The organism is Tritonibacter horizontis (assembly GCF_001518015.1).
Lineage (GTDB): Bacteria > Pseudomonadota > Alphaproteobacteria > Rhodobacterales > Rhodobacteraceae > Epibacterium > Epibacterium horizontis.
In genome coordinates, this window is sequence record NZ_LPUY01000048.1 from 56,647 (window position 1) to 101,385 (window position 44,739).

At 59.2% G+C, this 44,739-nt stretch carries 54 protein-coding genes; 29 read left to right on the forward strand and 25 right to left on the reverse strand.

The genetic code is table 11. The annotated features are described in order from the left end of the window. The first annotated feature begins 274 nt into the window (after positions 1-274). From TRIHO_RS07520 to TRIHO_RS07595, 17 genes are all read left to right on the forward strand, one after another. Entirely contained in the window at positions 275-1,660 is a 1,386-nt protein-coding gene (locus tag TRIHO_RS07520) for a multicopper oxidase family protein (protein WP_068241745.1), read from the forward strand. 20 nt (positions 1,661-1,680) lie between these two features. Continuing rightward, positions 1,681-2,613, forward strand: coding sequence for a WD40/YVTN/BNR-like repeat-containing protein (locus tag TRIHO_RS07525; RefSeq protein WP_227511958.1), 933 nt, complete (start codon positions 1,681-1,683; stop codon positions 2,611-2,613). Between the two features lie 11 nt (positions 2,614-2,624). Next, positions 2,625-3,122, forward strand: a complete 498-nt coding sequence (locus tag TRIHO_RS07530) for a DUF411 domain-containing protein (RefSeq protein ID WP_005613371.1) — start codon at positions 2,625-2,627, stop codon at positions 3,120-3,122. Between the two features lie 4 nt (positions 3,123-3,126). Beyond that, positions 3,127-3,255, forward strand: a complete 129-nt coding sequence (locus TRIHO_RS24285) for a hypothetical protein (protein ID WP_264753299.1) — start codon at positions 3,127-3,129, stop codon at positions 3,253-3,255. Beyond that, a complete protein-coding gene (locus TRIHO_RS07535; RefSeq protein WP_005613370.1) occupies positions 3,252-3,734 on the forward strand; it encodes a c-type cytochrome in 483 nt (160 codons plus the stop codon). The genes TRIHO_RS24285 and TRIHO_RS07535 overlap by 4 nt, the downstream gene beginning before the upstream one ends. Then, positions 3,731-4,303 (forward strand): DsbE family thiol:disulfide interchange protein, encoded by a 573-nt coding sequence (locus tag TRIHO_RS07540; protein WP_005613368.1) that lies wholly within the window; start codon positions 3,731-3,733, stop codon positions 4,301-4,303. The genes TRIHO_RS07535 and TRIHO_RS07540 overlap by 4 nt, the downstream gene beginning before the upstream one ends. Further along, positions 4,300-4,824 (forward strand): TlpA family protein disulfide reductase, encoded by a 525-nt coding sequence (locus TRIHO_RS07545; protein ID WP_005613366.1) that lies wholly within the window; start codon positions 4,300-4,302, stop codon positions 4,822-4,824. Before TRIHO_RS07540 ends, TRIHO_RS07545 begins: the two co-directional genes overlap by 4 nt. 3 nt (positions 4,825-4,827) lie before the next feature. Continuing rightward, positions 4,828-5,100 carry a hypothetical protein gene (locus tag TRIHO_RS07550; protein WP_005613364.1) on the forward strand — a complete coding sequence of 91 codons (273 nt, stop codon included), beginning with the start codon at positions 4,828-4,830 and terminating at the stop codon, positions 5,098-5,100. 35 nt (positions 5,101-5,135) lie between these two features. After that, complete coding sequence (locus tag TRIHO_RS07555) at positions 5,136-5,417, forward strand: hypothetical protein (protein ID WP_005613363.1); 282 nt, start codon at positions 5,136-5,138, stop codon at positions 5,415-5,417. 51 nt (positions 5,418-5,468) lie between these two features. Beyond that, entirely contained in the window at positions 5,469-6,224 is a 756-nt protein-coding gene (locus TRIHO_RS07560; protein ID WP_005613361.1) for a DsbA family protein, read from the forward strand. After that, positions 6,214-6,855, forward strand: a complete 642-nt coding sequence (locus TRIHO_RS07565) for an SCO family protein (protein WP_005613360.1) — start codon at positions 6,214-6,216, stop codon at positions 6,853-6,855. Before TRIHO_RS07560 ends, TRIHO_RS07565 begins: the two co-directional genes overlap by 11 nt. A gap of 17 nt (positions 6,856-6,872) precedes the next feature. Beyond that, the gene (locus TRIHO_RS07570) at positions 6,873-7,307 is read left to right on the forward strand and encodes a copper chaperone PCu(A)C (RefSeq protein ID WP_005613358.1); all 435 of its coding nucleotides are present in this window, start codon (positions 6,873-6,875) and stop codon (positions 7,305-7,307) included. A gap of 5 nt (positions 7,308-7,312) precedes the next feature. After that, positions 7,313-7,873: a hypothetical protein gene (locus TRIHO_RS07575; protein WP_005613356.1), complete on the forward strand. Its 561-nt coding sequence runs from the start codon at positions 7,313-7,315 to the stop codon at positions 7,871-7,873. A gap of 20 nt (positions 7,874-7,893) precedes the next feature. Next, a complete protein-coding gene (locus TRIHO_RS07580) occupies positions 7,894-8,394 on the forward strand; it encodes a hypothetical protein (protein WP_005613354.1) in 501 nt (166 codons plus the stop codon). Then, on the forward strand, positions 8,388-9,122 hold the full coding sequence (locus TRIHO_RS07585) for a cytochrome c biogenesis CcdA family protein (RefSeq protein WP_005613353.1): 735 nt from the start codon (positions 8,388-8,390) through the stop codon (positions 9,120-9,122). Before TRIHO_RS07580 ends, TRIHO_RS07585 begins: the two co-directional genes overlap by 7 nt. Positions 9,123-9,128: 6 nt before the next feature. Further along, entirely contained in the window at positions 9,129-9,743 is a 615-nt protein-coding gene (locus TRIHO_RS07590) for a class I SAM-dependent methyltransferase (protein ID WP_068241747.1), read from the forward strand. Positions 9,744-9,850: 107 nt separating this feature from the next. Further along, positions 9,851-10,510 (forward strand): cation diffusion facilitator family transporter, encoded by a 660-nt coding sequence (locus TRIHO_RS07595; RefSeq protein WP_207498646.1) that lies wholly within the window; start codon positions 9,851-9,853, stop codon positions 10,508-10,510. Here the strand turns inward: TRIHO_RS07595 and TRIHO_RS07600 are convergent. From TRIHO_RS07600 to TRIHO_RS07620, 5 genes are all read right to left on the reverse strand, one after another. Next, positions 10,494-11,600, reverse strand: a complete 1,107-nt coding sequence (locus tag TRIHO_RS07600) for a cytochrome P450 (protein ID WP_232367732.1) — start codon at positions 11,598-11,600, stop codon at positions 10,494-10,496. The genes TRIHO_RS07595 and TRIHO_RS07600 overlap by 17 nt on opposite strands. A gap of 268 nt (positions 11,601-11,868) precedes the next feature. Then, positions 11,869-13,281 (reverse strand): TRAP transporter large permease, encoded by a 1,413-nt coding sequence (locus tag TRIHO_RS07605; protein WP_232367733.1) that lies wholly within the window; start codon positions 13,279-13,281, stop codon positions 11,869-11,871. Next, positions 13,232-13,654: a TRAP transporter small permease subunit gene (locus TRIHO_RS07610; RefSeq protein ID WP_232367734.1), complete on the reverse strand. Its 423-nt coding sequence runs from the start codon at positions 13,652-13,654 to the stop codon at positions 13,232-13,234. The genes TRIHO_RS07605 and TRIHO_RS07610 overlap by 50 nt, the downstream gene beginning before the upstream one ends. 136 nt (positions 13,655-13,790) lie before the next feature. Next, positions 13,791-14,300 carry a signal peptidase II gene (lspA, locus tag TRIHO_RS07615; RefSeq protein WP_005613347.1) on the reverse strand — a complete coding sequence of 170 codons (510 nt, stop codon included), beginning with the start codon at positions 14,298-14,300 and terminating at the stop codon, positions 13,791-13,793. Further along, entirely contained in the window at positions 14,297-15,151 is an 855-nt protein-coding gene (locus TRIHO_RS07620) for a cation transporter (RefSeq protein ID WP_005613346.1), read from the reverse strand. The genes lspA (TRIHO_RS07615) and TRIHO_RS07620 overlap by 4 nt, the downstream gene beginning before the upstream one ends. 56 nt (positions 15,152-15,207) lie before the next feature. On the opposite strand from TRIHO_RS07620, the gene TRIHO_RS07625 reads away from it, so the two are divergent. Next, positions 15,208-15,558: an ArsR/SmtB family transcription factor gene (locus TRIHO_RS07625; RefSeq protein ID WP_005613345.1), complete on the forward strand. Its 351-nt coding sequence runs from the start codon at positions 15,208-15,210 to the stop codon at positions 15,556-15,558. A gap of 435 nt (positions 15,559-15,993) precedes the next feature. Continuing rightward, positions 15,994-16,659: a L,D-transpeptidase gene (locus tag TRIHO_RS07630; protein ID WP_005613343.1), complete on the forward strand. Its 666-nt coding sequence runs from the start codon at positions 15,994-15,996 to the stop codon at positions 16,657-16,659. Between the two features lie 39 nt (positions 16,660-16,698). Here TRIHO_RS07630 and TRIHO_RS07635 read toward each other — a convergent pair whose 3' ends face one another. Continuing rightward, complete coding sequence (locus tag TRIHO_RS07635; protein WP_005613342.1) at positions 16,699-16,968, reverse strand: hypothetical protein; 270 nt, start codon at positions 16,966-16,968, stop codon at positions 16,699-16,701. 169 nt (positions 16,969-17,137) lie between these two features. On the opposite strand from TRIHO_RS07635, the gene TRIHO_RS07640 reads away from it, so the two are divergent. Together TRIHO_RS07640 and TRIHO_RS07645 are read left to right on the forward strand one after the other, a co-directional pair. Further along, a complete protein-coding gene (locus TRIHO_RS07640; protein ID WP_438873632.1) occupies positions 17,138-19,534 on the forward strand; it encodes a heavy metal translocating P-type ATPase in 2,397 nt (798 codons plus the stop codon). Positions 19,535-19,633: 99 nt separating this feature from the next. Then, positions 19,634-20,110 carry a L,D-transpeptidase family protein gene (locus TRIHO_RS07645; RefSeq protein ID WP_040643433.1) on the forward strand — a complete coding sequence of 159 codons (477 nt, stop codon included), beginning with the start codon at positions 19,634-19,636 and terminating at the stop codon, positions 20,108-20,110. Positions 20,111-20,113: 3 nt separating this feature from the next. Here the strand turns inward: TRIHO_RS07645 and phnE are convergent, their stop codons facing one another. The 4 genes from phnE to TRIHO_RS07665 are packed head-to-tail and all read right to left on the reverse strand — an operon-like array spanning position 20,114 to position 24,406. Further along, entirely contained in the window at positions 20,114-20,872 is a 759-nt protein-coding gene (phnE, locus tag TRIHO_RS07650; RefSeq protein ID WP_046002642.1) for a phosphonate ABC transporter, permease protein PhnE, read from the reverse strand. Beyond that, positions 20,872-21,654, reverse strand: coding sequence for a phosphonate ABC transporter ATP-binding protein (locus tag TRIHO_RS07655; protein ID WP_068241749.1), 783 nt, complete (start codon positions 21,652-21,654; stop codon positions 20,872-20,874). The genes phnE and TRIHO_RS07655 overlap by 1 nt, the downstream gene beginning before the upstream one ends. Then, positions 21,651-22,526: a phosphate/phosphite/phosphonate ABC transporter substrate-binding protein gene (locus tag TRIHO_RS07660; RefSeq protein WP_046002644.1), complete on the reverse strand. Its 876-nt coding sequence runs from the start codon at positions 22,524-22,526 to the stop codon at positions 21,651-21,653. The genes TRIHO_RS07655 and TRIHO_RS07660 overlap by 4 nt, the downstream gene beginning before the upstream one ends. Then, positions 22,526-24,406, reverse strand: coding sequence for a cytochrome c peroxidase (locus tag TRIHO_RS07665; RefSeq protein ID WP_046002645.1), 1,881 nt, complete (start codon positions 24,404-24,406; stop codon positions 22,526-22,528). The genes TRIHO_RS07660 and TRIHO_RS07665 overlap by 1 nt, the downstream gene beginning before the upstream one ends. Positions 24,407-24,500: 94 nt before the next feature. On the opposite strand from TRIHO_RS07665, the gene mntR reads away from it, so the two are divergent. Further along, entirely contained in the window at positions 24,501-24,971 is a 471-nt protein-coding gene (gene mntR, locus TRIHO_RS07670; protein ID WP_005641374.1) for a manganese-binding transcriptional regulator MntR, read from the forward strand. Positions 24,972-25,208: 237 nt separating this feature from the next. Here mntR and TRIHO_RS07675 read toward each other — a convergent pair whose 3' ends face one another. The 13 genes from TRIHO_RS07675 to TRIHO_RS07735 are packed head-to-tail and all read right to left on the reverse strand — an operon-like array spanning position 25,209 to position 35,761. After that, the gene (locus TRIHO_RS07675; RefSeq protein WP_005641377.1) at positions 25,209-26,201 is read right to left on the reverse strand and encodes a cytochrome c oxidase assembly protein; all 993 of its coding nucleotides are present in this window, start codon (positions 26,199-26,201) and stop codon (positions 25,209-25,211) included. After that, positions 26,198-28,117 (reverse strand): penicillin acylase family protein, encoded by a 1,920-nt coding sequence (locus TRIHO_RS07680; RefSeq protein WP_040643110.1) that lies wholly within the window; start codon positions 28,115-28,117, stop codon positions 26,198-26,200. The genes TRIHO_RS07675 and TRIHO_RS07680 overlap by 4 nt, the downstream gene beginning before the upstream one ends. A 24-nt stretch (positions 28,118-28,141) precedes the next feature. Beyond that, positions 28,142-28,309, reverse strand: a complete 168-nt coding sequence (locus TRIHO_RS23835) for a hypothetical protein (protein WP_005641387.1) — start codon at positions 28,307-28,309, stop codon at positions 28,142-28,144. Then, on the reverse strand, positions 28,309-29,832 hold the full coding sequence (gene lnt / locus TRIHO_RS07690) for an apolipoprotein N-acyltransferase (protein ID WP_406707301.1): 1,524 nt from the start codon (positions 29,830-29,832) through the stop codon (positions 28,309-28,311). Before lnt ends, TRIHO_RS23835 begins: the two co-directional genes overlap by 1 nt. Before the next feature lie 44 nt (positions 29,833-29,876). After that, on the reverse strand, positions 29,877-30,350 hold the full coding sequence (gene lspA, locus TRIHO_RS07695) for a signal peptidase II (protein WP_040643113.1): 474 nt from the start codon (positions 30,348-30,350) through the stop codon (positions 29,877-29,879). Positions 30,351-30,354: 4 nt separating this feature from the next. Next, a complete protein-coding gene (locus tag TRIHO_RS07700; RefSeq protein ID WP_005641394.1) occupies positions 30,355-31,137 on the reverse strand; it encodes a ZIP family metal transporter in 783 nt (260 codons plus the stop codon). A gap of 22 nt (positions 31,138-31,159) precedes the next feature. Beyond that, positions 31,160-31,618, reverse strand: a complete 459-nt coding sequence (locus TRIHO_RS07705) for a DUF411 domain-containing protein (RefSeq protein ID WP_005647566.1) — start codon at positions 31,616-31,618, stop codon at positions 31,160-31,162. Between the two features lie 3 nt (positions 31,619-31,621). Further along, positions 31,622-32,995, reverse strand: coding sequence for a M23 family metallopeptidase (locus TRIHO_RS07710; RefSeq protein WP_005647562.1), 1,374 nt, complete (start codon positions 32,993-32,995; stop codon positions 31,622-31,624). Further along, positions 32,992-33,618 carry an SCO family protein gene (locus TRIHO_RS07715; protein ID WP_005647559.1) on the reverse strand — a complete coding sequence of 209 codons (627 nt, stop codon included), beginning with the start codon at positions 33,616-33,618 and terminating at the stop codon, positions 32,992-32,994. Before TRIHO_RS07715 ends, TRIHO_RS07710 begins: the two co-directional genes overlap by 4 nt. Next, the gene (locus tag TRIHO_RS07720; RefSeq protein WP_005647556.1) at positions 33,618-34,088 is read right to left on the reverse strand and encodes a copper chaperone PCu(A)C; all 471 of its coding nucleotides are present in this window, start codon (positions 34,086-34,088) and stop codon (positions 33,618-33,620) included. Before TRIHO_RS07720 ends, TRIHO_RS07715 begins: the two co-directional genes overlap by 1 nt. A gap of 22 nt (positions 34,089-34,110) precedes the next feature. Then, positions 34,111-34,770, reverse strand: coding sequence for a DsbA family protein (locus TRIHO_RS07725; RefSeq protein WP_005647554.1), 660 nt, complete (start codon positions 34,768-34,770; stop codon positions 34,111-34,113). Then, entirely contained in the window at positions 34,767-35,189 is a 423-nt protein-coding gene (locus tag TRIHO_RS07730; protein ID WP_046002647.1) for a disulfide bond formation protein B, read from the reverse strand. The genes TRIHO_RS07725 and TRIHO_RS07730 overlap by 4 nt, the downstream gene beginning before the upstream one ends. Before the next feature lie 5 nt (positions 35,190-35,194). Beyond that, positions 35,195-35,761 carry an SCO family protein gene (locus TRIHO_RS07735; RefSeq protein ID WP_040643209.1) on the reverse strand — a complete coding sequence of 189 codons (567 nt, stop codon included), beginning with the start codon at positions 35,759-35,761 and terminating at the stop codon, positions 35,195-35,197. 213 nt (positions 35,762-35,974) lie between these two features. Here TRIHO_RS07735 and TRIHO_RS07740 point away from each other — a divergent pair, with 213 nt between their 5' ends. The 7 genes from TRIHO_RS07740 (at position 35,975) to TRIHO_RS23675 (ending at position 43,071) form a co-directional block, all read left to right on the forward strand. Further along, positions 35,975-36,403, forward strand: coding sequence for a MerR family transcriptional regulator (locus tag TRIHO_RS07740; protein ID WP_068241767.1), 429 nt, complete (start codon positions 35,975-35,977; stop codon positions 36,401-36,403). 81 nt (positions 36,404-36,484) lie between these two features. Further along, complete coding sequence (locus tag TRIHO_RS07745) at positions 36,485-37,105, forward strand: cation transporter (RefSeq protein ID WP_005645239.1); 621 nt, start codon at positions 36,485-36,487, stop codon at positions 37,103-37,105. Positions 37,106-37,174: 69 nt separating this feature from the next. Beyond that, positions 37,175-37,945 carry a transglutaminase-like domain-containing protein gene (locus TRIHO_RS07750; RefSeq protein WP_005645237.1) on the forward strand — a complete coding sequence of 257 codons (771 nt, stop codon included), beginning with the start codon at positions 37,175-37,177 and terminating at the stop codon, positions 37,943-37,945. Then, entirely contained in the window at positions 37,935-38,900 is a 966-nt protein-coding gene (locus TRIHO_RS07755) for a cation diffusion facilitator family transporter (protein WP_068241751.1), read from the forward strand. Before TRIHO_RS07750 ends, TRIHO_RS07755 begins: the two co-directional genes overlap by 11 nt. Then, positions 38,872-39,234, forward strand: coding sequence for a SpoIIAA family protein (locus TRIHO_RS07760; RefSeq protein WP_068241753.1), 363 nt, complete (start codon positions 38,872-38,874; stop codon positions 39,232-39,234). The genes TRIHO_RS07755 and TRIHO_RS07760 overlap by 29 nt, the downstream gene beginning before the upstream one ends. Before the next feature lie 302 nt (positions 39,235-39,536). After that, on the forward strand, positions 39,537-40,280 hold the full coding sequence (locus TRIHO_RS23205; RefSeq protein WP_106406161.1) for a hypothetical protein: 744 nt from the start codon (positions 39,537-39,539) through the stop codon (positions 40,278-40,280). A gap of 406 nt (positions 40,281-40,686) precedes the next feature. Next, positions 40,687-43,071 carry a calcium-binding protein gene (locus tag TRIHO_RS23675; RefSeq protein ID WP_068241757.1) on the forward strand — a complete coding sequence of 795 codons (2,385 nt, stop codon included), beginning with the start codon at positions 40,687-40,689 and terminating at the stop codon, positions 43,069-43,071. Positions 43,072-43,988: 917 nt separating this feature from the next. Here TRIHO_RS23675 and TRIHO_RS07775 read toward each other — a convergent pair. Continuing rightward, a complete protein-coding gene (locus TRIHO_RS07775; protein WP_068241759.1) occupies positions 43,989-44,216 on the reverse strand; it encodes a hypothetical protein in 228 nt (75 codons plus the stop codon). Between the two features lie 167 nt (positions 44,217-44,383). Beyond that, positions 44,384-44,641, reverse strand: coding sequence for a helix-turn-helix domain-containing protein (locus tag TRIHO_RS07780; protein ID WP_068241761.1), 258 nt, complete (start codon positions 44,639-44,641; stop codon positions 44,384-44,386). Positions 44,642-44,739 lie beyond the last annotated feature (98 nt).

Here is a 44,739-nt window from a genome sequence, read left to right on the forward strand (position 1 = left end):
CGTCGCGCTGGTGGGAGCCTCGGCGGAATTTGGTCTAATTGCAGTTTCGAGCGCCCATGGACTGCCGATCGCGCGGGATTTTCGCGGTCTGATCAGCCCACCTGCCAAACAGCCTCCAAGATTCCTTCTCTGAACTGACACGCGCCGCGGCTTCGCAGCCGCAGTGTCATGCCGTGACGCCGGAGCCATGCTGCTTCGCGCTGCGGGTATTCCCCAACCGCAGTTGCCGCTTTGGCTCCGGCGGAGGACCGAATTATCAGAGAGCCCCAGTCCGATGTCTTTCAACTACAAAACTACCGTCACGCGCCGCGCCTTTGTCGCGTCGTCGCTCGCGGGTGTGATGTCCGCCACCCTGCCTTTTCCGAGGATGGCAGAAGCCGCCACCCGGAAATTCTCACTCCGGGCCGCACCGGGAAGCACACGGCTTGTTCCCGAGCCACATCCGGACACTGCGGCCTGGTGCTACAACGGTAAGGTCCCGGGCCCGGAGATCCGCATTCGACAAGGTGATCGCCTTCAGGTCGAGGTTATGAATGACCTTGCGGAGGAAACCACTGTGCATTGGCATGGCATCCGGCTTCCCAACGCAATGGACGGGGTGCCGCACTTGACACAGGGACCGATCGCCCCGGGCGACAGGTTCGTCTACGAATTCGATGCACTCGATGCCGGCACCTTCTGGTATCACCCACATCAACGCAGCTTCGAGCAGGTCGGGCGCGGTCTCTACGGCCCGCTTATCATCGATGAGGCCAATCCACCTCGGGTCGACCGCGATGTTACTTGGGTCCTGGACGACTGGCGTCTGGCCGAGGACGCATCGATTTCGGATGATTTCGGCAATGCCCATGACTTAAGCCACGCTGGCCGCCTCGGGAACACTGTGACGATCAACGGTCACGTGCCGGAAACACTCGAGGTGGCATCGGGGGAACGGATCCGCCTCCGCCTGATCAACGCGGCGAATGCCCGGATCTTCGCACTCGATTTCGGGGACCATGCACCGCGCATCATCGCGCTCGACGGGCAACCCGTCACGCCGCATGAGCCGCGGGACGGTGTTGTCGTTCTTGGACCCGCAATGCGCGTCGATGTGATCCTGGATTGCACCGGCAAGCCAGGCGAAAGAGCCCAGCTTGTAGACCGTGCGTACCGCGGGAACGATTTTCGAGTCCTCGATTTCACCTACGCTGAAACCGCCCTGCGCGAGGCTACACCCGACTGGCCGATCGCACTGCCAGCCAGTCCCATTGCCGAACCAGACCTGAGTTCTGCGCATCGTCATGAGGTGACGTTCACCGGCGGGATGATGGGCATGATGCATGACGGGCGCGGCATCTGGTTCGTCAACGGAAAAGCCGCCCAGGGGCATGTGCTTGACCCGTTCCTGACGCTTAAACGCGACGCGAGTCACATCCTCGAGATGACCAACGCGACCGCTTTTGATCACCCGATCCATCTGCACGGCCACTCATTCCGCGTGATCAGTCGAAACGGTGCGCCGACGCCGCATCGGGAATGGCAGGACACGGTGCTGATGGCACCCCGCGAACGGGTCGAGATCGCCTTCGTCGCCGACAATCCCGGCGACTGGATGTTCCACTGCCACATTCTCGAACACCAAGCCGCGGGAATGATGGGTGTGATCCGCGTCGCATGAGCCCCGGAGGAGGACAAGAGATGACAAACAGAACCTTGAATTTTGAGCCGGACAGACGCCACTTCCTGGCACTGGGTATGGGTGCAGCCGCAGTGCTCGTGTTGCCCGGCGCGGTGCGCGCGGCCGGCGGGGCGGCCAATATTCGAACCCTGGCCTTCGATGGCGACACGCTGTTGATCGCAGGCGCAACACTGAGGGCCAGCCCCGACGGCGGTCGCAGTTGGCATGAGAGGCCAACACTTTCCCCGGTCTCCTCGATCGCCACGCATCCTGCGCGTCCCGGACGTCTCCTTGCCGGACTGGCGCGGGGAGGGGTGACCGTGTCCGACGATGGCGGAACGACATGGACTGCCCGAAGCGAGGGGCTTGCCTCCGGCGAGGTCACCGCGCTGGCCGTGGCCGCCGGAAATCCCGACATGCTCTATGCCGCGATCCGCGGCGACGGCCTTTGGAAGAGCGAGGACGCAGGCGCAACGTGGGCGCTCGCGATGGACCGGCCCTGGCTCGACGCGGCCGAGCGCGACCCGCTGACGCTGGCATCGGTTGATCTCGAAACCGGGATGGGCGGCATCTGGATCTATGCCGGAACCGAGAAAGGCCTGACCCGTGTTCCAGACTGTTTCTGCCGCTGGCAGGAAGTTCAGCCCGGCAATGCGATGGACGCGCTGGTGACGGGCGATGCGCCACCTGCCGAGGCGCCGCTGCCGACGGATGAGCCGGTCCTGTCACTGGCCAGCGCCCCTTCGGCACCTTCGACACTATATGCGGCGCTGCCGTCGGGGGTGTGGGCGTCGCAGGACGGCGGCGTGGTTTGGACCCAGAAGGCAAAAGGGCAGGGGAGGGCCGTCGCGGTCCACCCTAGGGACGAAAATCACGTAGCCGCCCTCCTCGACGGCACCCTGAACCTCAGCCGCGATGGCGGCGCTACCTGGGCCGCGCTCGCGGTCGCATGATGGAGAACCCCATGAACAGAAGATATGTCCTGGCTTCGCTTGCTGCACTTGGCGTCGGCGGAACCTTCACTTTCACGACGCTGACTTCAGCACAAAGCACCGAAGACGCGACCGGTCCCGCAAGTACCGACGTGTCAGACGGAACGAAGCAGATCACGATCTGGCGCGATCCGGGCTGCGGTTGCTGCGACACCTACGCTGATTATCTGGAAGAGAACGGCTATCAGGTGACACGCATCGACGATCGGGATTTTGATAAGCGCTCGATCGAAGTCGGCGTTCCCGAGCAGGGGCTCGGCTGTCATCTGGCCGAGATCGAAGGCTATTATGTCAGTGGATTGGTACCCTCGGAGATCCTGGAAAGGCTGGTCACGGAGAAGCCCGACATCACCGGCATTACTTTGCCGGGCATGCCTTCGAACGCGCCAGGCATGGCACGAGTAAAGACCGGTACGCTCAAGACCTATGCGTTCGGCGAGGGCGGGATCACCGTTTACTCCGATGAGTAACTGCATGGACATGATGACTGGCCCGATGATGGGGGTGATGATGTTCGGCGGAGGGCTTTTGCTCCTGCTCGTCGCCGCGGTTCTGCTGCTCAGCGTCGTCGCACTCGTGAAATACCTCAGGAGTTCGACATGAGACGGGCCGCAATAATTGGTGCCGCTATCGTCGCACTATCCGCGGCCGGGTTTGCCGTCTTTGCGCAGTCGGAAAGTGACGAAGCTTCTGTGGATGGGCTGTCCTTCCTCGGTGAACCCGTGACTACTGCGGACATCGCAGCAGGGCAGACGCTCTATGCGGAGAATTGCGCATCCTGTCACGGTGCCAAACTGGAGGGGCAGCCCGATTGGCGGCGGCGTCTGGACAATGGGCACATGCCCGCGCCGCCACATGACGAAACCGGCCATACCTGGCACCATTCGGACCGAAACCTGTTCATCGTGACCAAAAAGGGCATCGGTGCCGTCGTGCCGGGGTACGAGAGCGACATGCCGGTGTTCGAGGGGCTGCTGACCGACGACGAGATCGCCGATGTGCTCTCCTATATCAAAAGCACGTGGCCCGATCGCGAGCGCACGTTTCAGGCAGAAGTCTCTGCCAATGAAGGTGACAAATGAGCGCGGTTGAGAAACGCCGCCGCCGCAGGGGGCGGTTTTTCACCGTGCTGCCGGTCACGATCTTCGTGCTGATTGCCGTCGGCTTTTACTGGGGCCTTTTCAATAACAATGACGGCCTTCCCTCTGCGCTTATCGGCAAGGCGGTGCCCGAATTCGACTTGCCGCCGATAGAGGGACGCGCCGACGGGCTGTCGAGCGCCGACCTAAAAGGACAGGTGTCCATCGTAAACGTCTGGGCGTCCTGGTGCGTACCGTGCCGGGTCGAAATGCCCCTGCTGAACGAACTGGCCGCGCAGGATGAGGTCGCGATATACGGCATCAACTACAAGGATCGTCCCGATGAAGCTCTGGGCTTTCTTGCCGAGCTTGGTGACCCATACACCCGCATCGGCGCCGACCGGAATGGGCGCGTGTCCATTGACTGGGGCGTCTATGGCTTGCCGGAGACCTTCGTGATCGATCGCGAGGGTAGGATCGCTCACAAGCATATCGGCCCCTTCAACCGCCGTTCTTTGGAGGAAGACATCCTTCCCGTTGTGCGGCGCCTTCAGGAAGGAGCCGGATCATGAAACGACGTGATTTGCTCGCTGGTATGGCGGCGCTCGGCGTCGTGGGGCCGGTTCAAGCCAGACCATTGATGCCGCTTCACGACAAGCCGCGACAGATGCTGTCGCCACCTTTCGTCGATGGAAAGGGCCGCGATCTGACGCTGGCGGATTTCCGGGGCAGGGTGGTTCTGCTGAATATCTGGGCGACCTGGTGCGTTCCCTGTCGCGAAGAGATGCCGACGCTCGACGCCTTGCAGGAGAAAATGGGCGGCGGCGACTTCCATGTCCTGCCGCTGTCGATCGACCGTGCCGGAATGGAGATCGTCCGCCGTTTCTACGACGAAATCGGTATTCGCCATCTCGATACATACCTCGCCGAAGACATTCGGGTGATGGCCGCGTTTGCCGTAGTGGGCCTTCCCACCACGATCCTGATCGACCGCGACGGTTTCGAGCGCGGACGACTCGTCGGGCCGGCCGAATGGGACAGTCCCGCAGTCATGGCCCAAATCCAGACTATCATCAACGAAAGGAGTGAATAACCAATGTCTGAAACTTTACCTCACACTGAAACACCGGTGGCACGCCCGTGGCGGCCGCAATTTGGACAGCGCGGCCTGATTCTCGCGTCAATGGCGATCATCGGTGCCGGGCTTTACCTGAACTGGGGCTGGGTGACGGCCATTGGGGCCGCCCCGCTGATCTTGGCCGTGGCACCCTGCGCCGTGATGTGCGGGCTTGGCGTCTGCGTGATGTGCAAATCGAAATCATGTGACAACAAGAGCACGGCCGCAGAGCCGAGCCTGCCGAGGGACTGATCCCGAAAACCTCAAGAAACCTTAAGGAGAAACTGATGACACTTATCAAGAAACTGAGCATGGCGGCTGCCGTAACTACATTGATGGCAACCGGCGTGGTTGCCCAGGACAACACCGGTTCGTCCGGCCAGATGATGGACGGTGAGAACGGAATGGCCGGCAATATGATGGACGGCGATATGTCCGGCATGGACGGCATGATGCCCATGATGAAGATGATGCAGAAAATGGGCCCGATGATGGAGGCCTGCACCGAGATGATGGAGGCCATGAACAACTCCGAGGATGAAACCACCCCTTCGACCGACAAGGGCTGATCAATCATCGCCGGGGGCCAAGGCCCCCGGCGATTTGACAGGGAAAAATAGATGATACTCAAAACTGCCCTTCGCGTGTTTGCGGTCTTCCTCTGGGCGCTGATTTCCACGCCCACGATTTCGTTGGCCCAGCAATCGACGCCGCTCGATCAGGTTGAGCAAGAGGCCATCAAAGCCTTGATCCTGCAAACCATCCGCGAGAACCCCGAAGTTCTGATGGACACGCTCCTGACATTCCAGGAAGAGGCTCAGGCACAAGCCCAGGCCGAACAACGGGCTGCGCTTCAGCGCGTGGGTGACCTCCTGCGGGCGGACCCGAACACCGGCGTGATGGGCAATCCTGAGGGCGACATCGTGCTTGTCGAATTCTTCGACTACAACTGCCCCTACTGCCGACGCGCGGCCCCGGTCCTTTTCGAACTAATCGAGGAGAATCCCGACCTGCGCATCATCATGAGGGAGTGGCCAATTCTCGGACCCGACTCCGAGCTGGCGGCTCGAGCGTCGCTGGCGGCGACACAACAGGACAAGTTTGAGGCCTTCCACGAAGCCCTGATGGCACAGCCGCGCGCCAATACTGTCATGATCAGGCGAGCCGCCGAGCAGGCAGGGCTGGACTACGACCAGTTGCAGGCAGATATGGACGCGCCTGAAGTCGATGCCCATATCGCAAAGTCTCACGATCTCGCACGGAAGCTTGGAATATCCGGCACACCGACGTTTATGATCGGGGAGGCACTTGTTCCTGGATTGTTGGAAAAGGCCGATCTTCAGGCCCTGATTTCGGAGGCCGGAGATGTCGATTGAACCCAGTGAAACCCCTCCGAAATCGCGGCTCCTGAGAACCATATTGTGGGGCACGATAACTGCTGCGCTCGCTGGGCTAGCGATCTTTTGGGCTTTGGATAACTATCTTGGCAACCGATCGAAGGCCGTCCGCTATTCGGGTGAGGCGGATATTCGATCCGAATTTTCCCTCACGGATCACACCGGGCAAGAGGTGACCCAGGCCGATTACGCCGACCGCTGGCAACTTGTTTTCTTCGGCTTTACCCACTGCCCGGACATCTGCCCCACCACGTTGGCCTACATGGCCAGCGTCTTGGATCTGCTCGGCGAAGATGCGGCCCAGGTAGCACCTATTTTCATCACGGTCGATCCGGAACGCGACACAGTGCCGGTCATGGCGGAGTATGTATCAGTCTTTCATCCAAGCCTGATTGGCTTGACCGGAACCGAAGCGCAGGTTGCCGAGGCCAACAGAAATTTCCGCGCATGGTACGAGCGGACCGAGGACGACAGCGCGCCGGACGGTTATTTCATGGCGCATGCCGGATACATCTACCTCATGCAGCCCGGTGGCGAGTTTGAGGCGGTCTATCAGGAAGGCGGTCAGCCGCCCGAGGTGCTGGCGCAGGAAATCCGTAAAAAGTTATGAGTGAAGGAACTTACCAAATGAAGATCACGATACTTGCAACCGCGCTAACTCTCTGGCCGTTTTTCGCATCGGCCGATGTGACGATATCGGACGGGTGGGCCCGCGCGAGCGTCTTGGCCTCCCGCCCGGCAGCGGCCTATCTCACGCTCACGAGCGACCAGAGTGATCAACTGGTCGCGATCACGACGCCGATCGCTGGGAACGTCACGATTCATGCTGTCGATACTGGTGATGATGGCGTTAACCGAATGGTCGAGATCGACGCTTTGGACCTGCGCTCCGGAGAACCAGTGACCCTCGCGCCCGGCAGCATGCATCTGATGCTGATGGGCCTGTCGGAAAAACTCGAAGAAGGCACCGATTTGCCATTGATCCTGACATTCGCATCGGGTGCCCGAATGGAAATCAGCGTCCCGGTTCTCGGGCCGGGCGCAATGGGACCGCAGGAGTAACAGTCATGAAAAACATACTCCTGCTGATAGCCCTCGTCGCGGGCCGCCCGGCCTACGCAGATCATCCTGGCGACCGTCTTGACGAGGTGATGGCACAGAAAGAACCTGCTTTCACTGCCGTTGACCTCAACGAACTTCCTGCGTTGGATCTTCTCGGCCCTGACGGAGAATCGTTGGTCTTGGAAAGCCTCTCCGATCAGGTCGTCGTTCTTAGTTTTGTACCGTCCAACTGCGGGTTGCCCTGTGCTGATCAGCAGGCACTTCTTGAAAAGGTGAGGGGCGGAGTGAATGCATCTCCCATGCTGGACATGGTGACCTTCCTTGTGGTGACCGACGCCAGTGATCCGGTTCCCGGACCGATTGGCGAGAACGTGGTCATTGCTCGCGCACAAGAGCCAATAGAGAGTCTGATCGATCAGTATCGCGCGATTGCGCCAGACGATTCCGAGGCTCCGCTTGTGCATGTTATCGCGCGCGGCAACCGCCATGCCGGGGTCTTTGCGGGTTCCGCTTTCCGGCACATCAACATGATCCTGTACGTCAACGGCCTGACAAACGCGCATTAATCGAAGAACGGACCCCCAGCATGACAGCAAACACAGAAACCTTTGAGACAAGCGATACCGGATGGCTGTCCGTCATCCGCCGATACATTGTCTATACCGCCGTCGGTCATCTGATCTGGGAAATGGCACATATCCCGCTCTACACGATCTGGGTCGAAGGCACCTGGGGAGAAATTGCGTTCGCGGTCGTGCACTGCACCGGCGGAGACCTGTTGATCGCCATGAGCACGCTCTTGCTCGCCCTGTTTCTTGTCGGAGGGCACGCATGGCCGTCGGAACGCGCAGGGCGCGTCCTGCTTCTGGCCGTGGCCCTGGGCGTCTCTTACACGATCTTCAGCGAGTGGCTGAACATCGTGATCCGGGCGGCCTGGGCCTATCGCGACATCATGCCGGTGGTACCCGTCATCGACGCCGGTCTCACGCCCCTGCTGCAATGGATCATCGTTCCGACCCTGGCATATCGGGCTGCCACAAGAGTGCCCTTGCGCAAACTTTTCAGGGGTGAAGGTGATTCATGGTAGATATCTCGCTTCTGGGCCTCACCGCCGCGCTCTTGGCCGGTACGATATCGTTTCTGTCTCCCTGCGTGCTGCCTCTTGTGCCAGGTTATGTCTCCTACGTGGCCGGGCGCACAGCCGCTGAAGGCGGGGCGGCTGCGGCCTCGCCGTCGCGCGCGGTCTGGCTGAGCCTGTGTTTTGTCCTCGGCTTCTCCACCATTTTCATGGGGCTTGGCGCATCCGCGACAGCATTGGGTCAGGCCCTTCTTCGGTGGCGGTATGAACTCAACCTCGTTGGGGGCGGCATCATCATTGTCTTCGGGCTTTTCATGATCGGGGCCGCGCGTGTTTCAGTGATGGAACGCGATTTCCGGTTCAATCTCAACATCCCCGGGGGCCAACCCGCTGCGTCCTATGTCCTCGGTCTTGCTTTCGGTTTCGGTTGGACGCCGTGTATCGGCCCAATTCTTGGCGCGATCCTGACAACCAGCGCGGCCAGCGCCACGATGGGCGAAGGCGTCATGCTCCTTGCCGTCTATTCCGCTGGCCTCGGGATACCATTTCTGATCGTTGCCGGTTTCACCGATCAGATCGCGGGCCGGCTCCGCGCCATCGGCCGGGTCGGCCGTCGCCTTCACCAGATTGCGGGCGTCGTCATGATCCTCATGGGCGTGGCGATGATGACGGGACAGTTGAGCGCGTTGTCGTACTGGATGCTTGATGCGTTTCCGGTTCTTGGACGAATAGGATAACAGCTCATGCGGTTCTACGAAAAACACATCCTTCCGGGCCTCACGCATCTCACCATGGGTCAGGAACAGCTTCTTCCCTACCGAAGGCGCGCAGTCTCAGGTGCGAAGGGGCGCGTGCTGGAGATCGGGATCGGCTCGGGCCTGAACCTCGCGCTCTACCCCGACGCCGTGGATCAGATCGTCGGTGTGGACCCGTCGCCGGAACTCCTTAATCAGGCCGCGGAGGCTTCTCAGGGCTTGACACCGACAACGGAGATGATCGAGGGCGTGGCCGAAGCATTGCCGCTGGAAGATCGCAGCGTTGACTGCGTGATTGCTACCTGGATGCTCTGCAGCGTGTCGGAACCGGAGAAGGTGCTGGCCGAGATCCAGCGCGTTCTCAAACCTGACGGCGTCTTCCGCTTCGTCGAGCATGGAACAGCGCCGGAACCCAGCGTCCAGCGTTGGCAGCGCTGGCTCACGCTTGCCTGGAAACGTTGTGCCGGAAACTGTCACCTTGACCGCCAGACAGACACTCTGGTCGAGCAGAACGGCTTCCGCATGGAGCGGCTCGACACCGGCTACGCGAAAGGTCCGAAACCCTTTGTTTTCATGTATGAGGGGCAAGCTCGCCTTTATTGAGGCAGCTTAGAAGGAGAACAATGTCGGCTTCCAAATGGCGAGATACTGATGACAAGGTAACCAACTCTCGGCGGGAACTTATAGAATATATCAGGGGTTACCGCATCATGAGCAAGCAGAAAAATGATAGACAAACCAATCTGACACGCGGCATCCGCGTCGAGATCGCCAGCCTTGTCTACAATCTGATCGAGGTCGTCGTATCCGTCACCGTTGGACTTCTGACCGGCAGCGCCGCACTAGTGAGTTGGGGTTTCGACAGCACGGTCGAAGCCACCTCAGCCGGGACGCTGATCTGGCGCTTGAAGGCCGAGAAGGACGGTGGCGACAAGCGCACGGTCCTGCATCGCAACAAGGTCGCGCTCTATGTGGTCGCCTGTGCTTTCTGGATCGTCGTCGCCGCGATCCTCTACGAGGCGGTGTCCGCCTTCATCTCGCAGGAGGCACCGGGCTTCAATTGGTGGGGGATCGCGATCCTGTTTGTCTCTTTAGTGGTCAATCCGCTATTGGCCTGGGGCAAGTATCGCTACGGCAAGCGGCTCGATTCACCCGCCCTGAAATATGATGCCAAGGATACCATGATCTGCGAATACCAGACCATTGTGGTGTTGGCCGGAATCGGTCTGACGCAATGGATGGGCTGGTGGTGGGCCGATCCGGTCGCGGCGCTTCTGATCGTGCCCTACGTTGCGTGGGAGGCGTTCGAGGCCACGAAGGATGCGCGGTCGGTCGGGCCGGGTGAGGCCGAAGCTACTGCCGACGCCTGACGTTGCGCATGATGAACCGGTTCTGGGGCAGTGATGGCAGCTCTCCTGGGTCAAGCTCCAAATCCTGATCCGGCACATCGTAGTCGATGTCGTTCACAAGATACCTGCAAAACGCCTTCATCTGACTGATCGCGATCCATTCACCCGGGCAGCGGTGGTTCGTGTAGTGGTTGCCGCCGCCCTGTGGAATGAAGTCGTAGGGGTTTTCGGCGCGGCCCCGAAACCGTTCGGGCCGAAACTCAAGTGGCGCATCCCATGAACGCCGATCGGTGTTCGTACCATAGAGGTCCAGCAGAACCCGGTGTCCTTTGGGAAAGCGATACCCTTGCCACTCGAAAGTACTTTTGACTCGTGCCGCGACCGCAGGAAAGAATGGATAGAGGCGGCGGACCTCCTGAACGAAGGGTTCGAGCAGTCCTTCGTCGTTCCGCAGTTTCTCCTGCCATTCTGGGTACCTGTACAGGGCGTGCGCCGTCTGCACGATGAATACAGACACCGCCACGGTTGGACGCAAGACGTTCAGCAACTCTACGGCGGCCACCCTGGGGTTCAACAACTCCCCGTCGAGATCGCGCCATGTCGCGATGAAATGAAGGGCGCTTTCCTGCGTCGGCTGAAGCTCGCCATCGCGGACCTGTTGGATCATCCGTGCTGCCCATTTTTCCAGGCGGTGGCGCGCCAGTCGCGCGGCCCAATGTTTCGGGCCGATGGCACCGGCGTCCTGAAAAAGCGATGTAAGCTGCGCCGTTCGGGTCGCCACCTCCGCCTCGGGAATCGGAACCCCACACCAGGCGCAAACGGCTCTCGTGAGCATTTCGCGCACTTCGTCGTAAAAAACGACTTCGTTCCTCGCCTCCCAGTCCGGCGCAAAGTTGTCCAGCATGTGAAGTGACATGCCCTGAAGCGCGGCTATATGCTCGGTCCCCATCATCGACATGAACATCTTCTTGCGGTGCTGGTGGGTAGCGTCGTCCAATCCCTGAACGCCGCCTTCACCCAATAGGGTCTTTTGTATGCGGCTTGGCATCGAGCCTTCGCGGATCAGCTGCTCTTCCCGATAGAAGGCTTCTGCCGCGGCAGCGCCAGTCATGCAGATTGTCTTGTGAAGAAGAATGCGCGTTTCGAAGAGGTCTGCGTCGAGATGGCGGCAAGTTTGCCGAATGAACCCATACGGGTTGCGCAGCAGGGCGAGTGTGCTGTCAAAGCCTGTTGCAGATGGCATGCTAGACATCGGCTATCCTCCTGTTTCTATTCTCTTTTTCTGGCCTTTTTTGCCTCGCCGTTCGCGGGGCGGGCACGGTGCCGAAACAGCAGTGCCGCTCCGAAGGAAAGCACGGCGTCCGCGCCCATAACATCTGTCACCGCTGGATCAGCTGCGGCGCATCCGCATCCCCAAGGGCCATTTCGGGGAGCCAAGTGATAAGCTGAGGAAACGAGATCAGCGCCACGATCAATACGATCTCAATGGCAACAAGAGGTACCGCTCCGCGATAGATATCGGATAGGTTGATACCCTTCGGTGCCGCCATCTTAGCAAAAAACAGGGCATAGCCGAAGGGAGGCGTCAGGAAGGACGTTTGCAAGGCCAACGCAATCAGGCCAGCGATCCAGATCTGCGCAAAGTAGGCAGAGCCGACGTGATCTGCGAAGTCGAGATCTGAAATAATCGGCATCAGTACGGGTACAAAGACCAGCAGCACCTCGATCCAGTCAAAAACAAACCCAAGTATGATGATCACGCCAAGGAGGATCGCCAACAGTTCCCACCGGGTGAGATCGAATGCGGATATCCACTCGAAGATGACGTCCGGTCCACCGACCAGGTGGAAACTGAGCGAGAATACCGATGCGCCCAATACGATGAAGAAGACCATCGACGTCATCGTGCTTGTCTGCACCGTGACAGAGTTCAACGATGAGAAAGACAAGCGCTTTCGCGCCAGCGCGACCAATAGCGCGCCAAAAACCCCTACTCCAGCCGCCTCTGTTAGTGTCGCAAAGCCCAGAATGATGCTGAGCGGAATGGATGCGATGACCGCGACAGACGCGAGTACAAACAAGAGGTCTGACACAAGATTGGTCTTGGGTGTGTCCAGCGGGATTTCGACCGTTTTTCTCAACGTGACCGCAAAGTAGACCGCGAAGGCCATGACCATCAGAAGCACAGGTACGATGAGGGCCACATACATCAATCCGATGCGCAGATAGAACACGTTCGAGATGAAGAACAGCATCACGGCTGGCGGGAACACGACACCCAATGCTCCAGAAGCTGCGACAGCGCCTCCTGCGGTTCGCGGTGCGTAGCCCGACGCCATCATCGGGGCATAGGCCACCAACGCCACAGTTATGACGGAAGCACCGATCACCCCGGCGGCGGGCGCAAGAACGAGGCCGATCAGCAAAGTCGCAATGGCGTAGCGACCGGGAACGCCTGTCAGAAGACGCCCCAGCAAGCGAAACATGGTTTCGGCAATCCCGCTGGCATTCAGGATCAGGCCAAGAAAAATCAACATTGGAACGCTGGTGAATTGGACTGATTCATTGGTCAGTACACCACGGGCCCGCAGGTAGATCAGCCCCAGATGCTGAAAATCAATGATCCCCACCCAAACCGCAGCGACAAACCCCAAGAAGCCTGTCCCCGCGAGCACCAGCGCCACCGGAAAGCCACTGAAAACCCCAATCGCCATCACGACAAGCATGGCAACCGTGAAGACCTCATTCACCATTGTGCAGGCCGCTTGCTTGTTCCGGTGCACCTTGCGCACGTCTCCCTGTCAGAAAGGCGATGTTGCGAAGGGCTACGATCATCCCGGCAAGAGCCAGCAGGATGGGGCCGATGACCCCGGCAATGCGTTGTGCCCACAACTGGGTTTCCGCGTATTTCGTGGTGCGCATCAAACCGTCCCATCCGTAGTAGGTCAGGATGGCGGCGAGCGGCAGAAGGACAAAAAGGCCGCCAATCAGTTCGATCCACGCAATGCGGCGGGCGGACCAATGTCTGCGAAGAACATCAACGCGCACGTGACCGTCGCGCAGATAGGTATACCCAAAGGTCAAGAAAATCAGGATGAACAGCAGTGACGTGGACAGGTCGGGCAAATAGCTTGACACGCCAAGTTGTAGCTTGCGATCCAGCATCTGAAGCGCGCCATAAGCAGCAATCGAAACAACTGTCAGCCACGCAGTCACGACGCCGATGCCGTGAATGCCACGGTCAATCCAATCCAAAAATCTCAAGCCGAATTCCCTCCCAAAGTTCTTTGCCTGTTAGCTGTTATCCCCCCGTGACATCTCCCTTGCGATTGTCTTGTTCCCGATTTTCCGGCCTGACTTTCGAGGTGCGAAAGCTGTCCCAGAACAGCAATGCTGCCCCACAAAAGATCGCCACGTCAGCCAAGTTGAAGGACGGCCAGTGGTATGACCCGTAATGGAAGTCGAGAAAGTCAGGGACGGCCTGATAGCGCAGACGGTCAAGGATATTGCCAAGCGCGCCTCCGATGATCAGACCGAGCGCCGCACCTGTCAGCCCGTCCGGAGCCTTCCATAGCCAGATCAGCAGCCATGCCACGACCACGGCAGCAAGTGCGACCAGACCCCACCAGGGTACGACCCCGCCGAGCATACCGAAGCTGACCCCATCGTTCAAAACCCGCACGAGGTTGAGAAAGGGCAGAACCTCGACCCCGTTCTCAAGCGCCGGGGTGTTCAGGGCAAGCGCCTTGGTGCCCTGATCGAAACCGAAAGCTGCAATCGCACAGAGCCCACCCAGAACGCGGTTGTTCATGCCGCCGCCTTCAAGTCGGAGCGTGCATCGCGGATGATCGACCAGGAAGAATGCAGGAATAACCCGGCGATGCCGAAGGCGACAATGAGGTCGGGCCACGCGCTACCCAGCCAAACCACCAGACCGGCCGCGACAACGACTGCCGCATTGCCAATGGCGTCGTTGCGCGAGAACAGCCAGACGGCACGCATGTTCGCGTCCCCCTTCCGGTACTGCAGCAACGGCAGCACGGAGATGACATTGATCACAAGAGCAATCAGGCCCAGAAGCCCCATCAGCGTGGCGTCTGGGGTTGTCGGCTCGAATGCCCGCATGATGGTTGTCCCAAAGACGCCAAGACCGAGCAGGGCAAGGAAGATGCCTTGGATCAGGGCCGACCGCGCCCGCCAGAGAAGACTCCAACCGATGGCCAGCAGGCCGAGGAAGGTGATCGCGCCATCACCAATAAAATCCAGCGCGTCGGCCTTCACCGCCTGTGACCCGGCAAGAAACCCACCAATCATTTCCAGAACGCCGTAACCGACATTTAGAATCACGACGATCCAGAGCGCGCGGCGGTAGCCCGGGTCCTGATGGGCCGCACTTTGCTGAAGGTCCTCGTCGCTCTCGATGCGGTCGAACCCATATCCCGTTGTCTCAACGGCTTTTTCAATCTCCGGCAGGCTTGCTTCAGGGACTTTCAGAGTCATGATATGGGTCGCCGCTGATACTTTCACTGCGTCGGGCGCGACACCCGCAGACTGCGCCGCCCGCTCGATCTGGGCGGCATCCTTGGCGCAATCCATTCCGGAAACCCGGTAACGGAGGGGCGGCGTATCTGCTGTCGATCCGGTGCTTTCGGTGTTGGCCATCGGTGCAATACTCCTGCTAAAGTGGATCAAGTTCAAACATATCAGCAAGGAGTGATATGATGCAAGTCTTCGCCGACCGCAATGCTGCGGCCGCTGGCATCGAGCGTAGGGCAAAGCTCTTTCGCGGTCTTGCCGACCCGAGCCGACTGGCGATACTAGGCGTGCTGTGTGAAGGACCGTTGGTTGTTCACGAGATCGTCAAACGCACAGGGCTATCGCAGCCCAACGTGTCAAATCATTTGCGATGCCTTCTGGATTGCGGACTTGTCGCCAGCGACCGCGATGGGCGCTTCATTCGCTACCGGATCAGCAGTCCGCGCATAGCAGCTCTTTTAAATGATGTAGACGCCCTGCTTGATGTGGTCGCAGAAGGTGTTGGGGCTTGTGACAATTATCGCGAAGCGTGAACGATAATATCCCAATGCACGTCATCACGACCACTTCCGCGTGAGGCAAAATTTTATATGGGGCTTGCTGCCAAACGTGTTGAAAAGACCCATTATTGAAAGCGCTCAATTTAACTGCTCGGCATAGCGAGTTAAGGATCACAATTGAAGCGAAGATCAAGACGAGGCCCGGCATCGTGGCAGTAGCCTGGTTTCACCCCACAGATCGTGACAGCGCTTAGACTGATAAAGAAACGAACGGGCCCGAAGTATTACCGAGATCGTCTGGCATCAAAATTTCTCTTGAACCTCTAGTAGCTTTAGGAGTTAAGCCACCGACATAGAACGGCACCATGGAGCAAGTTGCCAATAACGCCTCACTCTTTCCCGGGCGAACAACACTGCGTTCGGGGTAAGGTTCGGTTTGCCGTCCAATGCGTGAACGGAGCAATCTATATGCTGACAAGACGACACTTCATCCAGACGACTGCCGCATTGTTCTCGGCGTCTATCTCGAGTCCGCTCCTCGCTGACACCTGGCCCACTGAAGCGGAAAAGGCGGCTTGGGATGCACAGATTACACCGCCGGGCTATAACCCAGCCACATCAAACCCGTGGGGCCTGCACCCGCGCTTTCTGCCGCAGCGGGTTATAACTAAAGATGGTCTTGTGGCCGGTGACATCCATGTCGATGCTGTCGCGCGCTATCTTTACCATATCGAGGAAGGCGGCACGGCGATGCGCTATGGCGTAGCGATTGCTCGTGGCAAACTTTATGAGCCAGGCGTCTACACGATCAAGCGCAAGGTCAGGTGGCCGCATTGGCAGCCAACACAGAACATGATTGACCGCGACCCGGAGCTCTACGCCGACATCGCTGACGGTATGGAACCCGGACCTGAGAACGCGCTCGGGTCACGGGCGCTTTATCTCTATGTCGGGGACCGAGACACCTATCTGCGCATCCACGGTACACCACAGCCGCGAAGCATCGGCGGCCGAGCCAGTTCCGGTTGCGTCCGGATGGTCATGGCGCACATAAACGATCTGTATCCGAATGTGGAGATTGGCTCGACGGCGTTCCTATATTCGGCCGAGGACAGCGTGACTCCGCAGAGTTGACCCAAGCCGCGCCGTCAATCCGACGCTTGAACGCGTCAATCAGGATTGGCGCGCGACGCAGATGGGATTGCCGCCTGCTGATCGCAACGGGACCAAGGTCGTTTCCACCGGCCCACTATGGGCATACCAATAGCAATTATCTTCGGGACGTAGCCGTGCCGTGATGAGATCCTGGTCGGGTGCAGCGAGGGCTGCGACAGATTCTGGAACATTGCCGATCCTGAATGGATCGTTGTCTTCCTTAGAAGGCACCGCGCAGCCAGCCAGGGCCAATGTTGCAACCATGATCACCGCATATTTTTGAAGCATATCTATCTCACTCTTTGGCAGGTCAGCCGCGTCCTCAGACTTAGCGGCGCGTTTCAAGGTTCCGCAGGTCTGTGTCCTTATTTGACCAAGTTTCTGTTTTTGCTCTTGAAGCTCTAGTTACTGTAGGGGCTATCTCAATGTGGAATGAACGAATCCCGAGGTCAATCCCATGTCTTCCAATGGCCACCGCCACGACCACAAGCACAGCTCTGACTGCAGTCACGATCATGGTGATGATCACAAACATGCGAGCGTAGTTCCCCACTCTCATGGAAAAGGTGCTGCGTGCTGCGGTGCTGGAGCCAACACGGGACCGGCACAATCCATCCCCTCGAATGGGCGAAGTTTTCAAGTTTCCGGTCTAGATTGTGCCGAAGAGGTGGCAATCCTGAATAGGGTGGTCGGTCCAAAAGTCGGCGGGACTGAGCATCTGGCGTTCGATGTCATCAATGGTCGGATGACGATTCTGGATACCGCAGTCGGAATTTCGGACAACGAGGTTTCGCAACTGGTCGCGAGTACCGGCATGAGCACAAAACCGTGGGACGCCGACAACGCAGCAGAGGATCAGGCCGCGCATCTGGCACGTCAGAAGCGCTTTACCTCGTTGAGCGGCGGCTTCTGGGCGGCGGGATTCCTTTTTCACATTGTCGAGACCGGCATGGGCGGCGCGCTCGGGCTCTTTGCGGGGCATGGCGAGGTGCCTATGCCTATGGCGGAAGCAGGGATCTTCGCCGTCGCGATCCTCTTTGGGGTCTGGCTGGTTGCGCCCAAGGCATGGTCTTCGGCGCGGCGACTTTCGCCAGACATGAACCTACTGATGGTGGTGGCCGTTGCAGGAGCCATCGGGCTCGGCGAATTCTTCGAGGCCGCGACGGTCGCGTTTTTCTTCTCTTTGTCGCTCTATCTTGAGAGCTGGAGTGTCGGTCGCGCACGCAACGCGGTTTCATCTCTCCTCGATCTGGCGCCGCCAACGGCGCGGGTTCTTTACGACGACGGATCTGAATCCGACGTTCCGGCCGCGGCCGTGGCAGTCAATGCAAGGTTTATCGTGCGCGGCGGCGACCGGATCCCCCTCGACGGTGAGGTCGTGGACGGGGCAGGGGCCGTCGATCAGGCCCCAATTACTGGGGAAAGCGCGCTAGTGCCCAAGGAACCCGGCGACGAGGTCTATGCCGGCACGATCAACGGCGAGGGCACACTGACGGTGCGGGCGACGAAGGCCGCCTCGGACACGGTGCTCGCGAAAATCATTCGCATGGTGGGCGATGCCCATGCCCGCCGCGCGCCGGTCGAACAGTGGGTGGCCAAGTTCGCGCGCATCTACACACCCATCGTGATGGCTTTGGCGATCGCCATCGCGCTGGTGCCGCCACTGCTGCTCGGCGGCGCCTGGGACTACTGGTTCTACAATGCTCTGGTCCTTCTGGTCATCGCATGTCCTTGCGCGCTGGTCATTTCTACGCCGGTTTCTATCGTGGCGGCGCTGACCGCGTCGGCGCGGGCGGGGGTGCTCATCAAGGGCGGCGCCTATGTCGAGGCGCCGGGGCGGACCACGGCACTGGCGATGGACAAGACCGGGACGATCACCATGGGCGAGCCTGAGGTGGCGGCGGTTCACCCACTGGTCGGCGTTTCCGCACGCGATCTCATGGCGCTGGCAGCAAGTCTGGAGGCGCGGTCTTCACACCCGCTGGCACGCGCCATCCTCTCGCGCGCCGAAGCCGATGGTGTTTCCGTGTCTGCCGCAGAGGACACCCGCACCGTGCCCGGGCGCGGTCTGGAAGGACGCGCCGACGGGCGCGCTATCTGGCTCGGCTCGGATCGCTTCGCCGAAGAGAAGGGGTTCGGCAATGCCATTCCGGCGGATCTGCGGGATCGGATCGAAGGGGCAGGGAGCACCCTCGTTGCCGTGGGTGACGAGACCGGCGTGACCGGCGTACTGGAGCTTCGCGACCGCATCCGCCCAGATGCAAAGGGGATCGTTGCGCGCCTACACGCGCAGGGCGTGAAGACAATCGTCATGCTGACCGGCGATAACGAGCGCACCGCGCGTGCAGTGGCGGCCGAGGTCGGCATTGACGAGGTGCGTGCCGATCTCTTGCCAGAAGACAAGGTGACGGCCATCGAGGAACTGGTGGCAACCCACGACATGGTGGCGATGATCGGTGACGGCGTGAACGACGCACCGGCGATGGCGCGGGCGCATTATGCCATCGCCATGGGGGCTGTCGGTTCGGACGCGGCCATCGAGACGGCCGATATCGCGCTGATGACCGACGATCTGGCTCGAGTGCCGTGGCTGATTGCTCACTCTCGCCGGACAATGACGATTATCCACCAGAATATCGGTATATCGCTGGCAACCAAGGCGCTGTTCGTCGGGCTGACCGCGTTCGGGATGGCCTCGATGTGGGGCGCCATCGCTGCGGATGTAGGCGTATCCCTGTTGGTGGTCGCCAATGCGCTGCGGCTTTTGAACGGGCATCGGATCAAGGACGGGCCTTCGGGCGGTGAACCGGTGGGCGAGCAGATGGCGAAGGGAGCACTGGCGCACGGTCATTGATCCGACGTCTTCGTTAGAGTAACCTCTGGCACCAACAGACCTCGCAAAAAGGGGCGTCGAGCAGTGACAAACACCAGATTTCCACGGCGCGCCTTTTTGATGGGCGGATTTGCCGCCTTCCTGTCAGGCTGTGCCAGCAAGTTCCGGTCGTACAACGGACCCGAAGTGGCCCGGCTACGCATGTACAAGGCAGAGCGGTTTCTGGTTTTGGACGGGGCGGATGACGTCTTGCGGACCTATCCCATCGGATTAGGCTTCGCGCCCGAAGGTCACAAGCAGTTCGAGGGGGACGGCCGTACGCCGGAGGGTTCCTACGTGATTGATCGGCGCAACCCGGACAGCCTCTTTCACCTGTCAATCGGCATCTCATATCCCAACGCGGCAGACATCGCTTTTGCGCAGGCCCAAGGAAAGTCGCCCGGTGGCGACATTTTCATCCACGGCGGACCGCGCAAGGGGACTGACCCAATGAATGTCCGCGACTGGACAGCAGGCTGCATCGCCGTCACTGACCGCCAGATCGAGGAAATCTATGCCATGGTCAGGGACGGGACACCGATCGACATATACGCTTAAGGATCAGGTGAAGCGGCGCCGCAGCGCGACGTTGATCGCCTCAATGGCGATGACCATGGCGACGACCGCCATCGTGACGCTGGCCGCCTTATCATACTGGAAAGAGCGCACGTAGGTCTGGATGTAAAAGCCTATCCCGCCCGCGCCGACAATGCCGAGGATCAGCGACTCGCGCAGGTTCAACTCGAACCGGAAAATCGTGTCGCGGGCGACGACCGGCGCCATCTGCGGCCAGATCGCGTATCTGAGCCGCACGAGCGGCCCGGCGCCCGCGCTTTCCAGTGCGGCGATCGGCGCGCGGGACACGCCGTCGATCGCCTCGGCATAGAACTTGGCGAGCATCCCCGTTGCATGAAAGGCGACCGCGATGATGCCGGGCAGCGGCCCGAGCCCCACAGCGCCCACCATGAGCATGGCCACGAGGATCAGCGGAATCGCCCGGATGAAGGCAAGCAGCGTTCGGATCGGCCGGAACACCGCAGGCGATACCATCGTTTCGGAGGCGAGGATGGCCAGAGGGATCGACAGGATCACAGCGCCGAGGGAACCGAGGATCGCTATTCTCAGCGTTTCCGCGCTGCCCTTCCTGATCTCGGCCATCACTGTCGGATCGGGCGGGAACATCCGCCCGAGAAAGTCAGCGATCCGCGGACCGGCCGAAACGAGACGCGACAACTCGACATCAGTCGTGGCGAAGGACCAGAGGATCGCGCCGGCGATCAGGGCGCTGGTAACGAACCCGCCAAACCCGCCAAACTGCATCAGGACACCGCCCTGAGGCTGAGACCGGGCAATGGTTCGACCTCGCGGTAGAGCTCCGCCGTCGCATCATCGTTCAACTCGGAGGTCGGTACATCGAAGGCGATCCGCCCATCCCGCATGCCGATGATGCGCTGCGCGAAACGCCGCGCCAGGTCGGGCTGGTGCGAGGAAAACAGCGCCGTTGCGCCGCGCGCTTGCGCCGCCCCGGTCAGCAGCGCCAAGACCTCCCCAGCGCGGGTGGGGTCGAGGTTGCTCACCGGCTCGTCGGCGAGGATCAGCCGTGGCTCCTGCGCGAGACACCGCGCAATGGCCACGCGCTGCCGCTGGCCGCCGCTGAGACTGTCGACCCGGCGTTCGGCGAGATCGGCAATGCCGCAATCGGTGAGGGCTGTGCGCGCAATGTCGAGATCATGTGGCGTTGGCGACCCCAGCAGGGCGCGCAGGGGCGCCATCCGGCCTAGGCGGCCGTTCAGCACGTTGCGCAGAACCGTGGAGCGTTCGACCAAGGCGAATTCCTGAAACACGAAACCGGTATCAGGTCGGCTTGCGCGCGGCGGCGGTTGGTCGGGATCGAGCGGCGCACCCAAGACTGAAACGCGCCCGCGCCAGCCCTGAAGCCTGCCGTCGAGCAATGCCAGCAGCGTTGTTTTTCCTGCCCCGGACGGGCCGAGCAAAGCGACGCTTTCGCCGGTCGAAATTGTAAGCGAGACCCGCTCCAGCGCCGGAACACTCCCGCCCGGATGGGCAAAGTTCAGGTCGTTGATCCGGATCGCAATGTTCATTCCAGGAGCCCATATCGCCGTGCCATGTCGCGCACGCCGCCATAGGCGGCGGAGTCGGCCCTGACATAGCCGTCCGGCCCGTAGAGATAGCGCAGCTTGTCGCGGTTCTCAGGTTCGTTGAGCTGCAGCATCGCGTTGGTGAAGCGGTCTTGCACCTCGGCATCCAACCCGGGTCGCGCGATCACGACATGGCTCGGGATTGGCGGGCTTTCCGCGATCCATGTCACCTGTGCCTGCTGCTGCGGCGTCAGGAGCAGGTCCGCATACTGGCTGGCACCCGCGGCATCGACCAGACCTTCGGCCATCGCCTGCATGGCCTGCTGATAGCCGCCTGCGAAGAAGACGCGGCCGAAGAATGCCTCCGCCGCGCCCGGACCGTCGATCAGCCCAGCCTCGACGAATTCGGCGAGCGGATAGAGATAGCCAGATTCCGAGATCGGATCGGCAAAGGCGATGTCGCGCCCGCGCAGGTCTGCGAGCGCGCCGATGCCGCTGTCGCGCCGCACGAAGATGCGGCCCGTATAACTCGGCGCGTCGCGGTAGACCTCGGACAGGAGCGGCACGGCACCGATCTCGGCCTCGGCCAGGACGAAAGGCAGGGCGCCCATGAAGGAGATATCCGCGTCGCCATTGCGCAGCGCCTCGACCGCTGCCGCATGGTCGATGGTAACAAACCCTTCGACGGGGACGTCGATCTCACTAGCCAGCCAGCCGGTGATGGCCTCGATGTCCCCCAGAAGCTTCTCGGGGTTCTCCTGCGGGATGAAAGCCAGCCGCAACGCAGTGTCCTGCGCGGCCAACGGGGTTGCGAGCGATACTGCGCCCGCACCGGCCAGTGCCAACATCGTTCTGCGATTCAGATGGATTGCCATCAGAATGCCCTCTCTTCGATTGCGTCGGCTTCGGACTTGAACGCGGCCCAACTGGCTTCGGCGGCCACCCAGTCTTCACCGCGCACGGCGGCACCGACCTCGGCCAGCCGCTCGGCCAACGCGTAGACCTCGGGCCGCGCAGCCAAGTTCGACATTGTGCTGGCGTCCGCCGAAAGGTCCGCGGCGACGGTGTCGGTCAGCAGCAGGATATGCTCCGCATCCCTCTGTGGCAGCAACGTATTGAGCGTCGAGGCGAATGTCGTCAGTTCGGAGAATGCCAGCCGGAAGGCGGTGTTCTCGGCGTCGAATGCCTCATAGGGCTCATCCGCTGCGCCCACGGTCTCCAGATAGGCCGTCAGGTCAGCCCTCTCCGCCGCGGTCAGCCCAAGCGCTTTCGATTCGTCGAACCAGTCCACGACAGCGGCCAGCGTCGGCAGAGATCCGTCATGGAAATAGGGTGCGGTGTAGGCCGTGCCGAGCAGCGTGGGTGTATCCATCGCACCGGTGCGGGCGCCATCGTAGGCCGACGCAACCGAGCCGATATCATGGGCCTGCCGGTCCAGGAAGTTCGTGTCCGGGACGTGGCAGCTGGCGCAGGAACGGTCGCCGAGCGCCGCGAAGGGCGTATTGAAGATCGCTTCGCCGCGCTGCGCGGCCTCGGGAGCGGCTTCGGTCAGCTGACCATCCGGTGTCAGCATGGAGTTGGGCAGGAAGTCGAATTCGAGCATGTAGGCGAGCAGAGCATCCAGCATGAAGGGCGTCGGTTCATCGCCGCCGAACTCGTTGACGATGACGTTGCGGGTGAAATCACGCAAGGAGGCGAAGCGGCCATCGCGGCCGTAGGGCCCGGTGAAACGCAGGCCACGGAGGCTGGGGATGTCAATCGGATCATCGCGCCGGTCATTGAAGATCGGATTGAAGAAGGCGCCATCGACATCGATCGCGCCTGGCTGATGGCTCGCACCCGGAATGAAAAGCCGCTGGTTGACGTCCGAGCGGTTGTGACAGGTCGAACAAGCGACCCCGAGGTCCTGCGCCGGATTGCCAAAGATTTGCGCGCTGTCGAACAACATGTCGCCATATGCCACCAAAGGCAGGTCGGTCTCGTCGATGCCCTGCTCCTCGAAATTGAGGACGAGGCGCGGCAGCGGATCCTGATCGAACATGTCAGACCCGGGCGGCAGGCTTGGCGGCACCTCGATGGTGCGGCCACTCAGGACAACAGTTTCCGGCAGCGCGCTCAGCGTCCGGCGGGGCGCGAAATCGTCAACGAGGTAATTCTCGGCGAGATAGCCGGAGATGACTTCGCGCGCGGCTTCCATGGTTTTGCGACTCGCGGGTGTGGCACCAGCACCAAGAACACCGGCGGAGCCTGTGCTGCTGTTGAGTTCCAGCCAGGCGAGGCCGATGCGTCTCGAAGCGTCGGGATCAGCAGCCGCGATACCGTCCGCGAATGCGCGATAGAGTTCTCGAGCTGTCCGCACGGCCTGCTGTGCACGTGCAGGGTCGTCGGCCATGACTGCCCGGTCCAGTTCCTCGTCGATCCTGCGCGCTATCAGCCGCGTCGCCTCGGCGAAGACCGCCTGGCGGTCCTTGCGAGTTATGGCGTTCAGAAGGGGCGCGGGTCCAATGTCGCTGCTGCCGTTCAGCCATGCCAATGCACCGACAGCGAATTCCGAACCCCGGTAGGATTCGGCCCAGGCGGTCCCGACGTCATACCAGGGCAGCGGTTCGAGATTCGCGAGGAAGAGAGTCAACCGGTAGGCCGCCGCCTCTGGAAGCCATGGGGCCTCCTTGGCGGGCGTCGCAGCGACAGGTCCGGACAGGACGAGCGCACTTGCGAGTGCGGCAATGAACGCTCCAAGGGATTTCTGAATCACCGTGGTCTCCCAACTTCAAAGTTAGCCACGGCTAATTTATCTACCCTATGCAAACAAGTTGTCAATCCTGCAGTTTCCCTGCAAAGTCCCAATTATGACAAAGCTGCAATCACAGGAACATGAACCGTTCGAAACTGTCGACAGGGCTCCCGAAGCACAGGCTGAGGGATTCGCGACCGTGCGTCAGGCACATGAGAGCGAAATGGCGGAAGATTACGTTGAACTGATCGCCGAACTGATCGAGTCGCGCGGAGAGGCAAGGCCGGTGGAAATCGCCGAACGGTTTGGAGTGAAGCCGCCGACCGTGACCAAGAACATCTCGCGACTCAAAGCTGCTGGCCTGGTGCGGCGGGAACCTTACCGCGCCATATTCCTCACGGATGCCGGTCGGGAGTTGGCCGAGGCCTGCCGCCGGCGGCACAGGATCGTCGTCGCGTTTCTCCTCAGCCTGGGAATCGACGAAGAGACTGCGGAACGCGATGCGGAGGGGATCGAGCATCACGTCAGCACGACCACGCTGGAGGCCTTCGAACACGCCCTCCTGCAATCTGAGAGCGGCAAGTAGCGCAGCATCAAGTTCTCGCGAAATTCAGCAAAGCAAGACTCAGGAGGCGGCGGCGTCAGCAGTCAAAGGCTGGTGGGTCTGTTCTGATGGTCAACTTTAGTGCAGAAAATCGTTCGTGTCCTCTGAGCTTGGCCAGCCCGAGATAGTGTGCCCAAAATCTCTGACTGCGACGACGGTGCAGCGAAAATGTCGATCGCGGGAAAAGACGTGGGTACAACCTTTGATTTGCTCCTCTGTTCAAAGCGCATAGACAATAGTCACCACCGTCGTCATGACGATGAAGAACATGACCAAGGCGCCTATGGCGAGCGTCCGGCCCATGTCGCGGTTTGGCTTTGCCACTTTCAGACGCAATTCTTCGGCCGTTTCCGGAAACTCGAGCGCCGCGGAGTTCGAGCCTCGCACCAACTCGTATCGTGAATTCCAGCGACGCACCTCGGCCGCGTTCCACCCGTTCATGACCAGAATGATCGCGGCGATCATCAGCATCGAGGACGGGACCCAGATCGTGTAGCCACCCATGGTTTCGTCTGACAGGGGATCGAGCAACCCGGTTGCCGCCGTCTGGTAGGAGGCATAGAGGCTCACCTCTTTGAGTGTCGTCAAGGAACCCAGAAAAATGTTTGAAACGATCACCGCAAAACTGGAGATCAGCCTTGCGCCGCGCCTCGCGCCCTCAGGGGGATCTCTCGGGTCGAAGAGCATGCCAAAATACCAGATCCCAGCCAGCACCATCGCAAAGTGCGCGAACATCTCGATCACCGCGATGCGCTGCGCAAGTCCGTAGAGGACCGGAAACTGCCAGACGAAGAGCGCCGCGATGAGCAAGGCAGTCGCGGTTACCGGATGTGCCATGAACCGCACAACAAAAGATTTCCCAAGCGCGCCGAGGTATCGACGCCACCGTCTGTTCAAACTGACTTGCAGGAATCGCCACGGCTGCGAGACCGCGATGAGCAGTGGTCCTGCAAGGCGGAGGAGAAGATGTTCTACCTGGTGCACCGAGAAGAGGCTGTGCCCCAAAGAAGCCAGAGGCGCATTCGTGGCCGCGAGAATGCAGGTCAAGCCAACGAAAAACAGGGCCGGCCGCCAAATAGAAACCGCCCCGCGAATTCGAGCGGATCGCGTGAGGCCGCGCATGTAGAACCAGCCCGCCAAGCTGACGGAAACAACCGACACTGGCGAAATCGCATATCCAAACGGGTCGAAAAGGAAGAAGTAAGTGATCATCGGCTCATGTCACCTTGTATTGTCAGCTTGTCGAAGGATACCGGTGAAAGTCGGGATGTTCCCACTGCGCCACCCCGAGCCAATGACAGATCAGTGGACATCGCGAGATATTTGCCCTGCATCCACATTGGAAACAGGTTCTCATAGAAACGCGAGAGCGGGTGGCCGGACTGACCGGCGGGGGCGATGAAATAGGAACCGGCTTCTTCCGAAAACGACATGACCGCCTGAAAATTTGTGCCCGCGCTGGTCGCGAACGGGAGGTCATCGTCAGAAGCAAACAATGTTGCAATCAGTGTGTCGGGAGCGCCCGAAGATGGGGCTTCGAGAGACAGCAGATCGCTGATGATCCCGCTCGATCGGATTGACGCCCATCTCATATTCAAAGAGTGTGCTTCGCCCCAGACCCAAGCGGACGGATCGGGTCCGTTGCGGTCGATAAGCCAGCCGATGGCATCATCCAGGGCCGCACGAACCTGATCCTGGCAGGTCTCGATGCGGGTGGACGGGCGGATGTCGCACCAGATTGCGCTTCCTCCCCGATCTGAAAGCACCGCAAATAGGACATCGGCATTTAGCATGGCCCAGACCTTCGTCGCGGATGGAAATTCATCCTGAAGTATCCGTTTTTGCAACGCGCGCGCCCAGGCCCAGAACACGAGCGGCTCCGGTGAAAAGCGATCCATGTCGCCATTCCATTGGGCAAGTTGATTCAGAATAACGCCGCGAAGCTTATCTGCGCGGTTTTCTTCGAGAGCACCTGTGGAACCCACGAACCAGAGCTCTCTTGCCATTAGAGGAAGAAGCGCCCGCGCGGCAGCGCTGACCGTGTCGCGCTGCACCGCAATCGCGCCCTCGACCGAGAATATCGGCTGCCGCTCATCAAGAGCAGCCAGACGGGCGTCTCGAAACGATAAAAGGGTTTCGACCTCCCTGTCAGGCCAGCGAGCAAGGGTATCTCGGTCGATCGCAAGAATCTCCAATCCGGCTGGTGCCAGGTTCATGCTTGCGTCCATGGCATCGTTCACATCGGCGGACCGCACCACACGGTCAAGCATCACCAGAAAATTTCCGGCCTTCGCAGCGGTGGGACTCACTGGCTCTTTCAGGGCATTCAGTGACAGAGATCGGAACGCCCAAGCGACGCGTTCGCTGCGACCAACGACAATGAAGGGCACACCCGGCATTGTAGCCCCAATCGCGGCTCCGGTCGGGAGTTGAATATCCGCCAGGTACCATTCAGAAGGCAGCGATAAGGGGCCACGTATATCGGCGGTGAGAATTGGTGCTCCCATAGCTGTTCTGTCTCCAGGCAACGCCCAAGCATCGAGGCTGACCTTGGGCGAGGTCACAAACAGCTCGGGCAAAAAAGGTCGGTCTGACAAGCCGGACAGGTCACTCTGGCGACTCTCGGGTTGAAGATCGTTCAGAAACGCTTGAGCAAGTCTGAGACTATCGACGGGTCTCCAGGCTGCGATCATTCTCTCATCCGCGATCAACAGATCGGGTGAGCCTCTGCCGCGCCCGCCTTCGGATACCAGACCAAGCCACGCGTTGACACCTGCGGCATATGCGTCGAGCGCCTGGGCTGTCGAAGGCTCGACTTCGAACGTCTGGTCAAGTGGCAACAAGGCTTGCGCTGCCCGCCTTGCCCGCAATAACTGGCCAAGCCTGTCCTGAGCGTGAACGAAACCAAGCGCGAAATAGGCATCCGCAGCAGAGTCTGCAGAAATGTGCGGTATGGCCGCAGCATCTCGCAGAATATCGACTGGTCCTCCGATTCCCGCAACTCTGAAGTCCTCGTCATAGTCGGGGACGGAGGCGCGCAAAAGAAAGTAGACGACACCGGATACGGCCAGTCCTGATGCAAAAACCGCCAAGAGTAAGTACAGTAATATGTTGAACAGTCGTTTCAATTCGTTGCCGGTCCCAAAGCAATCTCAAGACGTGATGCGCAAGAGGATCACCGAGGCGAAAAAAGCGAGTAGGCCGAAAGCAATACCGAAGCCTGTCGCGTACTGAAGTATATCCAGGCGGTTCCCTTTCCGCCGTTGCGCCAGATAGCCACCCCAGAGCGCCCCTCCGACAAAGCCTGCGAGCACCAGCATCACGAGTCCTCCGATTTTGATTTTTCTGAATTGAAACGTCGTCCGGCCAATCCGACGGTAAAGGCTAGGGCCCAGACCGCACAGATGAGCGCCAGCAATGTCCAATCACCGAAACGAGCGTAAGGTGTGGGCGCAAGCGCTGTCGGCAGGCTGGCATCTATGACTCCAGTTTGTCCGGTCTCGAGGCGCGCGATGATCTCTCCCTTGGCGTCGATGACCGCGGAAATCCCGGTGTTGGCCGCCCGGACCACAGGAAGCCCTTCTTCAACCGCGCGCATGCGCGCGGAGGCGAGGTGCTGCTCGGGGCCGATGGTGGTACCGAACCAGGCATCATTTGTTGCATTGAAAATCCAGTCGGGGCGAAAAAGGTCATCGACTACTTGGCTCGGAAAAATGATTTCGTAACAGATCGCCACCGCGACCAGAGGCGCACCCGGGATCGCCAGCGTGCGTGGCCCTGATCCTGGCGTGAAATCGCCCAAACCTTCGGTCAGTCGTTCAATGGGCAGCCAGCCTTTCAGGGGCACATATTCCCCGAACGGAACAAGATGATGTTTTGCATATCCCGTCAGAACCTCGCCGCTGCTGTCATAGGCCTGAACCGTGTTGAAATATAGGGTTCCCCCATCGCCCTCTACACGGTCTGGCACACCTGTCAAAAGGATCCTGCCGTCTGGCAGAGCCGTGGATAGCCGCCTACGCGCCAAGGCGTCCTCGTCCAGAAAACCGGGAAAGGCCGTTTCCGGCCACAGCAGCAGGTCGAAGCGTCCAGGTTGCGCCGACAAGCCCAAATATTTTTCCAGCGTTCGCTCGCGGCTGCCCGGTGCCCACTTCTCGACTTGCGGCACATTGCCTTGGACGATGCGCAAAGCGCTGTCCGTCGGAGGCACATTCGTCCCTAAACGCAGCGCGCCGCCACCCCAGAGGCCCATCACCGCAGCGGCGAAGAGCAGGAGAACAGGCACGCGTCTGTTTGGTGCCGCCACAATCAGCACACCGGGCAACAGCCCGATAAAGACCGTGAGAAAGCTTAGCCCATAGCTTCCGACCCAGGCGGCGGGTTGGCGCAGGGCGGCATGTTCGACAAGGGCATAAGCGGCAAGGTTCCAGGGAAATCCCGTCAGGACATGACCACGCAGCCATTCTGCGGCAAGCCAGTAGGTTGCAAGCAGAAGACCTGACGTAATGCCGACGACAGCACGGCGCTGCATGATGGTGGCAAATAACATCGCCGCAATCGCCGGGAATATGGCCAGTCCGGCGGACAGTCCCGCGACTGCCGGGATCGCAAGGGCACCGAAACGTTCGGAATCGACGTAAAAGCTCTCGGCGATCCAGGAAACTCCAAACCCGAACTGGCCCATTCCGAAGGCCCAGCCGATGAAGAAGGCAGGCGCTGTCGAAACCTGCCGGAGCATGAGAAAAAGTGCTGAGAAGGCGACCGGAACAACTATTAGCCATGAGAATGGCGGAAGGGCTAAAACCGTTAAACCGCCCGCCATAAAGCTAATCCCTAATCGCATGGGAATGTAACGGCCACGACCCGTCAGTGGACGCAAGCCCGTCATCATGTGCCAGTCTGGAACTTGGCGTTCAACCAAGAGGCTATGAACAGTAGGCCCACGCCGCCGACCACGAAAACATCCGCCATGTTGAAGGCGGGCCAATGTGTGGATCCGGCGTAGAAATCGAGGAAGTCCGTCACACCCCGAAACCGGATGCGGTCGAGGACGTTGCCGAGCGCGCCACCGATAATCGCACCATAGGCGATAGCCTCAACCGGGTTGGCAGTGCGCAACAACATGACTGTCAACCAGCCGCAGACAGCGAGGGCCAACGCCGTAAGGCTCCACCATGGCGCTCCACCAAGCAGTCCAAACGTCACTCCATCGTTGCGCAGATAGATAAGATTGAAACCGGGGAAGACCGGAATTCCGGCGCTCAAATCTGACGCATTGGCGACGACAATTGCTTTTGTCACCTGATCGACAAGAAAAGCAGTTCCAGCCGCTATGAAACCTTGGAAATGGCTCAGTTTCATCTCATCATCCCAGCCATACATCGAGGAACAACATGATCACGAGGCCGACTGCGAGACCGAGTGTCGCCCTGTTTTGATGGCCGGAACGGTGGGTTTCGGGAATGATTTCGTGGCTGATGACGTAGAGCATCGCCCCGGCGGCGAAGGCGAGGCCCCATGGCAACAGCGGCTGCGAGATGCTGATGATCCCAGCCCCAAGAAGCCCGCCTAACGGCTCGACAAGACCTGTCAGGGCGGCAATGCCCCACGCACGGCGCCTAGAATATCCTTCACCAAGCAATGAGACCGCTACGGCGAGACCCTCGGGAGCGTTTTGCAGCCCAATGCCAATCGCAAGTGGCAAGCCACCAGAAAGACCGTCAGCCCCGAACCCGACACCAACGGCGAGTCCTTCGGGGAAATTGTGGATCGTGATCGCAATGATGAAGAGCCAGACGCGGCGCAGCGAAGCAGAGTCTGGGCCTTCCCGCCCCGTCTTGAAATGCTCATGCGGCAGCCGTTCGTTCGTCAGAGCGACCGCGCCCATGCCAAGTAGGATCGCAACACAAACGATGGCCGCCGGGAGAGCACCGTTGTCGAACTGTCCTTCAGCTGCGTCGAGAGCCGGGATGATCAGCGAGAAGAACGAAGCCGCGAGCATGACACCCGCCGCGAAGCCAAGCAGCAGATCGCGCGTGGCCCGGGACGGGATGCGCCCAAAAAGAACGGGGACCGCCCCGACCGCGGTCAGTGATCCGGCGGCCAGGCTTCCAAGAAAGCCAAGCGCTATGGGGGAGAGGGGTTCCAATTGTTAAGGTTCTGCCGCGAGTTCAGTCAGGAGCCGAGTAGCTGGTGTAGACCTCGGTCGATCCGTCTTCGTGGATCAGGAAGACATCGTAAGCCTCCCGGTCGTCCTCCGGTCCCATGCCGGGTGACCCGTAGGGCATCCCCGGCACCGCCAGGCCTACCGCGTCTGGCCGGTCCTCCAGCAGGCGTTGGATGTCAGCCGCCGGCACGTGGCCTTCGATCACGTAGCCGTCGACCAAAGCGGTATGGCAGGAGACCATGCGCTGAGGCACGCCATTGTCGAGTTTGAAGCGCACAAGAGATCCCCCGAACATGTCCTCGCCTGTCGGCGCGAATCCGCTTTCCTCGAGGTGCTTCATCCAGGACAGACAACAGCCGCAGCCGTTTGTCTTCCGGACATCAATCTGGATCGCATCGGCGACAGCTTGCGCCGCGGGAAACAAGGCCAGCGTGACTGCAAGGGCGGGAGCCAGTCGTTTCATGGATTAAAGCCTTTCGGTTGTGGTTTGCACAAATTCGCTGGTGAGCCTCTCGGCCAGTAGCGCGCGTGCTTCAGCCAATCGCTCAAGTGCAGCCGTGTCATCAGCATCCCGCTCGGCCGCCTCTGCCAGTCGGTCGTCTGAGAGAGGATCGGTCGGGCGACCATCGACCAGAACCTCATAATGGAGATTTGGGCCGGTCGCGGTGCCGGTTGCACCGACGCGACCGATCATGTCTCCGGCCATCACGCGCTGCCCTTGTTCGAGTGTGTCCGGCACCTCGCTGAGGTGTGCGTATCGTGTCAGGGTGGCGGATCCATGCGCTATCTCCACCACCCGGCCATACCCACCACGACGTCCGATGAAGCTCACGCGTCCGGGTGCCGTTGCTTTTACAGGCGTACCGCGGGTCGCAGCAAAGTCGACGCCGGTGTGCATGCGCACATTCCCATAGACCGGGTGTGTGCGACGGCCAAAGACGGAACTCAGCCGCGCTCCTTCCACCGGTTGGGCAAAGACACGCAGGACCTCTCCATCGACATAGATCATTGCTTTACCGCTGCCGTCATCCGGCCAGACGATCTCGTAGACCGTTTCACCAAGGTTCAGTGCGGCGAAGGCAAGTTCCGGTTGACCGATCCTCTCGTTTCCGTCGCGCGCTTCGCGCCAAAAAAGACGCATCGTCTCGCCACCGGAAAGTTCGCGTCGAAAATCTACTGTGCCGCCCAGCATCTGCGCCATGTCGACCGCAAAGCGAGCAGGGATGCCTGCCTTGTCCAAAGCCGCGAAGACAGAGCTTTCGATCACTGCCTCGGCCGCGAACGTCACCATTTCAGGGTCTGGCTCCAACACGCGTGTGACAAGTTCCTGACCAAAGACCGTTTCGATCCGCACCCCATCGTCAACCGCCAGTTCCACGCGGCTCGGATTTCCGTCCATCTTTGAGATCACAGTGATCTCATGGCCCGGGCGCAATCGGCGCAGGTCATATTCTGCACCAAGCGCGAGCGCGATTTCGGCACGCGCAGGCGCAGCGATACCCGCGTTCGCCAGGACCGCATCCAGCGTCTCGCCCGACGCGATCTCACGCGACCAGGTGATCAAAGGCGGTTCAATCTCGGGCAAGGCGGTTTCTGCGAAGACGGATTGCAAGAGCGGCAGAGGTCGCATTGGGCTAGCATTGTCGGCGTGAAATGCAGCGGGCGGTGTCACATCGTAGTCGGCGATCTGAGGCATCGAGAGCGGATCGGGAGTCCAGAGGGTGGCTTCAGCAATCGCAGGAGGCACTGGCTCTTTGGAAAGAACGCCAGATATGGCGATGGCGGTCACCGAAAAAGCGCCTGCGACCACAGCGCTCGCCAAAACAATTCTAATATTCATGTTGCCCCCTCTACGTCTTCTGTCAGTGCACGCCGGATCTTCGGCACTGCGAATTCTCTTGGCTCGTGATAGTCAATCATGGTGACGAGTTCACCCTTGGCATCGAACAGGAATACGCTTGCCGTATGGTTCATTGTATAGTCGCCGCCTTCGGTCGGAACGCGCTCATACGAGGCACGAAATGCTTCTACAGCGCGGGAAATCTGGTCTTCCGGTCCCGTCCAGCCGCGAATGGCCGGATGAAAATAGCCGACATATTCGGCCATGGCCTCGACCGTGTCCCGCTCCGGGTCGACCGTGATGAAGACCACGTTCATCTCTGATGCTTCGTCGCCCAGTTCCTCAAGCCAGCCGGAAATATCCGATAGGGTCGTCGGGCAGACGTCCGGGCAGTAGGTGAACCCGAAAAACACCATTGTCGGACGACCGATCAGGTTGCCAGGCCCTACCTCATTTTCCTCGTGGTCGGTCAGCCGGAACTCCATCGCCGATAGGGGCAGGGGCCGCTGCCCTTTTGGTTCAGGCGCACCGGGCCCGTCCACCCGCCACCAGCCCACGAAGAGCGTCAGGCCAAGAACGCCGGCACCGGCTGCGCCGTATAGAAGGAGCTGCCGACGTTGCATCAGCCCTCCGGTCCACGCGCGGCGATTCCGAGGATTGGGACCTCGACCGTCACCTTGCCGCCATCCGAGAAGGTCAGTGTCAGCGGGAAATTCTCGCCTTCGGTCATCGGCTCTTGCAGCTTCATGAGCATGGCGTGCAACCCGCCCGGCTCCAATGCCACGCTTTGGCCGGGCTCAATCGTGATCTCGCCTGCAGGTGCCATGGAACTGACGCCAACGGAGTTGGTTTTCGACTCATGGATCTCGGGCATCATTGCCAGCGGTGTCGCAAGTCCGGTCAGCGTAACGGCGTCTTCACCCGTGTTGCGCACGGTCATATAGGCGGCACCTGGCCTGTTGACGCCGATCGAGGCGCGGGACCACGCATTCTCGACCACGACATCCTCCGAACCGGCCAGTGCGGGGGCCGACAGCCCTGCAACCGTCAAAAGCACGGCCAATGCATTGGTATATCTCAACTTCTTCACCACTCGTTTCTCCTGCCTCCGCAAATCAGCTTTGGCTTGCCGCAACTTCCACTGCCACCAGCCTCCGCAATTCGGCCTCACCGAACGGATCGAGAGGCTTGCCGTTCACGAAGAACGTGGGCGTTTGGCGGACCCCGACTGTCTCGACATCGGCGCGGTCCTGGTTGAGCACCGCCACAACACCGGGGGCCAGCATCTGTGTCCGGGCAGCTTGGACATCCAGACCTCCGCTTGCTGCAATCTCAAGGATCAATCCGGGTGCCGGGGTCCCGTGAGACGCCCATCTGGGCTGCTCTCGCAAGACTGCCTCGAGCACAGGTTCAAACACGTCCTGCATGCGCGCCGCCTCGAGCACACGGATCGCTTCTACCGACGCCTCGCCGTGAAAAGGCGTATAGCGGATTACAACGCGCACCGCGTCTCCGTGCTCCGCCATGATATCCTCGACGACCGGATAGAAAGCGCGGCATGCCTCGCAGGCCGGGTCGAAGAATTCAACGATGGTTACGGGCGCATCCTCGGGCCCGAGGATCGGGGAATAGGGTCGGATCAGCGCGTTGGCCATTTCAGGGTCGATGGGATCGGACGCGGCAATCGGGTCGGGGCGGGTGGCATACCAGGCGGCCCCGCCGAAACCGGCGACCCCGAGCGCGAGAACGGACAGGATGAGGCCGCGTCGTTTCATTCTTGTGCTTCCTTCAGTGAGAGAGCCGACAGCAGCCCGATCACCACGAAGGCGACGAGCGCCATCAGAGGAATCGGAATGCCGAAGACCAGTTGATTGTCGTCAGTACAGGATGGGCCTGTCGCCGTGCAGGGCTGGATGCGTTCGGGGATCAGCTCGACATAGAGGCCGAGGTGCCAGAGCGCTATGGCGGCGCCCCCGATTGCCAGCGCGATCCCGTAGCGACCCACGCGCCGATCCTGCCACCACAGCCCGAGCCCGAGGACGATGGCCAAGGGAAACATGAAGGCACGCTGAAACCAGCAAAGCACGCAAGGTGTCTGCCCCAGAACCTCGCCGATGAAGAGCACTGCAAGCGACGCGGTGAGCGCGATGATCCAGGCCAGCCCGAGGGCCGTCTCTCCGGAAAGTCGGGTCATGACGATCAGATCCTCTCTCTCAGATCGGCGAGGATCTCTTCGGCGGGCGTGCCGTAGGGCCAGGAGTCCGCGAAGCCTGCTTGCGTGTCGAAAAGGAAAAGATGCGACGTGTGACCCATCGTGTATCCGCCCGGCGCAGTCGCCTGCTCGATCCGTTCATAGAATATCGGAAAAGTTTCGGATGTCGCGGCGATCTGCTCCGGTGTACCGGTAAGCCCGATGATCCCTGCGTCGAACATGGGCACGTACTCCGCTAAAGCCGTCGGCGTATCTCGCTCGGGATCGATCGTTATGAAAATCGGCTGAACCACTGCCGCCTCATCGCCCAGGCCCTCCATCACGGCCGCGACTTCGGACAGTGTTGTCGGACAGACGTCAGGGCAATTGGTGAAGCCAAAGAAGACCAGCATCCAGCGCCCTGCGAAATCTTCGTCCGTTTGGACAATGCCGCGATGATCGGTCAGTTCGAAATCAGCAAGAAACGGTGGTTCATTCTCGGCTCGGGCAAGGTCGGCACGGTAGTCGGACCATAGCAACAGCCAGATGAAAACGAACGCCGCCGCGCCCGCCAACACCCACAATACCTTCTGAAGACCTGAAAGCCTCACGCCGCTCCGCCCGAACTTGATTCTATATTTTGTGTGCGTTTACATCCTCTAGCTACTGTAGGTTCAAGCGTGATTGTCACCGATCGGCCAACAATCACCTATCTGTGAAACTCAGGTGAAGCTTGTGATGCGCACCGCATAAAGCTACACCCACTGTAGGTAATGTGGGGAGCGGAAATGCTGACGATTGGGACTCTGGCGAAGAAGACCGGAACAAAAGTGCAGACCATCCGGTATTACGAGCAGATCGGACTTATGCCTGAGCCCGGCAGGACCGAGGGGGGCCAACGACGCTATGGCGACGCCGAACTCGACCGCTTGTCATTCGTCCGGCACGCTCGGCAACTGGGCTTCTCGTTGGACGCGATCCGTGAGCTCCTCGATCTCAGCGATCATCCGGGAAAGTCCTGTGCAGAGGCGGATGCAATCGCCCGTCGGCAACTCAAACAGGTCGAGCAACGATTGGCGCGGCTCGAGGCGCTGCGGACGGAATTGAAGCGGATGGTGCATGAGTGCAGCGGCGGACAGACTTCTGATTGCCGTGTGCTCGAGGTACTGCGCGACCATTCCGAATGCCTGACCGACCATGAAGAGATCAGCGCCTGAGCAATTTCGACGACCTTTGATCGGAACGCAAAAAGCCCGGTGTTAGTTACTCATTGGCAATTCACTAATTTGGATAAGGGCATGGCGGAGCAGAGAAACGCAACGGAAAGACGCACACTCTGGATCGTGCTGGGTCTTAACATCGGGCTGGCAATCGCTTTCTTCGCCTCGGGCGCATTCGGCGATTCAAGCGCGCTTATCGCCAATGGCCTCGACAATCTGTCGGACAGTTTCGTCTACGCGATCAGCCTCTTCGCGCTGTCCCGCTCCGCCAAGTGGAAGCGCGGAGCGGCGAACGTTTCGGGCGGCCTGCTGATCCTCTTCGCCCTTGGAATCCTGTATGACGCCTGGCGCCGCTACGTCGGCGGATCGGATCCTCTTGGCACGATCATGATTGTCATGGCGCTGGTAGCGGCGGCCATCAACGCACTTTGCGTCTGGCTGTTGGCACGGCTTCGCGATCCGGACGTGAACATCCGAGCGGCGAATACGTTCAGCTGGTACGACTTCGCGGCCAATCTCGGAATCGTCGTCGCAGGCGGGCTCGTAGCCTGGCTCGGAACGAATTGGCCGGACCTTGTCGTGGGCGTGATTGTCGCCGGCATCGCGGCCTGGGGTGGCGTCGGAATCCTGAGAGACGCGCATGGTGAACACCACAAGGCGGTGCACAATGACGATCAGGTAACCAAGGACTCGGCCTGAAATCGGGGCTTGAAGCTACAGTGACTGTAGCAACTACATATTCTCGTGAACGATTCGAGGAGATATCCCGTGAACCCCGCCGACCCTCATTTGGCCAAAACCCGGCTGCTGGATTTTGACGCGACCTCAATTGCAAAACTGATCGAGGAGCGCGGCTGGGCAGACCTTCCCAGCGACGACCGAATTGGGGCCATCTACGATTTCGTCAGGAACGAGATTACCTTCGGCTACAACCGCGCCGACGACATTCCGGCGTCCGAGGTCCTCGCAGATGGCCACGGGCAGTGCAACACCAAGGGCACGCTCCTCATGGCCCTGCTGCGTGGCGTGGGAGTTCGCTGCCGACTGCACGGGTTCACAATCCACAAGGCGCTTCAGAGAGGCGTCGTTCCGGAACTCGTCTATCCCCTCGCGCCGTCCGAAATCCTCCACTCCTGGGTAGAGGTGGACTTGGGCGACGGATGGGTCAATCTTGAAGGCTTCATCCTGGACGCGCCTTTCCTGCAGACGCTGCAGCAGAAATTCCGCGAGACGGATAGTCTGTGCGGCTACGGGGTTGGAACGGAGTGTCTGAGCGCCCCGCCTGTCACTTGGTCCGGCAATGATACCTACATCCAGAAAACCGGTATTGTTCGCGATCTTGGAACCTTCAACGCACCCGACGATTTTTACTCAAAGCACCGCCAGAACTTCGGATTTGTGCGCGACTTGCTCTATCGCCACGTCATCCGTCACTGGATGAATGCCAGGGTTCGCCGCATCCGCCGCGGAATCTTGCCGCCGGTCCCCGGATTCGATCGGCCGAACCACCGCCATGAGGAGACGAACCGTGCCGCATGATCACGGCCACGCCCACATCGATCCTCAATCCGGTGATCGTCGCGTCTCCATCGCCATCTGGGCCAACGGCCTCCTGACGGTCGCGCAGATCGTCGGCGGGATCCTTTCCGGCAGCCTCGCGCTGATCGCGGATGCCCTCCACAATTTCTCGGACATGGCGTCGCTGGTGATCGCCTTCTTCGCGCGTAAGATCGCTCGCCGCCCGGCGGACAAGCGCATGACCTTCGGCTATGGGCAGGTAGAAATCGTCGCAGCGCTCATCAACTACACGACACTTATCCTGATCGGCTTCTACCTGATCTACGAGGGTGGCATGCGCATGATCGACCCACCAGAGGTACAGGGCTGGACGGTGGTGATCCTGGGCGGTGTGGCACTGGTCGTCGACACGTTGACGGCGCTGCTCACCTATTCGATGCAGAAAGGCAGCGTGAACATCCGTGCGCTCTTCCTGCACAACCTATCGGACGCTTTGGCCTCCGTGGCGGTCATCATCGGCGGCTCGCTCATCCTCCTCTACAACATGCGGTGGGTCGACCCGGCGATCACCATCGGCATCGCTCTCTACATCCTCTACCTCGCATTTACCGAGATCGGCGGTCCGATTCGGACGCTGATGCTCGGCAGTCCACCGGACATCGATAATGAAACCGTCGTTCAGGCGATGCGGGGTGTGGATGGTGTCGCGGACGTTCATCACGTGCATCTGTGGCAGATGCAGGAGCACGAGGCGGCTCTGGACTGCCACGTCGTGCTGACAGCGGACGGCTGGGGTCAAATCGAAAAGATCAAGGCCGCGATCAAGGACCGGCTGAAGGACGATTTCAGCATCGGTCATTCGAGTCTGGAATTTGAGCACGAAGACCGCGCATACGAAAACGCTGACCTTTACGGTCACGGCAAACCGGAAAAAGAGGAGGAAAACCATGTTCACCGAGACACTGACAGCTCATGACGACACGATTGGCCTCTCCTTCGAGGGCAAGCTCAGCGAAAGCGACCTGAAACGGATGCACGCCCTGCTTCATGAGCGCCTGCAAGAGACAAGTAAGCCCGGCCTGGTTCTCGATCTCACGAGGTTCGAAGGCTACGATGGGCCGTCCGCTCTGCTCGAAGATCTGAAAATCGACACAGCCCATAGGAATGACTTCCGCCGCGTCGCTGTGGTGGGCGAAGGGGCTTTGTTGGAGTGGGGAACCAGGTTCGCCGACGTGCTGACCACGGCAGAACTCCGTCGGTTCGACCCGGCGGAAATGAAGGCGGCAATCGCCTGGGCAAGTGAAAGGTAGAGTAGCTTTCAATCAGATGCCTTCGCAGAAGACAGCATCTGTTCGAAACCATAAACAAAAGAGCTACAGCAGTTGCGAGACCCAAGAGCAATCCGAATGTTCTGAACATGGTCGCTCCTTTCGCAAAGGAGTAACTTTGGTACAGTGGCACTGCCCTTGCCGGGGCATTATCAAATCGTAATGTTTTAGCGGCTCAGGGCGCCAGTTGGTTAACATAAACTTCATTATGCATCGCTATGCTTCGAGTTGCGATAGTATATTATCGTATGTATGCTGGACTCCGGTCATGGAGGTTCCTCAGAATGCGCCATTTACTCAAAAAACTCCTCCCCTCGGTCGCAGTCGCTTTGACCGTGACAGGTTCTTCGCTGCCAATAGCCGCCCGCACGCAGACATACCCAATCGATTGCGCGATCCTCCTGTGCCTGTCTGGCGGCTGGCCTGCTTCCGTCCCTTGCGCCCGAGCCCGCGCTGAATTCATCCGGCGGTTTACGCCCTGGCCGGTGGAACCGCCGCTTCAAATTTGGCGTTGTCCAATGGGCGCGTCCTTTGAGGCCGCTCCACCATCAAACAGTACAAACCGCATCTTTGATGCGTTCTTCCAAAACAACAGCTCTGGACCGCGACAATCCTTTCCAGAGCGCGATTCCATTGACCCAATTGCGGTTGCTTGGCGCGCTTCAGATGCCCGTGACCTTGTTCCCACCGACCGGGCCCTCCGGCTCATTCAGGACCGCGCGGACATCGATATCAGTGGACCAGAATTCAATTTCGTCCGATCCATTCGCGTCTTTGATGTACGGTATGCGCGACAGCACGAGTCCGGGCGCGATGGGGACTGTAACCGAAGCGCGACCGTGGTCCTCGGCACTTACGGGACCCAAGGTGACTTCGCCTGGCAAAGGTCTTCCGTCACTGCCCTTCCTTCGGCTCACGTAGGTCTTGAACGCTGGGGCGAGCATTGTCCTGGCATTTATCACCGATCCGTCTTCGTCGATTGGCGTGACTATGAGGGCAACTACGGCTTCGAACAGGTGAATTACTAGCGATGACAATAACAGGGGTGCCACCAAACTACGAAAATCTGAGCGTGCTGAGATCAATCGAATACTGGCCGTTCGCTGCTGTCGGCACCAAGGGTCGGAGAGCGGACGTTGCACCCTTTCGCTGCAACCGTCAAAGGTAGGCGCCGAGCCGCTCAAACAGACTAGCAGAGGTTATCGAGGTCGCGACAAGGCATCCTCCCTGTAGATCGGCTCTGCTTTCGGTTATGATTCACTAAATTCTAGGTTGCATTGTAGGTTTTTGCCTCTACACTTTATTGAGCCGACTTCCCTTCACTGTTCAGCAAGATATTTCGATCCGCGAGAGAAATTGCCCCGTCGGTGTTTTGTGTGACTGCTGTTCACATATCGCCGTGAGGCCATTTGTATTTCAAAAGGAAATTGATCCATGACCAGCACAACTTACGACCACGACATTCAAGGTACTCTGTCAAACGATACTATCGTTGGGACTGCAGTTAACGATGCTATACAGGCAAACTTAGGAAACGACAGTGTATTTTCTGGAAGTGGTGATGACTATATTCAAGGCTGGCTTGGCAATGACACGATATTGGCAGAAGACGGTTTCGATAGTGTTCTTGGCCAAGAGGGATCGGACAGCATAATTGGCGGCAGCGGAAATGACACCCTGTATGGTGATCAGGGTGAGAATAGAGGGTCGAGCCTTGAAGATGGCTCGGACACGATCCAGGGAGGTACCGGAGATGATGTTATTTACGGCGGCGGATCCACTGACACCCTAGATGGCGGTGACGGAAATGACGTTATTTGGGGCAATTCAAGTTTTGAAGATGGGAATATTCAAAGTTTCGATGGAGCCGACCTTATCAATGGTGGCAACGGTCACGATACAATCTATGGAAACCAGGGCAATGATATTCTGTACGGAGATGTCGGTGATGACCGTATCTATGGTGGCCGAGAAGATGACAAAGTTTTCGGAGGCGCTGGATCAGACATTCTTTATGGGGACGGTATCGTGGCAAACGGGTCCGATGGGACCGGCAACGACACTTTGATCGGGGGCGCCGGGAAGGACTTGCTTATCGGCGGTGCAGGAAATGATGTCCTTTATGGAATGACTGAGACGACTGCGACAGGAGATGACATTAATATCCTCGAAGGGGGGGGGGGAAATGATACCCTTGTTGGCGGTGATAAAAATGACACTCTCGCCGGCGGTGATGGTGATGACATCATGAATGGGCAACAAGGCTATGACCTTGTTCGCTTAGTTGGGCCTGCATTCGGGAACGACACAATTGAAAACGGTGAATCTGTTGAAGTCAATGGAGTAATGTTGAGCGGCGCTGAGGTGGGATATAGCGCAAATGCCTGGGGTGGATTAACCTATCAACTTGAAAGTGCTGGAAGCCTTTACATGGCTGATTGGGAACGTAACGGGGATTACGGTCTCAACTTCGGCGGCGAGGCGATAACTGCGGAAAACCTAACGGCAATTGTCGCAGAACGTGTTACCTATATCGATGTGGGTCATTTCGAAATGCTTGATTGGAACGGAGATGGGCTCGTCGACATAGTCTCCGAAGATGGGATCTATGGCTCTGGATTGATCTATATTGACGGCGCAGATCAATCGATAAACCGCATTACTTATGCTGACATGCAGGTTCGTCGCTTTGTCGATTTTGATGGGGATGGAACACTCGACATCGTGTCCGACAGTTTGGGCGGTTTGGGCTGGTTCAGTGGAGGAGACTTCACCCAGTTTAATCGGATCACTTATGATGATGTCGGCGATTTCGAGATCGGGGACTTCGACGGAGATGGCAATATGGATATCGTCAGCTCCGGTGCAACTGATCAAAATGGTGTCTCAATCATCGGTACAGGCTGGTACGACGCTTCTGGAAACAGAAATCACATCACAAACAATACTTTGGGATCATACCAGTTGGCGGATATTGATGCCGATGGTGACCTTGATATTGTCTCTGCGCTTGGCGCAGATCAATACGGACAGACTATTGGTGGAACTGTTACCTACGACGTTTCAGGAAACATGGTACAGTTCGCTTATGTGAGTGATGATGATTTCCAGATTGCTCAAATGGATGGAGATGCTGAGCTCGAGATCGTTACAAACGGAGGGTCATATGCCAACGGAGTTCCAATCGATGGCGTTATGATCCTCGAGGGAAATGGCTTAACGACCCGGTACAACTATTATGACGTAGGATCCTATGTTGTGACAGACATAGATCAAGATGGCATGATGGAAATAGTCTCTACGCAAGGTGCTTACCAGAGCGGTATTCCGTTGGACGGTTTGGTTGTGCACGAAGCAGATCAGACCTTTTGGCGCTATGGGAACAACCCCTATAACAATGTGGACAGTCTGGCTCTGGCTGATCTCAACGGGGATGGCTTTGAAGACTTAGTCGCTCAAGGTGGACCCTATGGCGGGGGGCTGGTGACCTACGTCGAAGTTCCAGTAGGGGAAACCTTGTCTGGAGGGCTGGGATCAGACACGATTAGTGGCGGTGTCGGCAACGATACACTGTCAGGCGGAGCCAACGCTGACACCTTTGTCTTCTCGGGTGAATTTGGCCAGGACAGCGTCACTGATTTCCGTAGTGGATTGGATTTACTTGTATTTAGTGGTGTCGAAAACGTCGACGATGCCAGTGATATCCTAGCCGCCGCCGAGATTACCAATGGGGATATTTACATTTCGCTTGGTGACTTCGAGATTACGCTAGAGGGTGTCGATACCATGTTCTTTCTAGAGGATATTGTCGTCCTTTGATTTTCTCGTTTCCAGGAGAGATGCGAAACATTGCAACCCAACGATTTGGTTGTTTACATCATGCCGTACGTTCGACGAAATGTGAGCAAACCTGGAATAGAGATGGGCTCAGCTAACACGTCCACTCAGTGTCCGCGTTCGAGAAATCGCACGAGTTTTGCAAAGTCAATACTGGTCCTCCCTGTTGAAATTCGTGCGCTGCGCAGCATTTGCTAGTAATGGGCTCTCACCCGCCGTTCGCCTCGCCAGCACACGAAATCGGTACTGAGACCGGAGGTCAAGGTCAGCTGAGCGGACGAAGTGAGCTTTCGCCGCGGCTGCGCCAAAGTCGGCTTCTGAATTGGAATATGCCGAACGCGTCAATGAATTCCGGCTAAGAATTCTTCACTCTCCTAGCGCCGATGTGTATCATGCCAATTTCTGTCTTCGATCCGCTCGTTCTCGGCGTTTGTCCGGTTCACTAAGTCTAGATCCGTTGCCTCCATTCCTAGCGGAGGGTTCTTAGGATCATACCTCGGGGGGAGGAACAAAGCTGTTAATTTTCGGAAGAATTCAAACATCAATCAAACCATTTTGTTGTCAACCAGCGTGCGTGAAACTCGGTGTGACCTACCTCTGAATTCCAGTGTTGCCATCACAGCGCATTGTTGCTGGTCTCGTTCAAGCCACGGAAGCGCTCTGCCAACCTAGGTGGGGCGCAAAGGGGTGACAAGGGCTGAGCTAAAGACCTCCGCAAAGCTGGAACGGTAATGTTTGAGAACGCGGCCCGCGAGGATTTTCTGGAGAGCAGACATTTAGGACGGATGCAGCATACGACATTCTTGGGCTCTTTCGAGACCTTCGCTGCCATCTGCTCCAATGACCGGTACGCTCGCAGACTCATTCCATCAATATCAGCTGGCGGCTGCCTGAGTAGCCTATCCGTTTTCGCCACTTCCGATCCGCGTAAGCGCATCGAAGTCGATTTCCTGCTTCTGTTCCGCAGTGAGATCCGGCCGGATTTCCGACACCGGCTGGGGCCCGTGGACGTCCCACATCACCGCATGCGCGCCTATACTCCAGCAATAAACCCACCCAACAACGCTGCACCCATCGGTCCCGATCAGATTGGCGATCGCGACGCCCTCACCCTTATCATCGTTCACTGTTTACTGACTTCCTGCACTGAGGCTCTGATTTTGCAGCGTGACGAGCTGCGGTGCTCGTCTGCACCGCATGCCGCGCTTGGGGGATGTTGGCTGACTGCTCTTTGTTGAGGAGCTCACTTCACATGAGGACGCACAAAGCGGAGCGTCCCAAAATTATATTGCTTTCAAATCTTGTGGTCGGGCTCCGTGGCGGCTTCGACAATCGACAGGACTTCATTTTTGTCAAAGCCAATGACCCTCGCCAGAACTGTAAACTCCACGACGTCGATACGACGCTCGCCACTTTCGAGACGTGCCACAAATGACTGGTGGCGTTTGAGCTTCGCCGCCAACTGCTGCTGGCTGAGACCCGCATTTTGACGTGCATCAACCAACGCACGGACGAGCGCCAACTGGCCATTTGTTCTGATTGTCTTTGCCACGCGTCACATACCTTTTGTGACGTCGCTAGCGGATGAAATCCGATATCTAAAAAGTAGATATTTGAGGGTGTTATCGGCGTCTGGTTTCCATGGGCTGC

Excerpts from the sequence above, each read along its gene's own strand:
- TRIHO_RS07520 (WP_068241745.1), top strand. The coding sequence starts at position 275 with ATGTCTTTCAACTACAAAACTACCGTCACGCGCCGCGCCTTTGTCGCG.
- TRIHO_RS07525 (WP_227511958.1), top strand. The coding sequence starts at position 1,681 with ATGACAAACAGAACCTTGAATTTTGAGCCGGACAGACGCCACTTCCTG.
- TRIHO_RS07530 (WP_005613371.1), top strand. The coding sequence starts at position 2,625 with ATGAACAGAAGATATGTCCTGGCTTCGCTTGCTGCACTTGGCGTCGGC.
- TRIHO_RS24285 (WP_264753299.1), top strand. The coding sequence starts at position 3,127 with ATGGACATGATGACTGGCCCGATGATGGGGGTGATGATGTTCGGCGGA.
- TRIHO_RS07535 (WP_005613370.1), top strand. The coding sequence starts at position 3,252 with ATGAGACGGGCCGCAATAATTGGTGCCGCTATCGTCGCACTATCCGCG.
- TRIHO_RS07540 (WP_005613368.1), top strand. The coding sequence starts at position 3,731 with ATGAGCGCGGTTGAGAAACGCCGCCGCCGCAGGGGGCGGTTTTTCACC.
- TRIHO_RS07545 (WP_005613366.1), top strand. The coding sequence starts at position 4,300 with ATGAAACGACGTGATTTGCTCGCTGGTATGGCGGCGCTCGGCGTCGTG.
- TRIHO_RS07550 (WP_005613364.1), top strand. The coding sequence starts at position 4,828 with ATGTCTGAAACTTTACCTCACACTGAAACACCGGTGGCACGCCCGTGG.
- TRIHO_RS07555 (WP_005613363.1), top strand. The coding sequence starts at position 5,136 with ATGACACTTATCAAGAAACTGAGCATGGCGGCTGCCGTAACTACATTG.
- TRIHO_RS07560 (WP_005613361.1), top strand. The coding sequence starts at position 5,469 with ATGATACTCAAAACTGCCCTTCGCGTGTTTGCGGTCTTCCTCTGGGCG.
- TRIHO_RS07565 (WP_005613360.1), top strand. The coding sequence starts at position 6,214 with ATGTCGATTGAACCCAGTGAAACCCCTCCGAAATCGCGGCTCCTGAGA.
- TRIHO_RS07570 (WP_005613358.1), top strand. The coding sequence starts at position 6,873 with ATGAAGATCACGATACTTGCAACCGCGCTAACTCTCTGGCCGTTTTTC.
- TRIHO_RS07575 (WP_005613356.1), top strand. The coding sequence starts at position 7,313 with ATGAAAAACATACTCCTGCTGATAGCCCTCGTCGCGGGCCGCCCGGCC.
- TRIHO_RS07580 (WP_005613354.1), top strand. The coding sequence starts at position 7,894 with ATGACAGCAAACACAGAAACCTTTGAGACAAGCGATACCGGATGGCTG.
- TRIHO_RS07585 (WP_005613353.1), top strand. The coding sequence starts at position 8,388 with ATGGTAGATATCTCGCTTCTGGGCCTCACCGCCGCGCTCTTGGCCGGT.
- TRIHO_RS07590 (WP_068241747.1), top strand. The coding sequence starts at position 9,129 with ATGCGGTTCTACGAAAAACACATCCTTCCGGGCCTCACGCATCTCACC.
- TRIHO_RS07595 (WP_207498646.1), top strand. The coding sequence starts at position 9,851 with ATGAGCAAGCAGAAAAATGATAGACAAACCAATCTGACACGCGGCATC.
- TRIHO_RS07600 (WP_232367732.1), bottom strand. The coding sequence starts at position 11,600 with ATGACTGGCGCTGCCGCGGCAGAAGCCTTCTATCGGGAAGAGCAGCTG.
- TRIHO_RS07610 (WP_232367734.1), bottom strand. The coding sequence starts at position 13,654 with ATGCTGGATCGCAAGCTACAACTTGGCGTGTCAAGCTATTTGCCCGAC.
- lspA (WP_005613347.1), bottom strand. The coding sequence starts at position 14,300 with ATGAACAACCGCGTTCTGGGTGGGCTCTGTGCGATTGCAGCTTTCGGT.
- TRIHO_RS07620 (WP_005613346.1), bottom strand. The coding sequence starts at position 15,151 with ATGGCCAACACCGAAAGCACCGGATCGACAGCAGATACGCCGCCCCTC.
- TRIHO_RS07625 (WP_005613345.1), top strand. The coding sequence starts at position 15,208 with ATGATGCAAGTCTTCGCCGACCGCAATGCTGCGGCCGCTGGCATCGAG.
- TRIHO_RS07630 (WP_005613343.1), top strand. The coding sequence starts at position 15,994 with ATGCTGACAAGACGACACTTCATCCAGACGACTGCCGCATTGTTCTCG.
- TRIHO_RS07635 (WP_005613342.1), bottom strand. The coding sequence starts at position 16,968 with ATGCTTCAAAAATATGCGGTGATCATGGTTGCAACATTGGCCCTGGCT.
- TRIHO_RS07640 (WP_438873632.1), top strand. The coding sequence starts at position 17,138 with ATGTCTTCCAATGGCCACCGCCACGACCACAAGCACAGCTCTGACTGC.
- TRIHO_RS07645 (WP_040643433.1), top strand. The coding sequence starts at position 19,634 with ATGGGCGGATTTGCCGCCTTCCTGTCAGGCTGTGCCAGCAAGTTCCGG.
- phnE (WP_046002642.1), bottom strand. The coding sequence starts at position 20,872 with ATGCAGTTTGGCGGGTTTGGCGGGTTCGTTACCAGCGCCCTGATCGCC.
- TRIHO_RS07655 (WP_068241749.1), bottom strand. The coding sequence starts at position 21,654 with ATGAACATTGCGATCCGGATCAACGACCTGAACTTTGCCCATCCGGGC.
- TRIHO_RS07660 (WP_046002644.1), bottom strand. The coding sequence starts at position 22,526 with ATGGCAATCCATCTGAATCGCAGAACGATGTTGGCACTGGCCGGTGCG.
- mntR (WP_005641374.1), top strand. The coding sequence starts at position 24,501 with ATGACAAAGCTGCAATCACAGGAACATGAACCGTTCGAAACTGTCGAC.
- TRIHO_RS07675 (WP_005641377.1), bottom strand. The coding sequence starts at position 26,201 with ATGATCACTTACTTCTTCCTTTTCGACCCGTTTGGATATGCGATTTCG.
- TRIHO_RS23835 (WP_005641387.1), bottom strand. The coding sequence starts at position 28,309 with ATGCTGGTGCTCGCAGGCTTTGTCGGAGGGGCGCTCTGGGGTGGCTAT.
- lnt (WP_406707301.1), bottom strand. The coding sequence starts at position 29,832 with ATGCGATTAGGGATTAGCTTTATGGCGGGCGGTTTAACGGTTTTAGCC.
- lspA (WP_040643113.1), bottom strand. The coding sequence starts at position 30,350 with ATGAAACTGAGCCATTTCCAAGGTTTCATAGCGGCTGGAACTGCTTTT.
- TRIHO_RS07705 (WP_005647566.1), bottom strand. The coding sequence starts at position 31,618 with ATGAAACGACTGGCTCCCGCCCTTGCAGTCACGCTGGCCTTGTTTCCC.
- TRIHO_RS07710 (WP_005647562.1), bottom strand. The coding sequence starts at position 32,995 with ATGAATATTAGAATTGTTTTGGCGAGCGCTGTGGTCGCAGGCGCTTTT.
- TRIHO_RS07715 (WP_005647559.1), bottom strand. The coding sequence starts at position 33,618 with ATGCAACGTCGGCAGCTCCTTCTATACGGCGCAGCCGGTGCCGGCGTT.
- TRIHO_RS07725 (WP_005647554.1), bottom strand. The coding sequence starts at position 34,770 with ATGAAACGACGCGGCCTCATCCTGTCCGTTCTCGCGCTCGGGGTCGCC.
- TRIHO_RS07730 (WP_046002647.1), bottom strand. The coding sequence starts at position 35,189 with ATGACCCGACTTTCCGGAGAGACGGCCCTCGGGCTGGCCTGGATCATC.
- TRIHO_RS07740 (WP_068241767.1), top strand. The coding sequence starts at position 35,975 with ATGCTGACGATTGGGACTCTGGCGAAGAAGACCGGAACAAAAGTGCAG.
- TRIHO_RS07745 (WP_005645239.1), top strand. The coding sequence starts at position 36,485 with ATGGCGGAGCAGAGAAACGCAACGGAAAGACGCACACTCTGGATCGTG.
- TRIHO_RS07760 (WP_068241753.1), top strand. The coding sequence starts at position 38,872 with ATGTTCACCGAGACACTGACAGCTCATGACGACACGATTGGCCTCTCC.
- TRIHO_RS23205 (WP_106406161.1), top strand. The coding sequence starts at position 39,537 with ATGCGCCATTTACTCAAAAAACTCCTCCCCTCGGTCGCAGTCGCTTTG.
- TRIHO_RS23675 (WP_068241757.1), top strand. The coding sequence starts at position 40,687 with ATGACCAGCACAACTTACGACCACGACATTCAAGGTACTCTGTCAAAC.